Source organism: Marinilabilia sp. (assembly GCF_016278715.1).
Classification (GTDB): domain Bacteria; phylum Bacteroidota; class Bacteroidia; order Bacteroidales; family Marinilabiliaceae; genus Marinilabilia.
In genome coordinates, this window is sequence record NZ_JADQBH010000049.1 from 1 (window position 1) to 57,671 (window position 57,671).

Annotated in this window: 49 protein-coding genes, 1 tRNA gene and 1 pseudogene (1 of these 51 running past the window's edge); 41 read left to right on the forward strand and 10 right to left on the reverse strand. The window is 41.1% G+C overall.

The window, feature by feature from the left end:
• Together QZZ43_RS03445 and QZZ43_RS03450 are read left to right on the forward strand one after the other, a co-directional pair.
• Positions 1 to 1,130, forward strand: a 1,130-nt coding sequence (locus QZZ43_RS03445; protein WP_291856284.1) for a DUF3387 domain-containing protein, incomplete at its 5' end; no start/stop codon positions are given.
• A gap of 45 nt (positions 1,131 to 1,175) precedes the next feature.
• Positions 1,176 to 2,279 carry a PD-(D/E)XK nuclease family protein gene (locus QZZ43_RS03450; protein ID WP_291856286.1) on the forward strand — a complete coding sequence of 368 codons (1,104 nt, stop codon included), beginning with the start codon at positions 1,176 to 1,178 and terminating at the stop codon, positions 2,277 to 2,279.
• A 487-nt stretch (positions 2,280 to 2,766) separates the two neighbouring features.
• On the opposite strand, the gene QZZ43_RS03455 is transcribed toward QZZ43_RS03450, so the two are convergent.
• The 3 genes from QZZ43_RS03455 to QZZ43_RS03465 form a co-directional block, all read right to left on the reverse strand.
• Positions 2,767 to 3,531 (reverse strand): metallophosphoesterase, encoded by a 765-nt coding sequence (locus QZZ43_RS03455; protein ID WP_291856288.1) that lies wholly within the window; start codon positions 3,529 to 3,531, stop codon positions 2,767 to 2,769.
• A 41-nt stretch (positions 3,532 to 3,572) separates the two neighbouring features.
• A complete protein-coding gene (gene mnmE, locus QZZ43_RS03460) occupies positions 3,573 to 4,985 on the reverse strand; it encodes a tRNA uridine-5-carboxymethylaminomethyl(34) synthesis GTPase MnmE (protein WP_291856290.1) in 1,413 nt (470 codons plus the stop codon).
• A gap of 404 nt (positions 4,986 to 5,389) precedes the next feature.
• Positions 5,390 to 6,397 carry a substrate-binding domain-containing protein gene (locus tag QZZ43_RS03465; protein WP_291856292.1) on the reverse strand — a complete coding sequence of 336 codons (1,008 nt, stop codon included), beginning with the start codon at positions 6,395 to 6,397 and terminating at the stop codon, positions 5,390 to 5,392.
• Between the two features lie 215 nt (positions 6,398 to 6,612).
• Between QZZ43_RS03465 and QZZ43_RS03470 the strand changes: the two genes are divergently transcribed.
• Positions 6,613 to 7,155 (forward strand): WcaF family extracellular polysaccharide biosynthesis acetyltransferase, encoded by a 543-nt coding sequence (locus QZZ43_RS03470; RefSeq protein WP_291856294.1) that lies wholly within the window; start codon positions 6,613 to 6,615, stop codon positions 7,153 to 7,155.
• Here the strand turns inward: QZZ43_RS03470 and QZZ43_RS03475 are convergent.
• From QZZ43_RS03475 to QZZ43_RS03490, 4 genes are all read right to left on the reverse strand, one after another.
• Positions 7,152 to 8,765, reverse strand: coding sequence for a hypothetical protein (locus QZZ43_RS03475; RefSeq protein ID WP_291856296.1), 1,614 nt, complete (start codon positions 8,763 to 8,765; stop codon positions 7,152 to 7,154). The two genes, QZZ43_RS03470 and QZZ43_RS03475, sit on opposite strands and share 4 nt — an antisense overlap.
• Positions 8,766 to 8,822: 57 nt before the next feature.
• A complete protein-coding gene (locus QZZ43_RS03480; RefSeq protein WP_291856298.1) occupies positions 8,823 to 9,308 on the reverse strand; it encodes an HD domain-containing protein in 486 nt (161 codons plus the stop codon).
• Between the two features lie 242 nt (positions 9,309 to 9,550).
• Positions 9,551 to 11,974, reverse strand: a complete 2,424-nt coding sequence (locus QZZ43_RS03485; RefSeq protein ID WP_291856300.1) for a tyrosine-protein kinase — start codon at positions 11,972 to 11,974, stop codon at positions 9,551 to 9,553.
• 28 nt (positions 11,975 to 12,002) lie between these two features.
• On the reverse strand, positions 12,003 to 12,803 hold the full coding sequence (locus QZZ43_RS03490) for a polysaccharide biosynthesis/export family protein (RefSeq protein WP_291856302.1): 801 nt from the start codon (positions 12,801 to 12,803) through the stop codon (positions 12,003 to 12,005).
• 345 nt (positions 12,804 to 13,148) lie between these two features.
• On the opposite strand from QZZ43_RS03490, the gene QZZ43_RS03495 reads away from it, so the two are divergent.
• From QZZ43_RS03495 to murB, 4 genes are all read left to right on the forward strand, one after another.
• Positions 13,149 to 14,261: a glycosyltransferase family 4 protein gene (locus QZZ43_RS03495; protein ID WP_291856304.1), complete on the forward strand. Its 1,113-nt coding sequence runs from the start codon at positions 13,149 to 13,151 to the stop codon at positions 14,259 to 14,261.
• Between the two features lie 19 nt (positions 14,262 to 14,280).
• On the forward strand, positions 14,281 to 15,036 hold the full coding sequence (locus QZZ43_RS03500; RefSeq protein ID WP_291856306.1) for a glycosyltransferase family 2 protein: 756 nt from the start codon (positions 14,281 to 14,283) through the stop codon (positions 15,034 to 15,036).
• A 70-nt stretch (positions 15,037 to 15,106) separates the two neighbouring features.
• Positions 15,107 to 17,503, forward strand: coding sequence for a polysaccharide biosynthesis tyrosine autokinase (locus tag QZZ43_RS03505; protein WP_291856308.1), 2,397 nt, complete (start codon positions 15,107 to 15,109; stop codon positions 17,501 to 17,503).
• Positions 17,504 to 17,545: 42 nt separating this feature from the next.
• A complete protein-coding gene (murB, locus tag QZZ43_RS03510; protein WP_291856309.1) occupies positions 17,546 to 18,556 on the forward strand; it encodes a UDP-N-acetylmuramate dehydrogenase in 1,011 nt (336 codons plus the stop codon).
• Positions 18,557 to 18,711: 155 nt separating this feature from the next.
• Here murB and mltG read toward each other — a convergent pair whose 3' ends face one another.
• Positions 18,712 to 19,788, reverse strand: coding sequence for an endolytic transglycosylase MltG (gene mltG, locus QZZ43_RS03515; protein ID WP_291856311.1), 1,077 nt, complete (start codon positions 19,786 to 19,788; stop codon positions 18,712 to 18,714).
• Positions 19,789 to 20,914: 1,126 nt separating this feature from the next.
• On the opposite strand from mltG, the gene QZZ43_RS03520 reads away from it, so the two are divergent.
• Together QZZ43_RS03520 and QZZ43_RS03525 are read left to right on the forward strand one after the other, a co-directional pair.
• Entirely contained in the window at positions 20,915 to 21,394 is a 480-nt protein-coding gene (locus tag QZZ43_RS03520) for an SPOR domain-containing protein (RefSeq protein ID WP_291856313.1), read from the forward strand.
• Between the two features lie 58 nt (positions 21,395 to 21,452).
• Positions 21,453 to 22,652, forward strand: coding sequence for an FprA family A-type flavoprotein (locus QZZ43_RS03525; RefSeq protein ID WP_291856315.1), 1,200 nt, complete (start codon positions 21,453 to 21,455; stop codon positions 22,650 to 22,652).
• Between the two features lie 81 nt (positions 22,653 to 22,733).
• Here QZZ43_RS03525 and QZZ43_RS03530 read toward each other — a convergent pair whose 3' ends face one another.
• Positions 22,734 to 23,258: a hypothetical protein gene (locus QZZ43_RS03530; RefSeq protein WP_291856317.1), complete on the reverse strand. Its 525-nt coding sequence runs from the start codon at positions 23,256 to 23,258 to the stop codon at positions 22,734 to 22,736.
• A 313-nt stretch (positions 23,259 to 23,571) separates the two neighbouring features.
• Between QZZ43_RS03530 and QZZ43_RS03535 the strand changes: the two genes are divergently transcribed.
• The 5 genes and pseudogenes from QZZ43_RS03535 to QZZ43_RS03555 all read left to right on the forward strand — a co-directional run bounded on the left by QZZ43_RS03535 (position 23,572) and on the right by QZZ43_RS03555 (position 28,988).
• Positions 23,572 to 24,765 (forward strand): pyridoxal phosphate-dependent aminotransferase, encoded by a 1,194-nt coding sequence (locus tag QZZ43_RS03535; protein ID WP_291856319.1) that lies wholly within the window; start codon positions 23,572 to 23,574, stop codon positions 24,763 to 24,765.
• Between the two features lie 173 nt (positions 24,766 to 24,938).
• A complete protein-coding gene (locus tag QZZ43_RS03540) occupies positions 24,939 to 25,676 on the forward strand; it encodes a cell division ATP-binding protein FtsE (RefSeq protein WP_291856321.1) in 738 nt (245 codons plus the stop codon).
• 160 nt (positions 25,677 to 25,836) lie between these two features.
• Positions 25,837 to 26,364 carry a peptidylprolyl isomerase gene (locus QZZ43_RS03545; RefSeq protein WP_291856323.1) on the forward strand — a complete coding sequence of 176 codons (528 nt, stop codon included), beginning with the start codon at positions 25,837 to 25,839 and terminating at the stop codon, positions 26,362 to 26,364.
• Positions 26,365 to 26,489: 125 nt separating this feature from the next.
• Entirely contained in the window at positions 26,490 to 27,560 is a 1,071-nt protein-coding gene (gene aroC / locus QZZ43_RS03550; protein ID WP_291856324.1) for a chorismate synthase, read from the forward strand.
• A 19-nt stretch (positions 27,561 to 27,579) separates the two neighbouring features.
• Positions 27,580 to 28,988, forward strand: a pseudogene (locus tag QZZ43_RS03555) (dicarboxylate/amino acid:cation symporter).
• A 98-nt stretch (positions 28,989 to 29,086) separates the two neighbouring features.
• On the opposite strand, the gene QZZ43_RS03560 reads toward QZZ43_RS03555, so the two are convergent.
• Positions 29,087 to 30,448, reverse strand: coding sequence for a HAMP domain-containing sensor histidine kinase (locus QZZ43_RS03560; protein ID WP_291856326.1), 1,362 nt, complete (start codon positions 30,446 to 30,448; stop codon positions 29,087 to 29,089).
• A 114-nt stretch (positions 30,449 to 30,562) separates the two neighbouring features.
• On the opposite strand from QZZ43_RS03560, the gene QZZ43_RS03565 reads away from it, so the two are divergent.
• The 27 genes from QZZ43_RS03565 to QZZ43_RS03690 all read left to right on the forward strand — a co-directional run.
• Positions 30,563 to 30,639, forward strand: a tRNA-Pro gene (locus QZZ43_RS03565).
• A 198-nt stretch (positions 30,640 to 30,837) separates the two neighbouring features.
• Complete coding sequence (locus tag QZZ43_RS19555) at positions 30,838 to 31,035, forward strand: SRPBCC family protein (RefSeq protein ID WP_367221222.1); 198 nt, start codon at positions 30,838 to 30,840, stop codon at positions 31,033 to 31,035.
• 18 nt (positions 31,036 to 31,053) lie between these two features.
• Positions 31,054 to 31,248 (forward strand): hypothetical protein, encoded by a 195-nt coding sequence (locus QZZ43_RS03570; RefSeq protein WP_291856328.1) that lies wholly within the window; start codon positions 31,054 to 31,056, stop codon positions 31,246 to 31,248.
• A 35-nt stretch (positions 31,249 to 31,283) separates the two neighbouring features.
• Positions 31,284 to 31,553, forward strand: coding sequence for a helix-turn-helix domain-containing protein (locus QZZ43_RS03575; protein ID WP_291856330.1), 270 nt, complete (start codon positions 31,284 to 31,286; stop codon positions 31,551 to 31,553).
• 111 nt (positions 31,554 to 31,664) lie between these two features.
• Positions 31,665 to 32,087 (forward strand): VOC family protein, encoded by a 423-nt coding sequence (locus QZZ43_RS03580; protein WP_291856391.1) that lies wholly within the window; start codon positions 31,665 to 31,667, stop codon positions 32,085 to 32,087.
• 42 nt (positions 32,088 to 32,129) lie between these two features.
• Complete coding sequence (locus tag QZZ43_RS03585) at positions 32,130 to 32,495, forward strand: nuclear transport factor 2 family protein (RefSeq protein WP_291856332.1); 366 nt, start codon at positions 32,130 to 32,132, stop codon at positions 32,493 to 32,495.
• A gap of 635 nt (positions 32,496 to 33,130) precedes the next feature.
• Complete coding sequence (locus QZZ43_RS03590) at positions 33,131 to 33,853, forward strand: SIMPL domain-containing protein (RefSeq protein ID WP_291856334.1); 723 nt, start codon at positions 33,131 to 33,133, stop codon at positions 33,851 to 33,853.
• A gap of 399 nt (positions 33,854 to 34,252) precedes the next feature.
• Entirely contained in the window at positions 34,253 to 34,951 is a 699-nt protein-coding gene (locus tag QZZ43_RS03595) for a YafY family protein (RefSeq protein WP_291856335.1), read from the forward strand.
• Between the two features lie 56 nt (positions 34,952 to 35,007).
• Positions 35,008 to 35,883 (forward strand): alpha/beta hydrolase, encoded by an 876-nt coding sequence (locus tag QZZ43_RS03600; RefSeq protein ID WP_291856337.1) that lies wholly within the window; start codon positions 35,008 to 35,010, stop codon positions 35,881 to 35,883.
• A gap of 129 nt (positions 35,884 to 36,012) precedes the next feature.
• Positions 36,013 to 36,378 (forward strand): hypothetical protein, encoded by a 366-nt coding sequence (locus tag QZZ43_RS03605; RefSeq protein ID WP_291856339.1) that lies wholly within the window; start codon positions 36,013 to 36,015, stop codon positions 36,376 to 36,378.
• A gap of 1,098 nt (positions 36,379 to 37,476) precedes the next feature.
• A complete protein-coding gene (locus tag QZZ43_RS03610; RefSeq protein WP_291856340.1) occupies positions 37,477 to 37,680 on the forward strand; it encodes a hypothetical protein in 204 nt (67 codons plus the stop codon).
• Positions 37,680 to 38,141, forward strand: a complete 462-nt coding sequence (locus QZZ43_RS03615; RefSeq protein ID WP_291856342.1) for a PIN domain-containing protein — start codon at positions 37,680 to 37,682, stop codon at positions 38,139 to 38,141. The genes QZZ43_RS03610 and QZZ43_RS03615 overlap by 1 nt, the downstream gene beginning before the upstream one ends.
• A 459-nt stretch (positions 38,142 to 38,600) precedes the next feature.
• On the forward strand, positions 38,601 to 42,563 hold the full coding sequence (locus QZZ43_RS03620; RefSeq protein ID WP_291856344.1) for a two-component regulator propeller domain-containing protein: 3,963 nt from the start codon (positions 38,601 to 38,603) through the stop codon (positions 42,561 to 42,563).
• Positions 42,564 to 42,796: 233 nt separating this feature from the next.
• The gene (locus QZZ43_RS03625) at positions 42,797 to 43,624 is read left to right on the forward strand and encodes a glycoside hydrolase family 16 protein (protein WP_291856346.1); all 828 of its coding nucleotides are present in this window, start codon (positions 42,797 to 42,799) and stop codon (positions 43,622 to 43,624) included.
• Between the two features lie 106 nt (positions 43,625 to 43,730).
• Positions 43,731 to 46,925 (forward strand): SusC/RagA family TonB-linked outer membrane protein, encoded by a 3,195-nt coding sequence (locus QZZ43_RS03630; RefSeq protein WP_291856348.1) that lies wholly within the window; start codon positions 43,731 to 43,733, stop codon positions 46,923 to 46,925.
• 53 nt (positions 46,926 to 46,978) lie between these two features.
• Positions 46,979 to 48,655 carry a SusD/RagB family nutrient-binding outer membrane lipoprotein gene (locus QZZ43_RS03635; RefSeq protein ID WP_291856350.1) on the forward strand — a complete coding sequence of 559 codons (1,677 nt, stop codon included), beginning with the start codon at positions 46,979 to 46,981 and terminating at the stop codon, positions 48,653 to 48,655.
• Between the two features lie 21 nt (positions 48,656 to 48,676).
• On the forward strand, positions 48,677 to 49,936 hold the full coding sequence (locus QZZ43_RS03640) for a hypothetical protein (protein ID WP_291856353.1): 1,260 nt from the start codon (positions 48,677 to 48,679) through the stop codon (positions 49,934 to 49,936).
• Between the two features lie 395 nt (positions 49,937 to 50,331).
• Entirely contained in the window at positions 50,332 to 50,712 is a 381-nt protein-coding gene (locus QZZ43_RS03645; RefSeq protein ID WP_291856355.1) for a DUF6713 family protein, read from the forward strand.
• Between the two features lie 28 nt (positions 50,713 to 50,740).
• The gene (locus QZZ43_RS03650) at positions 50,741 to 51,277 is read left to right on the forward strand and encodes a GrpB family protein (protein WP_291856357.1); all 537 of its coding nucleotides are present in this window, start codon (positions 50,741 to 50,743) and stop codon (positions 51,275 to 51,277) included.
• 418 nt (positions 51,278 to 51,695) lie between these two features.
• Positions 51,696 to 52,040 carry a hypothetical protein gene (locus QZZ43_RS03655; protein ID WP_291856359.1) on the forward strand — a complete coding sequence of 115 codons (345 nt, stop codon included), beginning with the start codon at positions 51,696 to 51,698 and terminating at the stop codon, positions 52,038 to 52,040.
• A gap of 223 nt (positions 52,041 to 52,263) precedes the next feature.
• A complete protein-coding gene (locus QZZ43_RS03660; RefSeq protein ID WP_291856361.1) occupies positions 52,264 to 53,163 on the forward strand; it encodes a PhzF family phenazine biosynthesis protein in 900 nt (299 codons plus the stop codon).
• Between the two features lie 199 nt (positions 53,164 to 53,362).
• The gene (locus QZZ43_RS03665; RefSeq protein WP_291856363.1) at positions 53,363 to 53,908 is read left to right on the forward strand and encodes a hypothetical protein; all 546 of its coding nucleotides are present in this window, start codon (positions 53,363 to 53,365) and stop codon (positions 53,906 to 53,908) included.
• A 278-nt stretch (positions 53,909 to 54,186) separates the two neighbouring features.
• Positions 54,187 to 54,609 (forward strand): hypothetical protein, encoded by a 423-nt coding sequence (locus tag QZZ43_RS03670; RefSeq protein WP_291856364.1) that lies wholly within the window; start codon positions 54,187 to 54,189, stop codon positions 54,607 to 54,609.
• 150 nt (positions 54,610 to 54,759) lie between these two features.
• Complete coding sequence (locus QZZ43_RS03675; RefSeq protein ID WP_291856367.1) at positions 54,760 to 55,341, forward strand: hypothetical protein; 582 nt, start codon at positions 54,760 to 54,762, stop codon at positions 55,339 to 55,341.
• Between the two features lie 164 nt (positions 55,342 to 55,505).
• Positions 55,506 to 55,937 (forward strand): DUF3788 family protein, encoded by a 432-nt coding sequence (locus QZZ43_RS03680; protein WP_291856369.1) that lies wholly within the window; start codon positions 55,506 to 55,508, stop codon positions 55,935 to 55,937.
• Between the two features lie 11 nt (positions 55,938 to 55,948).
• On the forward strand, positions 55,949 to 56,665 hold the full coding sequence (locus tag QZZ43_RS03685) for a DNA alkylation repair protein (RefSeq protein WP_291856371.1): 717 nt from the start codon (positions 55,949 to 55,951) through the stop codon (positions 56,663 to 56,665).
• Positions 56,666 to 57,171: 506 nt separating this feature from the next.
• Positions 57,172 to 57,671, forward strand: partial view of a hypothetical protein gene (locus tag QZZ43_RS03690; protein ID WP_291856373.1) — the 5' portion only. Its footprint extends 28 nt past the window's final position; 500 of the gene's 528 nt are visible here — the first part of the coding sequence; the start codon lies at positions 57,172 to 57,174; its stop codon lies beyond the right edge, outside the window.

Here is a 57,671-nt window from a genome sequence, read left to right on the forward strand (position 1 = left end):
TTCAAACCATATCGAGAGTAAACCGAAAGGTTGAAGGCAAGGAAAAAGGTCTGGTGGTAGATTACATCGGCATAAAAAAACAGATGAATCTGGCCCTGGCACATTACAACAAGGCCGATACCCATAACTTTGAGGATATAGAGCAATCTGTCGTAGTGGTCAAAGACCATCTGGATTTGCTGGGAAGAATTTTCCATAAGTTTGACAGCACGAAATACTTTTCCGGCAGTCCCGTTGAACAACTCAATACGTTGAATATGGCAGCCGAATTTGTCCAGATGACCAATGAGTTGGAAAAACGGTTTATGTTTCTGGTGAAGCGCTTAAAAGCAGCTTATGATATTTGTTCTGCCAGCGAAAAACTGAGCCAAGTAGAGAAAGACTACGTCCATTTTTATCTGGCCGTTCGCTCCATTGTTTTCAAACTTACCAAAGGAACGGCTCCTGATACGGCACAAATGAATACCAAAGTCCGTGAAATGATAAAAGATGCGCTTGCCAGTGACGGGGTAGTGGAGATCTTTAAATTGAATGAAGACAAAAACGCAGAAACAGACATCTTTGACGAGGATTATCTGGCAAAAATCGAGAAAATAAAGCTCCCTAATACCAAAATAAAATTACTACAGCAATTATTGGCAAAAGCGATTGGTGAGTTCAAAAAAACTAACAGAACTAAAGGGATTAAATTCTCTAAAGAGATGCAAAAGCTTGTAGAAAGATACAATGAAAGAAAAGAAAGTGACGTATTCAGAAGCGAAGTTCTGGAGGATTTTACCGACGAAATAATCAATCTTTATCATGCTCTCAAAAAGGAACGAGAGTCATTTAATGATCTGGGTATTGACTTCGAAGAAAAGGCCTTCTACGATATCCTAAAAGATCTGACAGTCAAATACGATTTTGCCTATCCGGAGGAAAAACTCATTCATTTAGCTTCCGAAGTCAAAGGAGTAGTTGACGACAAAGCCAAATACACCGATTGGAGCAAAAGAGATGACATTAAAGCAGAGCTAAAAGCCGATTTAATCATTCTTCTTGCCGAAAATGATTACCCGCCCGTTGACCGGGACGAGGTGTATAAAGAGATTTTCGAACAGGCTGAGAATTTTAAGAAGTGGCAGAAGTAAACTTTAATTTTAAAACCTATTTCAGCGTAAGACACAAAAAAATGTATGGAAACAAAAACTTTTTTAGCTAAGATTAAAAGCAAAAAAATCCTTTTTCCCGAAGTCCGGCGAAATCCATTGACCTTCTTAGGAATATCAAAGCAGCCACATTACGAAGATGTATGGTCCAATATTTACGCATTTTTTCTTGATGTTAATGCCGAACATGGATTTAAGGATTTATTTATTTCTTCATTATTAAAAGTCATAAGAGATTCTGGAGTAATTTTTGAATTCGATAATAACTTTGAGATTGCCAGAGAATACCCGACAAAAGAAAATGGTCGTATTGATTTGGTGCTTCAATCAAGTTCTAAAGCCATAATTGTTGAGAATAAAGTATATCACTTTCTCAATAACAATTTGGAGGATTATTGGCAATCTATAGATTCACCAAACAAAGTGGGCGTTGTACTCACGTTGCACAAGCTTGCTCATGTTCCGCATGTTAATTTTATTAATATAACCCACCACCAACTGTTAGATTCAGTTATGCAGTGGCTTGGGAACTATATTGTACAGGCGTCTTCTAAATACGTTACTTTCTTAACCGATTTTTATCAAAACATTTTAAATCTCAGCAATCCCATGGACTATCAAAACATTGATTTATTCTATAATTACAACAATGAAATAAAGAAGGTAAATGAACTTTCCGAAAATGTGAAACAACATATTAAATCAGAAACAAACACAGCCGGTGAAATATTGGGCCTAAATGTTCTGGCTCCCAGGGGTAAACAAGAGAATGAATTCCGTTACTACCTTTCTCACTCTGATCATAACCTCATGTTTACAGTAATTTTCAAAGGACTCTTTTCATCTAAAAAACAGCTAATGGTTATTGTAGAACTTCAGAATGCACTGCTAAAGAATAAGGAAATATTTGAATCGATTAAATTTTCTGAAACTGAGAATTCACTTATTAAAGATGATTTTTATAGTAACTCGAATAACTGGGCTCATTTTGCTTTAGATACTTTTTCTCCGGCAAATGGACATGAGATTCAAAATTTAAGCGAATTTATTAGTGAAAAAATCAACAACAGCCCCCTAAAAACAATCTTTCATAAGCTCGAAGAAGCAATTTCTCAACAGATTTCAAAATGATAAAATCTAATAAGAATTACAGGTAATAAATATTCACAAAATGGATATTATTCTCAGAGTCTAATTCGTAGATTTTGAGGACAATGCTATTCAGGACAAATTCCAAAGCCTTCAAATCGCACATAAAACACTCACTATTAGACTTAAGGCAAAGTCACTCATCATTCGAGATCCATGAACAAAGTTAGTCCTGATCCCTTAAATTCAATATTTAACCTGATCATACGAGCTTTTAGGATATAACAATTTCGACTCTATGTGATATTCTTTCTCATATTTCATGGGATTGATGGATGAAAGATTTACCATGTCTATCCATCCTCATCAAAATCATCAGAAAATTCATGCATCAGTTTGTCATCTCCATTATAATACGCTTCCCTGGATGCTTTATCTCATCCTTGTCTATCATCCTTTTTTGGAGAATTTCCTGATTACTCACAGGCCTTATCATATTCCCCTTTTCTGTTTTCTTAATAACTCAGTGCTATTCAATTTCAATTGCAGCATTTCTTCGGAAACCATGATGTTCCCCCAAATGCACATATCCCAACTGATTAGTTACCAGCTTAGTGCCATTTATTTCAGTCTCCGGCATATTCACATGGTGATGACCGTAAATCCAATAATCTATATGATTGTCAGCAATAAAGTCATAGTGTTCGGAGACAAAAGCAGGATTAATCATTGAATTTTTGAACTGCTCCGGATTACACAACTGTGTCGGAATGTGGTGTGTGACTACAATTTTTTTGTCTGCGGTAGAGTTGCGAAATTCCCGGCTTAAGAAATCCAGGCTTTCTTCATGTAGTCTGTTAAAATCATCACTTCTTAATTTCTTTCCCTTATGCCTTATTTTGTAAAAATCGTTGATGCCTCGCTCAATAATTAATGATTCATTAAAAGGAATGTGAGACCAGAACGTAGTGAAGAAAAAATCTGTTCCCTCTACATTGATAACCTTATTGTTGACCAGAAAAACATTTTCCCTCAAAGATTCAAATACAGGCTTATCTAATATCTGTACTTCCTTTCCGGTATAGAACTCATGGTTCCCCGGAATGTAATAAACAGTGTTGAAGTTGTCAGAGACATAATCAAAAAACCAGTGTTTGAAATGTTTCTTCCCCCAATAGGTGATATCTCCTGCCAGAATCAGAATATCACCAAGGGGTTTGATAGGATTTTTATGCAAAAAGAGTGCATTTTGGGCAAATTCGAGGTGTAAATCTGAGCAATATTGAATTTTCATGGGAAATGGTTTGTAGGTGTAATATTCATATTATGAGAAGTTTACTTCCCGATACAAAAGTTCTTAAATATATTCCCCAGCACTTCATCGGTAGATATTTGCCCGGTGATTTCGCCAAGATAGTGGAGTACTTCACGAATATCCTGCGCAATAAAGTCGCCTGAAATGCCGGCTTCAAGTCCCTGACGGGTGCGGGTGATGCCATCGCGAGCATTTTTGAGTGCTTCGTAATGGCGGGCATTGGTTACCACCACTTCGTTGTTGTCGATGGCGCTTAGATTTACCGTTTTTAGGAGCTGCGCAATCAAAGTATCCAGGTTGGTGTGGTGTTTGGCAGACAGGGGAACAATGGCATCGGAAGCTGTGAGTTCCCGGAAGGATTCCTCCGAAAAACGTTTCTCTGCAGTTCCGGGAGGCAAGAGATCGGTTTTGTTAATGACAACCAGAAGTTGCTGATCATCGGTTTCCATGTGGTTCTTGACATCAGATACTGCCTGGTGGATTTTCTCATCTTCATCACGGGCATCCATCATCAGGATAACAATGGAGGCTTGTTTTATTTTGCTGTAGGTGAGGGCAATTCCCATGCTCTCTACTTTGTCGATGGTATCCCGTATTCCGGCGGTGTCAATAAACCGGAAAGTAATACCTTCTATATTCATCACATCTTCAATCACGTCGCGGGTGGTGCCGTGCACATCCGAAACGATGGCTCTCTCTTCCTGAAGCAAAGCATTGAGAAGAGTTGATTTTCCCGCGTTGGTATGTCCCACAATGGCCACCGGAATTCCATTTTTGATGGCATTGCCCAGCGAGAATGAATTAATGAGTCTGGTAAGAACCCGGTTAATTTCGTCCACCAGTTCAATCAGCTGTTGCCGGTCGGCAAATTCTACATCCTCCTCGCTGAAATCGAGCTCCAGCTCAATAAGAGAGGTAAATTCCAGTAGTTTGGCACGGAGACTGACCAGTTCGTTGCTGAATCCGCCCTTCATCTGTTTAAGGGCAACACGGCGGGCCGATTCGCTGCGCGAAGCGATGAGGTCGGCCACCGCTTCGGCCTGACTGAGGTCCATTTTCCCGTTGAGAAAAGCACGTTGCGTAAACTCACCGGGGCGGGCCATACGTGCGCCGTTATCGGTGAGCAGGTGAAGGATTTCCTGTTGGATAATGGGGGCCCCGTGACAGGATATCTCAACGATGTCGTCGCCGGTAAATGAGCGGGGGCCTTTAAAGATGGTCACCAGTACTTCATCAATTTCTTTTGTATCGTTGTGGATGGTTCCATAATGAGCTGAATGGGCCGGTTGGTCGGACAGGTGTTTCTTTTTTCCTGCCGGACGAAAAATTTTTTCAACGGTTTCAAAAGCATTGGGGCCGGCGATGCGAACTACTGCAATGGCACCGCTGCCTGGAGCTGTGGATATGGCGCAAATGGTATCTTCAAGAAGCATGAATCTGTTTTTTTGCAAATGTAATATTTATAAATGTCATGGTGGGTTTTGAGAGGCTCATATCTCAAAACCCACCATTTTAAGTAGAATCCCTTTCTCTAAAGTTAGTTGATGCTTTTGAATTGTTTAAAATAAACTTTTAGGCACAGATGCTTTTTTTCTAAAACGCAAACACTCAAAACTGCTCATTTAAAAGGCATTGCTTTTCCTCCTTGCGAGCATTACAGCTGTATTCCCCTTTTTACCACTGATTTCTGATCTTGTTTTTCGCCGGCCACCTGGTTTAACAGCAACGACCTACGAGCCAAGAGCTAACAGCTAAGAGCTAACAGCTAACAGCCAAGAGCTAACAGCCAAGAGCTAACAGCTAAGAGCTAAGAGCTAACAGCTAAGAGCTAAAAAGGTTATTCCAGTTCATATTCGTAAATCTCTTCCTCTTCCTGAAATCCTTCAGAAACTACAGTCATTTTAATGTTTTGACGATTAACCACCTGCGATGGGAGAAGTACGGTAGGAACCAGTTTGTAACCATTGTGAACGGTGACATTGGTGTTAAAAGGGCCTTCTTCATTAGCCATTTTCATAGCCATTTCTGCAGCAGTGTAAGCTATGGCATCAATGGGTTTAAAAATGGTGATTGTTTGATAACCCGCCACAATATTGCGAATTGCTTCGAGATCGGCATCCTGTCCGGCCACCAGTACTTCACGTTGCAGATTATGTTCCTGAAGAGCTCTGATAGCGCCACCTGCAAGTTGGTCGTTGCCTGCAATGATGGCTTTTAGTTCAGGATCAGAGTTTTTCAGATAGTCATTAACAATAGTATAAGCCTCATCGGCATTCCAGTTTTCAACATACTGATCCAGTACAATCTCAATATCTCCTTTTTCAATCAGTGGTTGCAGAACATTCATCCAGCCCAGATGCAACAGGGCTGCATTGTTGTCCTTTTGGGGCCCGCCCAAAAGAGCATATTTTCCTACAGGAGCCACTTTGGACAGATAATCTGCCTGGAGTTCGCCGATATTAATGTTGTCGGCAGACACATAATAATCAACATCACAATCCCGGATCATCCTGTCGTAGGATATCACCGGAATATTTTTTTTATGGGCTTCCTTGACAATATCTCTTGAGGAATAGAGGTCAACGGGAATTACAACCAAAACATCTACTTTGTCGTAAATCATTTCCATGGCCTGTTCCATCTGTGTAGGTGGATTTCCTTCGGCCACGCTAACCAAGACTGTTCCCCCCAGTTCTTCTATCTTTTTTTCAAACAGGTCCTTGTCCTTTTGCCAGCGTTCAATTTCGAGAGTGTCCATTAAAAACCCGATTTTAGGTTTGTTGCCACAACTTGTCAGAAATGCAACAAGCAGCAGGGTGCTGAGTAGATAACTGAATGCCTTCATCTGGTTGAGTTTTTAAAATATCAATCTACGGTATTTCCCAGCATTATTCTGTTTGATGAGTTTCTGGACCGAAAGATTAATAATTTGGTTAACTATTTTTTGATAATTTACGAAAATTATGAATTAACGTAAAGAGTTTTTATTCAAGAAAATTGATAATTGTCAGTTTTCCTGAATTGGCTGTATTTTCTTATATTCACAGAAAAAATAAGGTTATGCAGGTCGATTTATCCAAATATGATAACAGTTGGTTCAATCCGGGGCAGGGAATAATTGTCAGGACAATCTGGCATTTTACCAATACCATTTTTTTCACCAATGGTTTGTTTCCTTTTTCAGGTTTTAAAGTTTTTTTGTTGAAGATTTTTGGAGCACAAATAGGCAGAGGAGTGGTTGTTAAGCCCAGAGTGAATGTCAAATACCCCTGGAATTTGAGTATTGGTGAGAATACCTGGATAGGAGAGGGAGTATGGATTGATAATCTTGCTAAAGTGAGCATTGGTGCCAATTGCTGTCTCTCGCAGGGCGTTCTGTTGTTGTGTGGAAACCATAATTACCGGAGGGAGACTTTTGACCTGATGGTGGGGGAGATAATTCTTGAAGATGGCGTGTGGATTGGTGCCAATTCCATTGTTCCGGGCAATTCTGTTTGTCAGACACATTCTGTTTTGTCACTTCAGAGTGTGGCGCCGGTGAAAATGGAACCTTATATGATTTACAGGGGTAATCCGGCTGTGTCGGTGAAAAAGAGAGTTTAAAAATAGTCGTAATAGATATTTTGCAAAGAGGTTCGGAATGCCAGATAAAAATAGTTGCCATCAATTGTCTCCAGCTCATTAGACATTTTTCGCTTTCTGGCTCCGATTTGCAGATTCATATTATTGCGGGGATTAATCAGAAACATCACATTCAACTCCACCTGAGTCAGATTAGATTTTAATCCTTGCCCGATGGTATGCCCGTAATCTGCCGGTCGGGTAACATTGGGATGATGGATGTTACCTCCGAAGCTAACATCATCATTGTAATCCAATCCCTTGGTGGCTAGCTGAGTCTTAAGTTCAAAATGCCAGCGACGAGCACGGTAGCGGAGAAAGGTGATGCTTTCCCGAAAATTGGCTCCCAACACGTGGGCCAGTTCCTGGTTGTAATGGCCGTAATTGGTTATGGGCATATAGTGCGAGTAGGTATAGGGCCTAACCTGGCTGTATTCTGTCTGGAAGTCAAAGTTTTTGATGCCCAGGAAGTCATATGCTTTCAATCCCAAAAGAAAACCCTGTTTGTTGGCCCACCATTTCTCGCCGGAAAAAACTTCATCGGCCTTAAATTCTCCTAAAACAAACTGGCCATAGAATGCAGCATTTCTCCAGGGAATGTATTTCAGGTTGATGCCCATCGTCATGTTGTCGGGCGACCCCAGATTGAATTCTACCGGACGATAAACAACCAGTGGCACCAGATAATTAACATCAAGACCACGATGGCCAACTGTGTCTTCTGCAGCCCAAATAACACTTTCGAAAAGACCCACACTAAAACGTTGGCCTATGTTCCAGGTGAGGTAATGAAACGCTCCGTATTTGGTTTGATATCGGGTGTCGCCAAGTGTGGGGTCGCGGTAAAAATTTTTCAATTCGCTCACCATAAACATATATTTGGCTTTCAGAAAGGTGGCAGTCATTTTCAGATAGGGGTAGCTGTAAGCAGCATCCGAAAGGAAAAGCGAGCGGTGCCCGTCTCCGATAAAATTTTTTCCGAAGCCGGCCTGAAAATTAAAATAACGCCCCGCATTGTAACTGAGGTACCCTGTGGATTGAGCGAAGTCATGTCCGTGATCTCCAAATTCTTTGCGGCGCCCCTGACCGGGAACCACATCACGCTCCCTGGCAAAATCGTCTAGATATCCGGGAAATGTTGCCTGATTTTCGTGCAAATCCACATAAAAGCCCACATCCGGACCCAATTGACCTTCAATCATGGCGCCACGAGTATTAACAAACCAGCTCTGACCGGTGGCATCATCCTTTCCAAATTCAAAATTGAAAAGTGGATTGATACGGATCCACACATCCTCTTCTTCCCACGACAACAGGTCATCTGAGAAAAACCGACCGAAAATATTCTGATGATGAGATGGTTTTCTAATTCCCCGTTGAATTAACGAATCCACATTGTAGTAGCGCGCCACTTCATCCAGGCGTATCGGGCCAACGGAGCTATGCAGATTTTGCCCCTGAACATGAAGCACTCTCTCAACTGGATTGAATGCATGGTTATTCCAACTGTTGTAAACCTGTCCCCGGGTGCTGTGAACCAAAAGAATCAGGATGAAAAATGATATGTAACGTAAGGATGTTTGCAAGTTCATGTACTTAGTTGATTAAACCGGTTAACCTGTTGGTTGGCTAAAACCAAACAGGAGATATTATTGAATATACATGCTTTTAATCATGGATATTCCGGTTTTGGTTTTAAAATACTTCTGGCGAATGCTTTTGATGGATGAGTCTGACATTTTTTCTTCATAAATGTTGACCAGAAAATCTGCCTCCACAATAATCTGAAAATCTGTGTCATCAATTTTTTGGTAGGAATGGTGATTACCAATTATGTGACAGACTCTATCGATTATCTCATTATCCATTTCCAGTTCTTCAAGAAAATCTCTTGCAATGGGTGGCCCTTCCATTTCCTGGTATTTGCCGCCGGTGGATTTGTGCTTCAATTCCGCTTCTTTAACTCCAATGTCATGCAGTATTGCGGCGGTATCAACTATCAGCAACTTATTTTCAGGCAGTTTTTCCCTATGTGCAATACAGGTAGCGAATCCGTAAACTTTAAGCGCATGATTTATCCTTGAAACATCGGTTCCAAAGTAGTAAATCATCATTTCAATAACCGCCTCATTCATAAGGAATTATTTGTTTTTAAATTATTGGCCCTTTGCAGGAACCTACCAGTTTTGTCATATATGCATTTTTTCACAACCCCCTTCATTCTGCTAAAAACTGTAGAACGGCGTCATTGCGACGGCGAGGAACGAAGCGGGAAGCAATCTCTTTTTCTGGATTAGATTTTATCCGAACAATAATGATTTCTTATATGCCTTCTATGGTTCAATTCATTTTTTTTGTGGTTTAAAATGTCGTTTCTTCACTGTTCCTCATAATAACCATGCCCATATCCGTAGCCATAACCATCCCCGTAACCATATCCATAACCATAACCATATCCATATTTAGCACCTTTCTTGCCTTTTTTTACCTGTATATCATTAAATAATATACCCACATTTTTTATGCCTTCCACTCCCAGGTGTTTCAGTGTTTCGGAAAAAGCCTCGCGAATGGTGTAATTCTGGCGTGCCAGGAATATAAGTGTGTCGGATTTACGTGCCAACAAAACAGGGTCAGCCACAACGCCCATTGGTGGAGTATCCAAAATAATAACATCAAATCGGTTACTTAACTCCTCAAACAACTCATCTGTTTTTGCTGAAGAAATCAATTCTGAAGGGTTGGGAGGAACCGCTCCGGAAGGGATAACAAATAAATTTTCCTGCTCGCTTTGATGGATAATATCATCGAGGCTTACTTTCCCAATGTAATACTGAGAAAGACCATCGTAGTTGTCAAGGTCAAGAACTTTGTTCAAACCGGGTTTGCGCATATCGTAACCAATTATCACAGTTCTCTTATTTGAATAAGCAAAAACAGCCGCAAGATTAAGGGCACAAAATGTTTTTCCTTCACCGGGCATGGAACTGGATACCGAAATAATTGGTGTTTCCACATTTGCTGTCAGATACTCCAGTCGGGTTCTGACACGCCGGAATGTTTCTGTAATGATAGAGCGGGGATGACTGTTCACCACATTTGTTACTCCTTTGTGGCTGTGCATAATGTGGCCGATAACCGGAATGGAGGTGATTTTTTCTATTTCATCGGTTGAGGTAATGCGGTTGTTCAATAACTGTCGCAACACGATAAAAATGAGCGGTAAAAGAATGCCGGCAAAAAGGGCTTTCTGATAATTGGAAGCCTTTTTGGGATAAACTGTGCCTGTAAACCGGGGCCTCTCCAGAACAGAATGGTCGGAAGTATTGGAAGCTTTCTGAATTTGGGCTTCCGAACGTTTTCTCAGCAGAAAGGTATATACTTCATTGTTCAGGTCAAATTGCCGTTCTATTCCCAGTAATCTGCGTTCTTTTTCGGGTAATTGATACAGTTGACTCGTAATGGAACGTTTCTCCTCTTCCAATCGTGTGATGGATTTGTCAATGATATCTTTTTGATTGGTTATAGCTTCAATCAGCGTGTTTCTGGCAACCAGAATCTGTTTATCGAGCTCATTTTTGTAAGGATTGCTCTGCCCGCTTAGAGTCAGTCGCTCATTGTTCAATTCCAGAATCGTATTTATCTGATTGGAGATAATAGGATTGTCGATGTTGTAGGAGGCTGGAGCCAGCCCCTTTGTTAGTACATCTTCGGATGAAAAGTATTGATGCAGATAATCGTAATAATTAAATGTTAATCGTTTCTCAGAAATTCTGGTTGTTAGTTCCTGAATCTGGGTAAACAGATGTTCTGCTTCGGAACTGACACTCTGTATTTGGTTCTTGGTACGGTACGAACTCAGCTCAGTTCCTTTTTGTGACAGAGAGTCCGAAATTATTAAAAGCTGTTCTTCAATGAAATTAATGGTATTGGTAGCTATCTGGTTTTTCTTTTCCAGGTTTGCATTAATGAATGTCTCGGAGAGTTTATTCAGGAAGGTGATGTTTTTCTGATGGTTATTACCGGTAACAGAGACATTAACAATGGTAGAGTTTTCACCTGCTTTCTGTGCGTTGAGTACAGATGAAAAATGTGCCGTAAGGCTTTCGGGGTGGTTAAATTCAAAGTAATAAGCTTTATCAGAACTGGTTTTAAGCCCGTTGTTAATAATTATGATTCTAAGCCATGGCGTTTCTACCAACTCGCCGAAGGAGAACGTTTCTTCGAAGTCGATAATGCTCCCGTAATTCTGTGTAGCCTCAGAGTTGTACTGTATGGTGTTAAAACCCTCGGATTTTATCGAAAGTTCAAATTGCTTTTCATTTAGAATGGTGATATAGATGGGCACATTTAAAATCTGTGCCGCCGAAGAATCCATTTGGACATTAAAACCGGGATTGGTATAGACTTCGGTGTCTTTCAATCTTCCTGCCGCAAAATAACTGATGTGGAAATCAAGCTGGTCAATTGCTTTTCGGATAATATCGCGGGAAGTCAAAACAGCAATCTGATTATCCAGACTGCGCTGACCCGGCGTCAATCCGAATCCTTCCATCATACTTTCCCGTGAGTTCTCCGTTCCTCTTTCTTCCATTAATAAAGACATGGATGCTCTGTAAATGGGGGGGGAATAACGGTGAATCGCCAAAACAACGCCCAATGCCAGTGGAATGGTAATGGCGAAAAGCCACCAGAAACGAAGCAGATCAAACAGTATTTTTTTGTAATCCAGCATAAACTGGGGTGATTGATTCTGACTTTCCGGATTTCGAAGTTGATTGGAATAATTGTTTTGTTGCATTTTCTTCGGTGGGCTTTAGCATTTATTACTAGCGGGAAACAGCTTCAATGGTCAGGTAAATAGCGAGTACAGAACTGATGATACCAAATGAGAACGTCTCACCGATACCAAAACTTTTGGCCTTCATTGGGCGGACATAAATCAAGTCGTTGGGATAGACGTAATATTCGTCCGACCCAACGATGTTGTTGTCGGTGATATCCACAAAAAATGTTTTGTAGCCGTCGCCTTCAGGACGTACAATTTTTATCTCTTTGCGTTTACCAAACGTACGCACATCTCCAGCCAGTGCAATGGCTTCATAAATAGTAATTTGTTCTTTTCCCATATCGATACGTCCGGGTTTTCCTATTTCTCCTAAAATTACGAACGAATTATTGGCCAATCGCATTTTTACGTGGGCGTCGCTAACGAAAGGAACCAATACTTCCTCCATTTTTTCGCGTGCCTGCTGAAGATTGCAACCCTCAAAATTGATTTTTCCGACAAACGGGAAATCGATGTTCATGTTGTCATCTATCGGATAAGTGTACAGGGATTGGTTTTGCTGAGTGTTTGTTCCTCCTGTACGGCTTGGATTAAAAAAATCGGATAGTTTGGGGTTGCTGGTGTTTATCTGAATGTACAACTGGTCATTGGGCCTGAGAATATATCTTTCTGTTATGGTGGTCAGGTCTGAATAGGGATTGTCGTAATTCCGATCATCGGATTGGTTTTGAAGATAAACCGTTTCTTTTTGCGGAATGCAGCTGGTAACCAGCATCGTCAGGATGAAAAAAAAGAAAATGTTTCGTCCCCGGGAGGAGGAATTTTTCGGCAGAAAAGTCATATTTATTTGCATAATGAATATTGTGTCCGGTTTTAATGTTCAAATTTATGGTTTTCTTTTTTAAAATTAAACATTCATAAATTTAACTTTCTCAAAAGGGTTTCATAAATTTGCCACGTTTTAATGGAGGGCCTCATCAAAAATAAAAACAGATAATCTGTACATTTAGTATCCGAATTTTTCATAACGCGTATTTTCAGTTAAAGTTATAACCCTGTTGTTCTTAATTACGTAGGAATACTATATGAATTATTCTATGCTGAATTCGCACAAGAGCATGGCGACGTTTGTTTCTTGTTCAGATTTTGTTCCATTAGGCCGAAAACAATAGAAAGCTTTATTCTAATGATTGATTACTCGACTATCCTGATGGTTTTGTTTGCCGCAATTCTCTCTTTTTTGCTGGTATTTCTTTCTATACCTACTATTTTAAGGGTATCACATGCCAAAAACCTTTTTGATGAGCCAGGAAAAAGAAGAATTCATAAAAAGAAAGTGCCGAATTTGGGGGGACTGGCGATTTTTATAGGAATTCTTTTTACTTACTCTCTTTATATCGATTGGTTTGATTTTCGGGCTGTTCCGTTTTTAATTCCTGCTTTACTGGTTGTATTTTCAATCGGGATTAAAGACGATATAATGATAACTGCACCTATGATGAAGTTGCTGGGCCAGCTTTTAGCTGCATTTATTATTGTAGGCTTTGGTAGTTTGCGATTGACTGATTTTCACGGGTTCTTTGGAATTCAGCCCGATTATTTTACCAGCATATCCATCTCTATTTTGTTTGTTATTTTTATTGTAAACGGGTTCAACCTTATTGATGGGGTTGATGGATTGGCTGCTATCAGCGGAATGATTTCAATTCTTACATTTTCTATTTGGTTTTTCCTCAACGGGAACATCCATACAACCACATTGGGCGCCATTGTGCTCGGCTCATTAGTGGCATTCCTTTATTACAATGTCTTCTCCAAAAAACAGAAGATCTTTATGGGTGATACAGGTTCCATGATTATAGGCTTTATCCTGGCCATTTTTTCGTTGCAGTTTATGGAAGCCAATGCTCCCGGGGTCAGAACCAATCTGAACATTCAAATGATTTCGGCCCCTGCCGTCGTGGTAGGTATTCTGATAGTACCTGTAATTGATACACTTCGGGTTTTCTTTTTGCGATTGTCAAAGGGCAATTCTCCTTTTGTAGCCGATAAAAACCATATTCATCACCGGTTGCTCACCCTGGGTTTTTCACATTTGCAGATTGCCCTGATTTTGGGAGGAGTAAATGTAGTCTTTATTGTCTTCAATTTCCTGTTGAAAGACTTTGGGATGTTGAAACTAATGGCCTTAAATCTCGTATTGGGATTTGTAGTATTTTATCTTCCGGCATTTTTTATTCGGTTAAAAGCCAAAAAAATGAGGGAGAATCAGGCCGGAACCTATCCCTTAGAGCAATAGTTGGTTTTAAAAAAGTTAGATGAGCAAACGGGTATCCCTTATTACTGTTACTTACCAGTCAGCCGAAACGCTTAAAGATACCATTGAATCGGTACGTCGTCAGAGTTTTTCGGATATGGAATATATTGTGGTTGATGGCGGTTCGACCGATGAAACCATCGATATTCTTAAAAATAATGAAGACGTGGTAGATCATTGGATTAGTGAACCTGACAATGGGATTTACGATGCTATGAACAAAGGAATTCGTCTGGCCAGTGGCGAAGTGATAGGTTTTCTTCATGCAGATGACGCATTCGCAGGCAGAGAAGTAATTGAAAACATTGTAGATAGATATTTAGAGTCCGGGTTTCATCTTTTGTATGGCGATTTGGAATATGTGAGTGCCGGTAATCCCGAAAAGGTGATTCGTTACTGGAGGAGTGGATCTTTTCGCAGGCAACAGTTGCAACGTGGCTGGATGCCTCCACATCCTACCGTATATGTGAGTCGCGATTTTTTTGCCCAAATTGGAGCTTTTAATATCGAATACCGTATCTCTGCCGATTATGAATGGCTGCTCAGGGCTCTTTCGTTTCCAGCAATTAAAGTGGAATATCTTCCCGAAGTATTGGTCAGAATGCGGTTGGGAGGGGCAAGTAATAAGTCTCTTCGCAATGTTATTGCCAAATCGGGAGAAGATCTCCGGGCATTAAGAGGCAATCGGGTAGGAGGGTTTCGCACTCTGTTTTGGAAAAATGCTTCTAAAATTTCACAGTTTGTTCGTCGCAATTGACCGGATTTTCCGGTTTTTTTTATTGGTGTTTGTTGGTTATTTTAGCACCGGAAAATAAAATTCTTTCAGTATGGTAACGCCTCCTAAAGGACCGGCAAACGTTGCGGGACACACTCCCGGCTTGAAAAACGACGGATTCTCAGATATAAAGAAGATTGTCCGGTTAGTTTTGCATCACTGGTTCCTGTTTGCATTGAGTATCCCATTGTTTTTGGGGGGTGTTTATATTTATCACCGTTATACGTTACCTGTTTACAAGGGAACCGTAACCATGCTCTTCAAGAGTGAAAGTGAAAGAATGATGCGGGATATTAACCTTATGGAGGGGTTTGGTCTTTCGGCTGAAGTCAGAAATATTGAAAATCAGTCGTTTATCATTCGTTCTCAAAAAACCATACGTGAAGTTATCGACCGGCTCGATTTCCGTATCTCTTACTTTGCCGATGGTCGCTTCAAAGACACAGAATTATATCGGTCGGCTCCTTTTGTTATTGAAATCGAAGAAAACCATCCTCAGGTATTGGGGGTTTCAATTTATGTTTCGATGCTCGATAACGGAATGATGAAAATTTCGGCTTCTTCGGAGTCCGGAATATTGCATCGTTTCGATGCGAATCAGGATGTGGGGCGTGCAGTGCCTTTTTCATTTGAGAAAACTGTACGACCGGGAGAGTTGGTGGAACATAAAAATTTCGCTTTCAGAATAAAACTTACTGAAGGATTATCTTCCGGGTTGGGAGAATATTTTGTGCAATTTCACTCGCACGTTCAATTGACTGCCCGTTATCGTTCCAGAGTTTCGGTCAACAATTATCGTGAAGGCTCTTCTATTGTATTTATCGGCGTTACAGGGCAAAATCCACGAAAAATTACTTCTTTCCTGGATGTACTTTCCGATGTGATTGTGGAGAACAATCTGAAGCGAAAAAATGATATGGCTTCCCGTTCTCTCGATTTTATCCAAAACCAACTGAAAAGCGTTGCCGATACATTAAATCAGACGCAGAGGCAGTTGATGGATTTTCGTAAAAAGAATCGTTTTATGGTTCCCTCTGAATTTGCCTCCGAACTGGCGGGACAGTTCATTGAGAAAGAAAAAGACCTTCGGTTGCTGGAGATTAATTATGATTATTTTCAACAGTTGAAAGCCCGTTTGAAAAGCGGTGATATGAATGAAGATTATTTGCTCACTGCTTTTGTCAACGATGACCCCGGTGTGGTGAATCAATTGGTTGGCAAATATATGGATGTATTGTCTGAACTTAAATCGGTAGAACTTACTGCAGGTACTTCGAATCCCTATTATCAGCAACTTGAACAGGAATTGAAGATTGTTAGTGAAACCATGATTCAGGCCATCGATAAACGGATGGAATCGATTATTGTGCGGCAGGAAGAAATGAGAAAGCAGATTGCTGCACTTTCAGGCAGGATGAATTATCTGCCCGAACTGGAGAAGGAATACCTGGAACTGGAAAGGGCTTACAAGTTGAATGATGCAATTTACACTTTTTTGCTGCAGAAAAATTCGGAAACCCAGATAGCTAAAGCGTCTAATGTTCCTGACAATGAGATATTGGATCAGGCAACGATTTCGGGGGTGGTATCGCCCGACAAAAAAGGAAACTACGGAAAAGCATTCTTGCTGTCCCTGATTCTCCCCGCAGCTGTTATCGGTTTACGGGAGATGCTGAATACCCGCGTGCGCGACAAACAGGAAATGGAAACCATTGCAGGCGATTTTCCAAATATGGGGAGCGTTGTGCGCAATCGCGTGGTTAGTGAAAATGCCATTAATCAGTCGCCACACTCTCTTTTGGCTGAATCGTTCAGGTCGTTACGCACTAAAATCAGGTTTATGCTGGCCGAAGATACCCATCAGGTAATTTTGCTGACTTCTACTAATACCGGCGAAGGAAAAACCTTTTGTGCGCTCAATCTGGCTACCGTTTTTGCCATTTCAGGAAAAAAAGTAGCCCTTTTGGGCTTCGATATGCGAAAACCCCGTTTGTCGGAGATTTTTGACAGAAACCAAAACATTGGCATATCTAATTATCTTTCCGGACAAAACCAGCTTGAAGAAATTATCTATCCTTCCGAGATAGAAAACATGTGGGTGGTTCCTTCAGGAATTACTCCTCCCAATCCTTCGGAATTGATTGCCGGAGAGCGGACAAAAGGACTGTTTGATTACTTGAGAAGCCGGTTTGATGTGATTATAGTGGATACTCCTCCAATAGGGCTGGTTGCAGATGCCAGGATTTTGATCCAGTATTCCGATTGTCGATTGTTTGTGGTAAGAGCAGGAATGACCAATAAAGAGCATTTTGCAGCTACTATAGACGAACTACGAAATGAAAATATTAATCGGGTTGGATTGGTTTTGAATGATATCAACCCCGGCGATAAACGTTATGGTTATTACAATACCGGGTACTACGGACCTCCGACTGAGGATTACAAATAACAAAGAATTTCTTTTGTTGAAAACTTACACTTCCTGTTTTTAATGGAACATTATAGCAATTACTCCCTTAAACAGCACAATACTTTTGGTCTGGATGCCAGGGCTAAAGACTTTTGGATATTTGATAATCCTGATGAATTGGGTGGTTGGCTTCATAATAATCAATCCGGAGACCAGGTTTTGGTAATCGGAGGAGGTAGCAATCTGCTTTTTACTAAGGATTATGAAGGCACTATTCTATCACCTGCTTTTAAGGGTATTGAAATAACTGCGGAAAATGGGGATGATGTGTGGGTGCGCTTTGCGGCAGGTGAAGAGTGGGATTACTGTGTGGAGTGGGCTGTGGAGCGTGGATTGGGAGGAATCGAAAACCTTTCCTACATTCCGGGACATGCCGGTGCCGCACCGGTTCAGAATATCGGGGCCTATGGCGTTGAAGTGGCTGATGTTTTGGCCTTTGTGGAGGGTTTTATGCTGGGAGACGGTACTTTCTTTCGGAAAACCCGGGAAGAGTGTGATTTTGATTATCGTTACAGCATTTTTAAAGGGCCCTTGAAAAATAAAGTGGTGGTAACTGGGGTTGTTCTGCGTTTGTCGAAGAATCTGAAGTTTTTATTGGATTATGGCACCGTAAAAGACCGTGTCCGTAGTCTTGGTGAGCCATCACTGGGAAATATCCGAAAGGCGGTTGTTGATATCCGCAAAGAAAAACTACCGGAACCCAAAGTTTTGGGAAATGCAGGCAGTTTTTTTAAAAATCCTGTGGTTACAATTTCTTTTTATCAGCAATTACAAGAGAAATGGCCCGACATCCCCGGTTATAGGCTCGAAGCGGGTAAAAAAGTAAAGGTGCCGGCTGGCTGGTTAATTGAAAAAACAGGCTGGAAAGGCCGGGAATATGGCAATGCCGGTGTCCATAAAAATCAGGCTTTGGTTCTCATCAACCGGGGAGGAGCCACAGGTAGCGAAATTGCCAATCTGGCTCGGGCCATACAGGATGATGTGCTTACTACTTTTAACATCGAACTTCAGCCTGAAGTGAATTTTCTTTAGGGTTTGTAATGAAATTAATTGACAGATTTGCCGAAGTTATTTTGTTCTTTGCCGACTTGAAAATACTGCGAATAGCGAGCTGTTTTATGGATTTTCAAGGAAGTTAAAGGGCAAAACAACTAGTCTAAAGCGGCAAGTTATTTCGGAACAATCCTTTAACGCCAGATTCTTCTCTCACTCAATGCCCGGCGGTATTTGGCGGCGTTTATATTGTGCTGACGCAGGGTTTTGGCAAAATTGTGGTACCCCGAAAAATCATCCTTGGCACACATGTATAAATAGTCGTGATCTTCATGATTAAGGACGGCTTCAATGCCCGAAACTGATGGGTAACGGATGGGGCCGGGGGGAAGTCCGCGATACAAATAGGTGTTGTAAGGAGAATCAATTTCCAAATCGCGCGACAACACTCTGTTTATGGTAAAATCTCCAAGAACATACTTGATGGTTGGGTCGGCTTGTAATCTGATGCCTCTGTTCAGCCGGTTGATGTAAAGTCCTGCTACTGTTGCCTTCTCGTCGCTTTTAATCGTTTCTTCATCCACAATGCTGGCAAGGGTGGCTACCTCTTTGGGAGTCATTCCCGATTTTTGGGCTTTCTTCAGGCGTGTTTCATTCCAAAACTGCTTATATTCCCGATGCATCCGGTCAATAAATTCTTCCGCATCGGTATTCCACCAGATTTCATAGGTGTTGGGAATAATCATGGCCGGAACTGTTTCCGGAGAAAAATCATACCTGGTCAAAAGAGTGGAATCACTCAGGGCATTTAGCAACGACAATGAATCTGCTTCAATCATGCGGGAAACTTTTCCTGCCAGGTCTTCCCGGGTTCTTACATTGTTGAACGTCAATTTTACCGGGGTTTGCAATCCGCCCCGTAACATATTCACCAGTTCGTTGTTGTTCATTCCATCCTTCAAAAGATAGTGGCCCGGGTGTATCCTCTCCGGATAATCTTTTATTTTGGCCAACCAAACAAAAGATTCCGTGTTCTTGAGAAATCCTGATACGCGAAGTAACCCGCTTACATCCTCAAAAGTAGCATTCGTCGGAATATAAAAACTTTCGGTTTTTTTGTTGCCCAACTCCACGTTGGGAGCAAATATTCTTTGCTGAAAACGAAGTGTCAGCCACCCTCCAATTGCAATGATAATAGATGCAATCACAAAAAACAGGATTAGTTTTCGTCCTGTTTTTTTATTCCGTTTGGTCGATTGTTTTAATGCCATCTTTTTCAAATAATGATGCGTGTGGTATAAAAAGGAATTTTCTTGTTAAAATAAAGACGTTTAAAATAATGTGCCATTATTAACTCGTTGTTAATCGGGGTTCAAAAAACTCATGGTGTGATGTCTGCCAAATAAAAACCAATTAATTAAAACATCTCTGGCACACCTCCTCAACAATCTTGTGTGTCAGTTATTAAAGTGGGTTACTTAAATTTCAGGTTATTTTCCTTCTTTATGCCAGACGAGGTTTGCAAAGCATAGCCGTAGCTACGGTTAAAAACCCCTGCGAAGCAGAAAGGAAAAAAGCGCTTGAAATTAGTGAAGGAATTTAGTAATTGCCACACTAGCCTGCTTTATTCATGAATTATCGTTATGAGATGTTCAAATATCAAGAAATACAATCAACCGCAGAGAAAATGGATGTAGGAAATAATAAATTATTCTCAAATCCATTTTTTTGAGGACGGTTGTATTTTGCAGATAGTTGGACATCGGAATAGATTATTTTTGAATAATGCACGCTAGAGGCTGGCAATAAAATTTCTCTTCAAACTTCGGCACAATCCTTTAATTTAGGGCGTAAAAATACAACTTTATTATAAATGCTCAGCCCAACTTTTTGTTTGTTTCCAATGATTTTTTTTGCAATTTTGGTGCCGAAGTTCTTGATTGAAAATGTGTGGTTTGTTTATATATATGAAGCTTAACCACCTGGAAAACACAAGGCAACAAAAATATTTTGAACCAGATAAGGCATTTAAGTAGCACATTTGAAGCGGCATGTGACTTAATTTAGATGCAGCTATCCCTTTGGCGGAGGCAAAAGGTAGGTCCCTGAAAGGAGACAATTTGAATAATCCGGGGTAGCCGGGGCAAGTGAACAGGGTTCCCGGATGGGGGCCGGCAATTAGTATTGAGGATTAAAGCAAAGTCCATTTTGCCACATATCCAAAAGGCAAGTAAAATATACAAGCATACTATTTTCAGTTGGTTGTATTTCTACTTTGATAAAAGTAAATATATCAAAAGTGAGGATTCCAGGCACTGACAACCCAAAGAATTAACAAAGAATAGTATAACAGACATATTTTGAACGGTTTATTACCTTAGTTAGATGAAAGCGATGATGAAGAAATTATTTTTTTTAGTAATAGCGGTTTCCGTAATGACCTCATGCGCTTCGCTGCGCAAGGGGTCCTCCAAAATGGGAGAATCACCTTATGCCGACGGAGTTAAAGATGACGGGATTGAGGTGCGTGACGATATTCAGCCCATTGTGGAACCAGAGAAAGCTGAATCTGAAGAACCTGCCATAGTGGTAAGGGAAGAGAAAGTGAAGACGGTGGATGTGGATGAGACTTCCGAAAATATTTTCCGTTATTATGTTATAATTGGTTCTTTCCGTTATGTAGACAATGCCCGAAATTACAAAACGGATTTGATACGAGAGGGTTTTGTTCCTGTAATATTGGAAAATGAAAACGGTTTGTTCAGGGTTTCAGTGGCTGCATATAATGAAGAGCAACCTGCCCGGAATAATATTTCTTCTATTCGTCGTAATTACCCCAAATATGCTGATGTATGGCTATTAATCAGGAAGCAATAGGAGAGAAGTTTGTTTATTAAATCAAGATATATCACGAAATTAACAATTAAACCGAATTATGTATCAGCCGATTCAATTATCAGAAGATATTTTTTACGTTGGTGTTAACGACAGACGAACAGAACTTTTTGAAAATATGTGGCCTTTGCCACGGGGAGTTGCTTACAATTCATATCTCATCAATGACGACAAAATAGCACTTTTGGATACTGTCGATATCGGACAGGTTGAGAAGTTCCTGAAGAAGATACATGCCATTATTGGGGATAAACCTATAGATTATTTGGTGATTAATCACATGGAGCCCGACCATGCCGGTTCGGTAAATATCATTCGCCAGTTGTATCCAGACCTGAAGATTGTGGGAAACAAAAAAACGCTTCCCATGGTGGAAGGATTTTTTGGAATTACAGAAAATTTGGTGGAGGTGAAGGAGGGAGATGAGCTTGACCTTGGGAGGCACAAGCTTCAGTTTTATCTGGCGCCAATGGTTCATTGGCCCGAAACAATGGTGACTTATGAGCAGTCGCAGAAAATACTGTTTTCGGCTGATGCCTTCGGAAGTTTTGGAACACTGGACGGTGGTGTTTTTGATGATGAAATGGACTTCTCCTGGTTTCATGACGAGATGCGTCGCTACTATTCCAACATCGTAGGAAAGTACGGCAGCCCGGTTCAAAAGGCCCTTGAGAAACTTGGTGCGCTCGACATCAAGATGATTGCTGCTACACACGGACCAATCATTCGCAGTCACATCCCGGAAGTACTGAAAATGTATGATGACTGGAGTAGCCATAAAACGAAGGAAGGGGTGGTGATAGCATATGCTTCTATGTATGGAAATACCGAAGAGATGGCCGAAGTAACAGCCAGGGCTATCGCAGAGCAGGGAATTAAGGAAATCAGGATATATGATGTCTCTAAGACTCACTCCTCTTACATCATCTCTGATATTTTTAAATACAAAGCACTGGTGTTGGCCAGTCCGACCTACAGCAATGAACTGCATCCCAATATGGAAGCGCTTGTCAACAAGTTAAAACACATGGCCGTTAAAGACCATTATCTTGGTGTATTGGGCTCTTTTACCTGGGCCGGAACGGCTGCCAAGCGTCTGAAACAGTTTGGGGATGATCTGAAATGGGAAGTTATTGGCAATCCGGTAGAAGAAAAACACGCTTTAAAGAAACAAAAATACGACGAATGTCGTATACTTGGCGAATCCATAGCTGAAAAGCTAAAAACAGAAAGAGAATAAAGAGTTTTCTTTTCCTTTCCTTTAAGACCGAGGCTGTCTCTACCAATTGGAGATGGCCTTATTCTTTTTAAGTCTGCTCCTTTATCTTATTCCCAGTTCATCAATGTCGCGTCGAATGCTTTCCAAGGCTTTACTGACCGATAGATTTGCTGTAGCTCCGGCATCCTCAATAATTCTACGTCCCAGCTCAAATGAAGGCACATTAGGAGGAACTTGTACAGAGGCTGTATTGATCAGTCGTGAAACTTCCCCACGCGCTTTTTTTATCAGTTCCCAGGTATTGGCAGGTACATAAATCTGCATGGCAAGATTATGGTTAAATTCCGTCCGGATGGTTTTGAGCAAATGACTTTGCAGATGGAATGCATTCATGTTTTTTTGTTGCTCGCGCAAAACCAACGATTCGGGTGAAATTCGCTCCAGAAAAAGGGAAAATCTCTCAAATGCCTGCAGACGTTGAGTCAGGATTGTATTTCCATTGGCCATCAAAAATTCCTGACGCCGCTTTTTTGCCTCGTGATCCAGAAACCATTTAACTAAAATCAGGGTGAAAACGGTAATTATCACAATCGGGGCAAGTATCCAGATGATTTGAATGCTTTCCATAATTAATAGTTCTTTTTTCTCCGAAAACAAAGTTAATTATTTAATTGAAATTTCTGATTTTACAAGACATTCCTCATCTTGCCGGGTGTAAAAAAAGATTATTTTTGTACTTTCTTTTCAAACTATTAACCGTTAAAAAACTCAACGCAGAGGCAATAATGTGAAGAGTTTTTTTCAGAGAATTAAGTTATACTTGTTGCTATGTAGGCAGTTTGTTATCAGTTTTTTGTTAATGATTTACGGAAGATTGTTTAAAGAGAAGATTTAGAAATTATTGTTTAGCCGATTTTTTGGTCATAAAAATATACCGAGTATGAAACAATTATCTGACAGACTGACCGGGTTGTCTGAATCCGAAACAATAGCTATGTCTCAGCGAAGCAGGGAATTGCAACGCCAGGGGAAAGATATCATCAATTTGAGTGTGGGAGAACCTGATTTTCCATCCCCTCCGTATGTAAAAGAAGCAGCTATTGCAGCCATCGAGGATGATTTTACTCACTATCCCCCGGTTCCCGGAATTCCGGAATTGAGGGAGGCAATTGTTGCCAAATTTAAAAGAGACAACAATCTGGAATATAAACCGTCTCAGATTGTTGTATCAACAGGCGGAAAGCAGGCATTGTCTAATGCCATTTATGCTTTGGTCAATGAGGGGGATGAAGTAATAATTCCTTCCCCTTATTGGGTGAGTTATCCTGCTATGGCACAACTGGCCGGTGGAAAATCGGTATTTGTCTATGCCGGTATTGATCAGGATTTTAAAATGACCCCGCAGCAGTTGGAAGATGCCATTACTCCAAAATCCAAAGTGCTTTTGCTGAACAGTCCCTGTAATCCAACAGGTAGTGTTTACTCTTTGGAAGAGTTAAAAGCACTTGCAATTGTATTGGAACGTCATCCCAATGTTTTTGTGATTTCTGATGAAATTTATGAATACATCAACTATGAGGTTCCACATCACTCCATGGCCGAAATTCCCTCCCTGAAAGAAAGGGTGATTATTGTGAATGGCGTATCAAAAGGTTATGCAATGACTGGCTGGAGAATTGGCTATATGGCTGCTCCCGAGTGGGTTGCATCGGCTTGCTCCCGTTTGCAGGGACAATATACTTCTGGTACTTCTACTATTTCTCAAAAGGCTGCGCTTGCTGCAATTGAAGGTCCGCTGGAATATACCCGTTCTATGGTAGATGCTTTTAGGCGAAGGCGTGAATTGGTGGTTAAAATGGCCAATGAAATACCGGGACTGAAAAACAACAATCCGGCAGGTGCATTTTACCTGTTTCCCAATGTGAGCTCGTTTTTTGGAAAAAGCTTCAACGGACATACGATTGAAGATGCTCGTGATCTGAGTTTCTACCTGTTGGAACAAGCCTATGTGGCAACCGTTAGCGGAACCGCCTTTGGAAATAAAAATTGCATTCGATTTTCTTATGCGACCAGTGATGAGTTGCTGGTGGAGGCCATGAAGCGAATTAAAAAGGCTCTTGCAGCGCTAAAATAGAGATTGATTTTTGATAAGTGCGATTTGTCCTCTATCTTTATAGTCTCTGAAGGAAACAACAGAACTGAAAGGTGAAGTTTCCCGATGGAATTGTATTTGTGAGTCTGGCAATAAAGAAGCTTTATAAACCGGGCTCATTTTTCAGCGGTTCATTTGTAATTAATAGGGAGTCCATGGCAAAAGAAACACAACCGATTCTTAATAAAAAAGGTAATATCATTGAGGTTTCCGACGGCCTGGTGCGCCAGAAAGAACACATTATTCTCAGGGATGTAAATCTGGAAGTCAAACCGGGAGAATTTGTTTACCTCATAGGTCGTGTGGGTAGTGGGAAATCTAGTCTGCTAAAAACGTTCTACGGAGATCTTCCGTTCACCGATGGCTATGGATTTGTTGCAGGTTATAGTCTAAAGTTACTGAAAACCCGGCAACTTCCTTTTCTTAGGCGAAAAATGGGGATTGTTTTTCAGGATTTTCAGTTGCTTACCGACCGGAATGTTTATGACAATCTTCAGTTTGTTCTGAAAGCCACAGGATGGAAAAATCAAACCGATATGGATCACCAGATTCGCGATGTTCTGTCGAAAGTGGATATGGTTCATAAAGGATATAAAATGCCGCATCAACTGTCGGGTGGCGAACAGCAACGTATTGGTATTGCCCGTGCACTGCTCAATAAACCCGATTTAATTTTGGCTGATGAGCCTACCGGAAATCTGGATCCCGATACGTCGGATGATTTGCTGGATTTACTTCACACCATCTGTAAAGAAGAGTCTAAAACGGTGGTGATGGCGACACACAATTACGGATTGATTAAAAAGTTCCCAGGACGCACCATTCGTTGTGAAAATACAAGGCTGGTGGAATCGGCTCAGGAAGAAATTGATTTTGATCAATTGATTGAATAAAAAGGCAAAGAGCATGGAGCATGGGGTATGGAGCAGAGAGCATGGAACATGGAGCAAAGGGGTAACTCTTCAGCTCATAAATATTCCGGCATAGATTTGATTAAGAGGCAAAAACTGTGTTACTTTGCAGCTTGTTTAACGAACAAAAAAGAATATAAGAATGGAAATTGCAAGAAACAAATTCGTATCGCTTTCATATCAATTGCGTCTCAATGGTGCCGAAGGTGATTTAGTAGAAGAAACCGGAGAGAACAATCCTTTACAATTCGTTTATGGAGCTGGAAAAATGATTGAGATGTTCGAGAAGAAAATCGAAGGTCTTAATGAAGGTGACAATTTTAAATTTGAATTAAAGGCAGACGAGGCTTATGGCCAGGTTAATACTGATGCTATTGTGGATCTGCCTAAAAATATTTTTGAAGTAGAGGGTCAGATTGATGATTCATTGCTCAAAGTTGGTAACATGGTGCCTATGCAGGATGCCAATGGTAACCGGTTGAACGGTATTGTTCTGGAAGTAACAGACGATACTGTAAAAATGGATTTTAACCATCCTTTGGCGGGCGATGATTTGCATTTTGCCGGTCAGGTACTGGAAGTGCGTGAAGCCACCGAGGACGAACTCGTTGAAGCTGTTGGCGGAGACGGATGTAGCTCTGGTTCATGTGGAGACGGATGTAGCTGCTAATATTTAAGCAAAATTTTATAGAAAAGGGTGTTTCATTGACTGATGGAACACCTTTTTTTTGCTCATGTAGCCTGCATCACCTATTTTTACAACTCATTTTTAGAAACGACATAAACAATTATACGATGGCAGGTAACACATTTGGCAGGATTTTTAAACTGACTTCTTTTGGTGAATCTCACGGACGTGGTGTTGGGGGAATTCTGGAAGGCGTAAAGCCCGGGTTGGAACTGGATATGGAATTTATTCAGCACGAACTGGATAGACGGCGACCGGGACAGTCGAAAATTACTACTCCCCGCGACGAAAAAGACCGGGTTGAATTTATTTCCGGGGTAATGGACGGAAAAGCCACCGGAACTCCTTTGGCCTTTGCCATCTGGAATAAAGACCAGAAGTCCAATGATTATGACAACCTGAAAGAACTGTATCGTCCTTCTCATGCCGATTACACCTATGATGCCAAATACGGAATCCGGGACCATCGGGGTGGAGGTCGTTCATCTGCCCGGGAGACTATTGCCCGGGTGGTAGCAGGTGCTATTGCCAAACTGATGCTGAAGGAAATTGAGGTGGACATCACCGCTTTTGTTTCCCAGGTGGGAGAACTGATTATGGAGGATATTCCCGCCGATTTGTCGACCATTGAATCCACCCCGGTTCGTTGCCCTGATACAGAGATGGCCGAACGCATGATAGATTACATTGATAATATCCGTCAGGATAAAGACTCCGTGGGCGGGGTCGTTAGCTGCGTGATTAAAAATGCTCCGGCAGGTCTGGGAGATCCGGTTTTCGATAAACTTCATGCCACTTTGGGACAGGCAATGCTTTCCATCAATGCCGTAAAAGGTTTCGAATACGGAATGGGCTTTAAAGCTTCTTCTATGAGAGGGTCGGAGCACAATGATGAGTTTTATACTGAAGATGGAACAGTTAAAACCCGTACCAATCGCTCCGGAGGGGTACAGGGGGGTATCTCCAACGGTGAAGAGATTGTTTTTCGCGTGGCCTTTAAACCTGTTGCAACCATTCTTAAAGATCAGAATACTGTGGATAAATCCGGCAATGAAGTGGTGATGAAAGCCCGCGGACGACATGACCCCTGTGTGGTTCCCCGTGCAGTTCCTATTGTGGAGGCTATGGCTGCTATGGTAATTTTAGACGCATGGCTGATGAATAAAACCTATCGGTAAGTTTTTGATTGGAAATAATATGTTGAAAAAACTTCCACTTCATTGGAAAATTATTATCGGCCTGGTTTTGGGAATAATTTGGGCCCTGGCATCCAGCTGGCTGGGGTGGGGCTCATTCACCGAGAGTTGGATTGCACCCTGGGGCCGGATTTTTATTGATCTGCTGAAACTGATTGCTGTTCCGCTGGTACTGTTTTCTATTATTGGTGGAATTGTTAGCCTTGGACATCCCCGGGACCTGGGGAGACTGGGTGGAAAAACGTTGTTGTTGTATCTGACGACCACCATTATTTCGGTTACGGTGGGGCTGGTGCTGGTTAATGTATTGGCTCCCGGCAAAGCCCTGGATAAAGAGGTAAGGCTCGAAAACAGAATGGCCTACGAACTTTGGCTTCAGGAACGGGGTATGAGGCCCAAAGACGGGCGCTGGTTTTCTCAGGACAGCACTTATCAGGAGGTATTAAACAAGGTTGTCGAAAAAAGTGGTTTTGAAGAAACCGAGGAGGTCAGAGTTCGTCTGGAAACAGCACAAAAAGCCAATGAAGATGGTCCTTTGGTATTTTTGGAGGAAATGGTGCCGGGGAATCTGTTTTTTAGCCTTTCCGATAACCGGAATATGTTGCAGATTATTTTTTTTGGAATATTCTTTGGAGTCGCCCTGTTGTTTATACCTGGCGAAAAGGCAGCTCCCCTCAAAAAGCTAATTGATTCTATTGCGGCGGTTTTCCTCAAGATGGTGGAGGTGATAATGGCCGCAGCTCCCTTTTTTGTTTTTGCATTAATGGCTGGAATGGTCAATCAAATGGCAGGGGGTAATCCTGGTCATGTGTTGGAACTGTTTAAAGGACTTACCTGGTATTCTCTGGTGGTGGTACTGGGCCTGGTAATTATGGCTTTTGTCATTTATCCGGCTTTTATGGCCTTTTTTGTCAAAGGGATGTCTTTTAGGGATTTCCTTAGGGGCATTAGTCCTGCTCAGATGCTTGCTTTTACAACCAGCAGTAGCGCTGCCACGCTTCCGGTGACCCTGGAGTGTGTGGAAGAGAATTTGAAAGTGGACAAGCGGATTTCCAGTTTTGTGTTGCCTATCGGGGCAACCGTCAATATGGACGGAACCAGTTTATACCAGGCAGTGGCAGTGGTTTTCTTGCGCAGATGCATCTGGTTGATTTGAGTATCGGTCAGCAGTTAATGGTTGTGCTTACGGCCACCCTTGCCAGCATTGGAGCCGCAGCCATACCCAGTGCAGGGGTAGTGATGTTGATGGTGGTTTTAAGCTCCGTAGGGCTGAATCCGGCATGGATAGGCATTATTCTGCCAGTGGATCGCATACTGGACATGATGCGCACGGTCGTGAATGTGACGGGTGACGCAACCGTCTCGACCATTGTGGATAAAACCACAAAACTTGAAGAACCAACCGAGTAATTCTTGTCAATCATAAAACATCGCGCCAAGCATCACTGATTTCCGTTTCAACTTATACGTCATCTTTTACATGACACAACACTAGGGGGGGCAATATGTTACAGACAAGGCTCTTCCACTTTTGTCGCTGAGATTTCTGATTCTTTACAATTACTGATTTCTCTTTTTTCACCAGTTATTATATCCGGCGAAAATGAGAAAATAAAAGTGGAACCTTTATTGACTTCAGAATGAAGTTTTATCTGACCATCTAATAGATTCAGGATTGCTTTGCAGATGGATAAGCCCAAACCTACGCCATCAGAGTTTGTGTTGCCGTTCGATGCGTTATTTAGTTGGCTGAAACGTTCAAAAATTTTCGCCTGTTGCTCTTTGGGTATTCCCGGCCCTGTGTCAAAAACAAAAAAATGTACCTGTTGATTTTTAAATCTTATTCCATAGCGGATTTCACCTTGCTGCGTAACCTTTATTGCATTGGTTATGAGGTTGGAGAATACCTGGAACAACAATGTCCTGTCACTTCTTATAATGGTATTCTTTAACTCTTCGGGAAGATCCTGTTCCAGATATAGATTGGTTTTATTGATTTGAGTGATATGGGCATTGTAAATTTGCGAAAATAAAGAAGCGACACAAAATTCTGAAGTATTTATTTCAACCAGTTTTGCTTCCAGTTTGGAAAGGTCCAGGATATTGTTGAGCATATTTAGCAAAAGGTCGCTGTTTTGCTTAATAATGTCAATATAATCGTGTTGTTCATTTCGGGATACGTCAGGGTGTTTGAGTAATTCCGCAAACCCAACGATGGCATTCATGGGTGTACGGATTTCATGACTCATATTGGCCAGATAAGCCGATTTTTGTCGATTGTCCTGTTCTGCCTGCTCTTTTTGTTGAATAATAATGCGTCGCGAATAGGAAAGAGCCGGCACTACTGCCAGAAAAAGAAATGAAACAACAACAAGAAAATCCAGAATTCGCTGTTCTGTTGATTGATATTGTAAAATCAAATCGGGAAAATAGAATTCCAGCAGAATGAGTGCAACCAGATTAACACCAATTAAAAGAGAGATATAGCCGGCTCCGGGTTTTGGCTCCATGTAAACAATGAGTGCCATGAATGCCATGAAAATAAGGGGAGACGGGCTCTTGGATCCTCCATTGTATATCCACATGCCATTGAGAGTAATTACGACAGAGAGATAAAAGAGGCTTTTGGCAATGGTCCGATACTTTTTTCCGGGATGACGGTTCAGATAAAAGACAATCAAAAGGATCAAACTTAGTAATCCACTCCAGGCAGCAACCATTGTGGGAAGACCGATGAGTAAATTAAAAACGGTACTTAAAGCGGCAAATAGAAAAGCCAGGCAGATGATGATACAAAAGAAATGTTCTGTAAAGTCGTCTTTTCCGGTTAGGATTCTTTTTATCAAACTATGTGCATGATCTTTAAACATACTGGGTTAAGCTTTTATTCCGCGCAAATTTCTAAAAATATCCCCAGATTGTAAAGTTATTTCATAAAAAAAATATATTTTTGTGGCCGTATTTGAGCAGTCAAGCAATATTTTCGGGGTGTAGCGCAGCCCGGTAGCGCGCGTCGTTCGGGACGACGAGGTCGTAGGTTCGAATCCTGTCACCCCGACCAAAAATTTAAAAAGCCACATGAACTTTTATGTTTGTGTGGCTTTTTTTGGTGCTTTCCCGTTCTCAAAGAGGGAAGAAAAGGACCACATCCAAAATCCGGTTGTTTTTTATGTTATTTAAATAAACGTGTTGCTTTCTTGGTTATGAAACAATTCAGGCTAAAAAAAATGGACTTATTTAAAAGGAACTGAAAACTGAAATTCTCATTAATTCCAGTCCGAAAAAAGTTTGGGCTATCCTCACCGATTTTGAAAATTTCCCTTTCTGGAATCCTTTTATCACTTCTATTAAGGGTGAAGTAGTACCGGGAAAGAAAAAATCGGTAAGGATTGTTCCTCCTGGATCTAGAGGTATGATCATTAAACCTGCGATTAAAACTTTTAACCCCAACCGTTAGTTAAGCTGGCTGGGGTGATTGTTTGTAGCCGGTATTTTTGATGGAAAACACTCTTTCAAATTAATCGACAATGAGAACGTGACTACAACTTCCATTCACAGTGAGAATTTCAACGGACTACTTGTGGCTTTTCTGAAAAAAATGATTGACAAAAAAGTGAAAACAGGCTTTAAGATGATGAATGAAAAATTGAAAGAAATAGCAGAACAATAACCTTTTTAATCATACATTTTAAAGCTCAAATAATTATGGAGGAAGAATATGCCGGAAACATAACGGTTGATGAACTCGCCAATAAGCTCTATGCCAGTAGAAGAACTTTTGAGCGAAGATTTAAAAACTCATCAGGAAATGCCATTTCGAAGTACTTACAACGGGTTCGTGTGGAAGTAGCAAAACGACACTTCGAAGAAGGTGGGAGTCCGGTCAAAGAAGCCATGAACCATGTTGGGTATTCCGATGCAAAGTCTTTTAGTTCCGTTCTCAAAAAATATGTAGGACTAAGTCCAGTAGAATAGAAAGCCCGATACGCTCAATCATCTTCGCATTTGCCTATTGAACGGTCTTGCAAGTCATAATTAATTTGCATTAAACACAAATCAATAGCAGATCTGAAAAATCAAAAAATCATTCCAAATCTTTGGTTTGACATGCAGGCAAAGGAAGCCGCGGAATTTGACACCACAATATTTCCGAATTCCAAAACTGGGAAATCTACTTACTATGGCAAGGAAGGTTATGAAATTCATGGTATGCCTGAAGGCTCCATTCTTTCCGTTGATTTTGAACTGGATTCTTTCAAATTCATTGCCTTAAAAGGTGGGCCGGTTTTTCAGTTTAATTCGTCCATAACTTTTTTCGGTGTTTGTGAAACGGTCAAAGAGATGGATGACCTTTGGAAAAAGCTTATAGAGAACGGACAGGAATTAATACCCCTCGATAATGAGATGGTGGAAAAAGCTGTCCAGTCGGGCGGTAAAATTTATTCCGAGCCTCAGGATCACGGCTGGATGTATCAAAAATCCTTTGCCGATCCGGATGGACACAAATGAGAAGTAGTATGGATGAATTCGAATTAATTAAATCAGGGAAATATGGAAATAATTTGCAGAGAAGATTGTGGAAATGCTCCACTAAAAGAGTTGATACGTGACTATAACATAGCTTTCGCAAAAGGGGATGTTAATAGTATCGCCGACAAACTTACCGATGATATGGTATGGGAAATGGTGGGTGACAGCAATTTGACAGGAAAAGAGAATGTTACGAAAGCTCTTGAAGAGATGAAAGATCACACCGCTTCGACCATCGTTATTGACAACATCATTACACATGGGAAAACAGCTTCCTGTAACGGAAAATCTGTAATGGCTCAAAATGGAAAAGAGTTTTCTTTTTGCGATGCGTACGAGTATGATAAAAGCGGTGAAAATGCCCGGATTAAAAAAATGGCATCATAATTTAATAAAAACGGGGTAATTAAAGAATAACTCAGTAGAATTTCTCCGTACATATTTGTTTTGAACTTTTAGGGGCTGTCTCCGCGCAACCCATAAAATATTTTTTTACCTTCTATATTCATAAATATGTTCAGGTATCAGGAAATACAAGCAACCACCGACCCATTTGATGCAGAAAATAATGAACTGGTTTTTAATCAAATTTGGCGAGGACAGTGGTATTTTGCCGGTAGTTGGACATCGGAAAAGATAAATACTGAATATTGCAGGTTAGTATCCGGCAGGCAAAAAACTCAGAGTGGTTGAAATTGATGAATAGGTGGTGATAACCGGCAATTATTTTCTTCAATTTTACTTCTTTGGAAAATAAAGCTAAAAAAGTTAATTTTACTATTAGAATTAAACTAACCACTATGTTCCAAAAACCTTTTTCAAGCCCTGCTCGCCCATACAATTTCTTCAAAGAAAAATGCTTTTTAGAAATGTTCCCGTTTTCAAAACCTTTTCATTTAGAACTGAACTATTCACCTTTTAAAACAAAGGATTAATAACAGTCCCTAGGTGCATTTATAATATAGCTGGGACATTAAAACGGACATAACCGATAAACCGATAAACCGATAAAATTTACCATTATGAAAAGTAGAATACTAACCATCATTTTTTTATTGACTGCTGTCAGTTCATTTTCTCAATTGAAAGATAATCTTTTGCGAGTTCAAGGTAACGCAATTATCAGTGAGGTTCCAGAATTGATGTTAGTTGATATAACTATTAACTCAAAAGATACTGTTTATTCAAAATGTTCAGATTTACTAGTTACCTATTACAACCAACTCGAAAAGGCATTTGCCAGAAATGGAATTTCAAAAGAAAATTTAAAATCTAGTGGATTGAATATTACGGAGAGTTATTCATGGTCCCAAGAAACAAGAACTCGAGAACAAGATGGATATTCAGGAAACCTCACAGTGATTCTTGAACTTCCATATAATTCAAATTCTTTGAATACAGTAATGAAAACCTTAAAAAACACAGGATTTCCAACAGCATATTATTTATCTTTCAAACTAAGTAACCAGCAAAAAAACGAGTTACTAAAACAATCAATTGAATTGGCAATTGATGATGCAAAAAAGAAAGCAAATTACATAGCCGGGTCACTGAATATCAGACTATCTAAAATTAAAGATATAAATTTTGGATTTTCAAACTATCAAGATGATTTACTCACAAACGAACCACCAATATTTTACATAGTCGAAGAAGAAGAGGGAAGTCAGCAAGACTTAAATCTAAATCCAAATAAAATAGAAATAAAAAAGACCATTGGAGTTATTTGGAATATTGAAGATTAACGACGCCACAACAAACCATCTTAGCTCAAAGTTGTGGACTGGCGATAAAAAATTAAGTGTAGGATTAAAAAAGAAAAAATATTTCAGAACAATATCGACAAATGAATTGTATGATTTATTCATTGAGAAGGAATTACGAAAGAAAAGAACCTAATTTCATACGATAATACTATCAGATCCTTAGGACAAATAGAATAAAAAAACACACATGCCGAAGAATAAAACGGTGAGCAACAAAGCTGTGATACGCCAGCCATGCCATCCACTGCATATTGAGGGCTTCGTTTTACCTTCTCACATGCGTTCAAACTGATAAAATCAAAGCTGGTCTGAGTGCCCCAGGCAAGGTGAATGTAGCCAGGTCGTTTGGAACAATTTAACAAAACGCATACACAGATAATGAACAGACTTGACAGACTAACCAGCATTCTCATACAACTTCAATCAAAACGACTGATTACCGCTCGTGAAATAGCTGGACGATTTGAAGTTACAAACAGGACCATTTACAGAGATATTCAAACATTAAGACTTGCGGGTGTTCCAATTGGTGAAGAAGAAGGAAAAGGTTATTTCTTAGTTGAAGGCTATCGGTTGCCTCCCGTAATGTTTACAACCGAAGAAGCAAGAGCTTTGATAACAACTTGTAAAATATTAAACTATCATACCGAAGATTCCCTTAAAAAAAATTACGAATCGGCACTTTTGAAAATAAAGGCAGTTTTATCACCCAATGACAAAGAAAAATTAGAATTTCTGGATTCAAGAATCGGATTTCAAAAATCCTGGGCACCTACAAGTTTGTATTTAGACAGTATCCAGAATTCAATTACAGAAAGCGAAAAACTGAAAATAAAATATCAGTCAAGAGGAGAAGAGCAAATTACAGAACGAACAATTCGACCTTACGCCGTTTACTTTAGCGGTGCTGTTTGGACAACTATTGGCTTTTGTGAGTTACGACGAGAAATAAGAGAGTTTCGGCTTGACAGAATAAAAGAACTCAAAATTCAACAAACTCATTTCAAACCCGACAAGACTTTCAGCATTGAACACTATTTAGAAGAACGTTCAAAAAGATTATTTTTAAACCCCTGACAAAAGGCTGTCCTATGTGCCTTTTATCTTTGTTTCAAATTCAAACAAAAAGGAATATGAAAGCAATTTTTTTTATCGTCATTGCTTCACTTTTAGGAAGTTTAAGCGAGGCACAAACACCAAAAGGCATGACAGCAAAACAAATCACAATCAGAGACAAACAAGTTGAAATCAATTATTTTCAACAGGGACAAGGCGACACAACAGTTTTGTTTTTACACGGTTGGTGTATTGACGGAACTTATTGGAAGAATCAAGTAGAATATTTTTCTCAAAATTACAGTGTTTATGCAATTGACCTACCGGGATTTGGCAAATCAAAAGCCGAAAGAACCAATTGGACCATTGAAGAATATGCCAACGATGTAACAGCATTTATTGACACCATGAACCTTAAAAATGTTGTAATCATTGGACATTCTATGGCAGGTGAAATTATGCTACAAACCGCATTAACCAACAATCCAAGAATTGTCGGAGTTGTAGGTGTTGACAATTTCAAATTTATTGACGTTGAATTTACACCGGAACAGATGAAACAAATGACCGATTTTTTTCCTATGCTTGAAAAGGATTTTAAAAATTCGGCACCGGCATATGCAGATATGATGCTTTTTCACCCAACAACATCCAGGGAAGTGAAAGACAGAGTAAAAACTGATTTTGCAAATAGCGATTCCGTTATTGGCTATGGAGCATTTATGAACCTAATGCAATACGCATCGACTGAAGCACAAAGATTAGAACAGCTTAATTACAAGTTGTATTTAATAAACAGTGACAGTTTTTCAATAAACGAAACCGGACTGAAAAACCATTGTAAAAATGGTTTTCAAGTGGAGACTATCTCTGCAACGGGACATTATCCAATGATAGAAAAACCCACAGAGTTTAATTTAATATTAGAAAATTTGTTGAAAGGAATGATTTAAACTACTGCTGGCAGTCGGTCGGAAAATATTGGGGGTTAGATGTTTGGCTATGCGTATCACTCGCTGATAATGGTCGTTCGGTTGATAGGTTCGTATCTCAGCAACCCCAAAATTTCATTTTGTCAAACGTTGAACGCAAGCCAGACAACCATCCTGCAAAAGCTAATTTGTATAAATTGCTTTTATGAGGATGATGAATTGATTGGTTATGGAGTTAAGTTCAAAAAGAATGGGGTATACGCGAATGTTCATTTGATTAAGCTCAATACAAGTACAGGCCAATTTAGTGCTGGATTTGCTAACGGAGGATTCCTGACTAATAAAGTAGAAGTATATGCAGAGAATAAATGGATTGATAAAAAAATGTTGATTTTCGAAGCAAAAGATGAGCTAGAAATGCTTGAGGATAAATATATTTTGAAAGGGGAAGAAAAATTAATGTCAGCTAAAAATGAGGTAATTGAAGCAGCTGAATTCATAATACATTTAGAATAAATTTATTTTTGAAAAGATAAAGCCAGCGTTTAACTATGCTATCATTCTCCAGCCGCGGCATTCACAGCGTATTGAGGACTTCGTTTTACTTCTCACATGTTTTTGGGCTGATAAATTCACGGCTGGACCTAAGGCCACGCCCAGAACCGTATTGCCGGGAAGTTGGGACAAACCCGGAAAATGACCGTACAATGAATTGTTGTACTTACCGGGATGCTAATGCTTTTCCATATATTTGATGGTTATACAGAGGTGGTTCACGAGATATTTGGCCTTTTCTTTGTTATATCTTCAGTCTTCCACATCATACTCAATTGGAAAGCCTTAAAAATTCATTTACAGAAGGGTGTTTTCATTCCTGCAGCATTGGGCTTAACAGTTATATCTGTTTTATTAATATTCCAATCCGAAAGTCGATGCTATTATTTTTGAAAGAATAATAAAAGCACCAATTAATGATGTATTCAATGTGTAACAGGTTGATTATTTCGTAGCAGTTAAAAGCAAAAGGAATATCAATTGATGAAGCCGAAACAATAGAGAATATCTGGATTAACAATGATGCAGATCCTGAAGAAGTATTTGATTTGATGGCAGAATAATTGGCATCGGTAAAATGAGAAAGAATTGCAGTCCTTTTTTGGAAAATAAGTCAAAAAAGTTAATTTTACCATTAGCACCAAACTAACCACTATGTCCCAAAAACCTTTCTCAAGCCCTGCTTACCAATTCCATTTCTTCAAAGTTAAATACTTTTTGGGAATGTCCCGTTTCAGAATACCATTTCATATTTCCAAAACTATTTCACAAAACTTCCTAATTGGAACTTAGTCGGGCAACTGCTGTCATTATGCAAGGTAAATAACAGTACATAGGCGCGTTTATTTTATAGCTGCCCACCATTTAAAATACGATGTAGTTTGGAAATCCCCATAAAACAGAAAAAACGCTTTAAAATTTCATTGTAGCAAATGAATTGATAATGAAATGATTTCAGATGGATAGTTTATGGAAATGATTGAAAACATCTAACGGGCAACAAGAAAAACGACGCCAATCTCCAGTGAATTTTGTATATTTAAGGAAAATGAATCGCTTATGATACTTGAAAGAACAAAAGACGAAATATTGGTAAGATTACCAGCAAATATGGACATCACCGAGCTTCAAAACATGTTGGATTATCTTGATTACAAAGAAAAAACAGCAAATTCAAAAGCTACTCAAAAGCAAGTTGATGAATTGGCTCAAACCGTGAATAAGAAAATGTGGACTAAATTCAAAGCTCAACGGAATAAGTAATGAAAATAGTCGTTGACTCAAATATTGTTTTTAGTGCCATCCTAAATTCACAGGGGAAAATTGCACAATTAATCATAAACGGTTCAAAATATTTTTCCTTTTTCAGCGTAAGTCTGCTTAAAGAAGAAATTCTTAATCATAAAGATAAACTACTATCTATTTCGGGATTAACCGAAACTCAGTTTGAATCTTCCTTTTCTCATATTGCTTCAAGAATAAAATTCGTTGATGAAATCTTGATTTCCGACCAAGATTTGGAAAAAGCCACGAGATTAACTAAAGATATCGATGAAAATGATATTTTGTTTGTCGCTCTGACAAACCATCTTGGCTCAAAATTGTGGACTGGCGATAAAAAATTAGGTGTAGGATTAAAAAAGAAAAAATATTTCAGAACAATATCGACTAATGAATTATATGATTTATTCATTGAGAAGGAATTACGAAAGAAAAAAACCTAATTTCATACTATAATACTATCAGATTATTAAGACTAATAGAATTAAAAAACACATACCGAGGAATAAAACGGTGGGCAACAAAGCTATATACACCAGCCGGGGTATCCACAGTATATTGAACGTTTCGAATTACTTTTTCACAGGCGTTCATTCTATTAATTTCACAGAGGGTCTGAATGCCACCTCCGGGGCATTTTGCCGAGCGTAGTAGGCTGAGAGAAACCGCAGGACTCAAAAAGAGTGCGGAACGGATTCCCAAGCCGAATTCTCTTTTGGGAAAATATTTATGACACTATCTGATAATCGAAGAAACATTTTATCTACTACTACATCCCGTAAGCCATGGTCTCCATAATTAGTCAAATTAAAGGGTTTTTGCTATTTTTAGCTCACGAAACCAAAAACTTTTCGGAGTCCCTTTGAACGGCCTGAAAAAGCTTCCACCACTGAAAAACAGACATGGGATTATTATTGAAATACACGCTGATAACCATATTTTGGCTGACAGCTGTGGCCGCCAATGCCGAACTGACCAAGAACATGTTTGACATCAGACACCTTGGTTATTCGGAAGGGCTCAGCAGTCAACGGGTGTTTTCCATTGTCGAAGACCAGCACAGTGCCATTTGGGTGGCTACCAAAATTGGGATAGATCGGTACAACGGTGAGGTAGTAAAAAGCTATACTTTGCCTGGGAACTTTTATCACGGCGATATGGCGGGGCGACGATTGCGTTTGTGGTACGACGAGCACAACGGACTATGGGCCTATGACCATACCGGCAGAATTTTTCAATACTCCACTAAAGATGATGCCTTTGAATTGAAGTTTTCGCTTGGAGAAGCCATTGGTGGCGAAATCATCCTCAATAAGGTGTTTATTGACAAAAAGGGTTGTTTATGGATGGGACTGAGCAAAGGGCTGTATAAAAAAGAAAAGGAGGGCAACATCGTTACCGTCCTGGACGATCGGTATGTGAATGACATTGTGGCTGATTCATCCTCTGTTTACGTAGGTACTTCCACCGGCGTGGTAAAGCTTACTTCCCAACAGGAAGCCAACTGGCTGGTAAAGGAAGAAGATGTCCAGAGCCTTTACTACCACAGCGCTGATCAGGAACTCTGGATCGGTACCTTCAACAACGGCCTTTGGGCGTTAAATCTGGACAACTTGTCTTTGCTGTCGTTAAAAGGAAAAAGTTCCGGTTTTTTAAATCCAATACGGGCTATTACCGCCTACGATACCCAAACGATGTTGGTGGGAGTGGATGGCGGCGGCGTTTACACGGTTGACCTGCTATCGAAAGAACCCCATTTGCTGATGAGCACCGAGGACAGCACCGACATCTACCTTCGAGGCAACGGCATTTATGCTGTTACCACCGATCGCCAGGGTAACATCTGGATTGGCAGCTACTCCGGAGGGGTATCTGTGGCCATTCGCGCGGGTTATCCCACCCGAATACTGAAACACGAAAGAGGCAATCAACATTCAGTGGCCAACAACAACATTAACGGCATTGAAGAAGACAGTAATGGCGACCTGTGGTTTGCCACCGACAACGGTATCAGCATATTAAATGAGAGTGCCAATACGTGGCACCATGTATTGCAAGGAACCGTAGTGGTTACCCTGTGCCGGGCCCACAGCGGAAACATTTGGGCCGGCACTTATGGCGACGGAGTTTACCTGCTGGATCAGAAAGGGCAGCGGCTCCAACATCTTACCCAACAACAGGAGGAGCTCACTACCAATTACATTTTCTCCATCAGGCAGGACCCGGATGGGGATATATGGTTGGGCGGGCACAACGGCTGGTTGATGCTGCTCGACAAGGAGGGCCGGCACAAGCAAACCTACGACATTAAATGGATTCACTCCATAGAAATCGTTTCTCCGAACCAAGTGGGTGTTGCTACTGTAAATGGGTTTTATCTGGTAAATAAGGTGACCAACACGGTGAAAAGATACGCCTCCTTCCCCGAATTTCAGAATCAAAATGCCAGTGCTTACATCATTTCCATGTTGTTCAACGAAGACCAGACCGTTTGGCTGGGTACCGAAGGCGGAGGCTTAAATCTCTATAACCTGAGCACCGGCGAAACCAGGATTTTTACCACGCGGGAAGGCTTGCCCTCGGATGATGTCTACAGCCTGCAAAAAGATGCGCTGGGCCGTCTGTGGATGAGTACCGCCAAAGGATTGGCGCTGATGAAAAACAACGAAGTGTCAAACCTCAATTATTTGGGCGATGTAGATAAGGAATACAACAAATCCGCTTTTGCAAGGCTTTCCGACGGACGCTTTGCTTACGGTAGCACCAATGGTGCGGTACTGGTGAAGCCCGAAGCCATTGCCCAGACCGACTATGAGGCCCGTCTGCGTTTAACCGGTCTGGCCATTGATTACCTCGACTCCGAAAAGGAAAAGATTTGGCGGCCGGTTCTGCACGATATGGTAACCCGGGGCGCTGTGGAGTTACCCTACCGGCACAACTCCTTTGCCATCCATTTCGAATCCATCAATTACCGTTTTCAGCGCGACATCAATTACCAGCACATCCTCGAAGGCTACGACAAAACCTGGAGCAATTCATCGCCCGATGGCACTCTTCGTTACACCAACGTGGCACCCGGCACTTACCTGTTAAAAGTCCGAAATCTCCGTCGAAGTAACGGAGAGATAATTGAAGAAAAAAACCTGTTTCTGACCGTCGCTGAACCATGGTGGAACACCTGGTGGGCCCGGATCATCTACCTGGCAATGGCAGGCTCGGTACTCTATTTCATTTTTCGCTACAACAGCAATAAGCTTCAGAAGAAACACGACGAAGACAAAATCAAGTTCTTCATCAATACGGCCCACGACATTCGGACACCGGTTACCCTTATCATGGCACCCCTGGAGGATCTGGGCCGGGTTTCAGGGCTCAGCGACAAAGCCCAATACTACCTTGACATGGCGCGTAACAATACGCAGAAGTTGAATACCCTCATCACCCAACTGCTCGAATTTGAGAAGGTGGATATCACCAGGCAAAAAATAAGCCTCTATCCGATGCCTCTCAACAGCATCCTGGAGGAAGAGATTGTTGGTTTCCAGTCTTATTGCGATAACAAACAGCTTCACCTAAATCTTAACCTGCCCGATGAAGAGGTGGGTATCAAAGGCGACCGGCAACTTCTGGGTATGTTGCTCGACAACCTGCTTTCCAATGCCTGTAAATACACTCCGCCCCGGGGGGAAGTCAGTTTGGCTTTAGCCGCAACCAAACGAAAAGCCATCATCACGGTCCGTGACAGTGGTATGGGCATTCCCAAAAAAAGCCAAAAATACCTGTTCAAGAAAGTTTACCGGGCTGAAAACGCCCAGAAGTCACAGGAGAAGGGCACTGGGTTCGGACTGTTGCAGGTTCACCGAATCGTTAAAATACTGGGTGGGAAAATCAGTGTTCAGTCGGAAGAGGACCAGGGAACGGCTTTTACCATCCTCTTGCCAAGAACCTACGACCGTCCAGAATTGGTACCGGAACCAAGCTTTGCCGCCAGCCAATCCGTTTCATCCGAACACCCTCGTTTGGCTTCTCAGGAACAGCAGGGGATAACGAAACATAAGGGCGAACAACCCGGAGATACCCTACTCATTGTTGAAGACAACGAAACGCTCCGGTATTACTTACGTCACACTTTTGACGACGAATACCGGGTAATCGACGTTGCCAACGGTCAGGAAGCCCTGGACAGTCTCAGCAACGAATATCCCGATCTAATTCTTTCGGATGTTATGATGCCGGGTATTCAGGGTGATGAGCTTTGTCGCATGGTCAAGGACAATCCTGATACAGCAGGCATTCCCTTTGTGCTCCTCACCGCCAAAGCAACTCACGATGCCACAGTGGAGGGACTGAAGAAAGGGGCCGACGACTACATCCCCAAACCTTTCAGTACGGAGATATTGAAACTAAAAATACAGGGCCTGATAGAAAACAGAAAAAGGCAAAGAGCTTTTTTCATGCGTCAAGCCCTCCGGAAAGTCGGTGCCAAAAAGGAAGAGTCTAGGTGTGAACAGGAGTCGCCAACCACCGAAGAAGTCGTCCCGGGACTGTCCGAAAACGACCGCAACTTTGTTGACCGCGCTACCCATCTGGTCATTGACAACATAAGCAACACCGATTTTACCATCGACATTCTTTGTCGCGAAATGGCTATGAGTCGCACTCTTTTCTATAACCGACTTAAATCGCTTACCGGTAAAAGTCCTCAGGAGTTCATACGACTCATCCGACTTCAAAAATCTGCCGAATTGTTAAAATCTGGCAAAAATGTTACAGAAACTGCAATCGACTGTGGCTTTGTAAATCCCAAGTATTTCAGTTCGTTGTTTAAGCAACATTTTGGGGTACAGCCAAGCAAATACCAGTAAGCGAGCCATTTTCACCCCCTATACTCTTCTGTTTTTATGTCAAAAGTGATAGCTGTCAAACCTTGTTTGTCAGCTATCAAACCTCCTTTTTAACAGTAGTTAGCATATTTGTGCCGACCTCATTTTTCATGAGGCGAACAGGGAAAGCATGCCAACAACTTTCACACACACACTAAATATTTTTTCCACAAGTATGTATCACACATTAATCACAACTTAAGAAAAATTGAAACATGAGGAGTTTATTGACATTACTGATTTTCACAAGCAGTTTCATCCAGACGGCCTGCTCTCAGAAGGAGGATGTTTCCTCTCCGGAAGACAAACAGGAAACTCATCGGTTTATGGATGATTTTGACTTTTTCGACGAAAAAGTATGGACCAAAGAAACGCACGAGCCGGGCTGGGTCAATCAGGAACTGCAGGCCTACCGACCCGCCAACGTAGCGGTGGGAACCGACAACGGTAAGTCGGTGCTTATTCTGACGGCCGAACGCAATGGCGACAAAATCTACTCCGGACGCGTCAACAGTCAGGGCAAATTTAATTTTAAGTACGGCCAAATAGAGGCCAGCATAAAATTGCCTAAAACAGCCAATGGCTTGTGGCCGGCATTTTGGATGATGGGCGACAACGGTAAAAACTGGCCAGCCTGTGGCGAAATCGACATTCTGGAAATGGGCGAGCGCAATGGCATCCTCAATGGAACCACCGAAACTTATTACAACACGGCCATCCATTATGGACCTGATATGGCTTCGCACCGCCAGGAATATCACGGCGCCAACTTTTCTCACAGCTTGCAGGATGGCGAGTACCATACCTATACATTGGACTGGACCGAAGACAAGCTTACCATCAGTATCGACGGGATTGAATTCAAAACCTTTGACATCGGCTCCAAGAGCGAGCGTCAAGAATACTTCAGAGACCCCGGCTTCATCCTGTTCAACTTAGCTGTAGGAGGTGCCTTCCCTGACATTCACGACCTCAATGAACTGACCGCCTTGAAAGACGGTGAAAAAGCTTACATGTACATCGATTGGGTAAAAGTTTATTAATCCTTTGCAAAAGATCTATGAAACGAGCATGGTAATAACATCTCACTTACGAGCATGATTATCTCAGCGAGTTCTATATGGCAATTAAAAAACAAATTGAAGGCATATGAAAGAAAGTAAACTAAAAATGGTATTGTTCTGTGGAACAATGTTCCTCATGCTGTTGGGGAGTACCCAACATCTGAGCGCATCCTTACCGGAAAGCCGTCTGCTTTTACAAGAAGACGGAAAGGTTACCGGTACAGTATCCGATGCCGTGGGCACAGTTCCCGGTGTAACCCTTATTGAAAAAGAAAATCCGACCAACGGAACCGCTACCGACATGAACGGCCGTTTCACTCTGGACATTCCCGTAGGTTCCACATTGGTCGTTAGTGCTATTGGCTATAAAACTCAGGAAATAGCCATCACCGACACTCAGATGTCACTGAACATCGTGTTGGAAGAAGACACCAAGCTGCTCGACGACGTAGTGGTTACAGCTTTGGGCATAAGAAGAGAACGCAAAGCTCTGGGTTACGGCCTGGAGGAGGTAGATGGCGCCGACTTGACCAAAGCAGGGGAGACCAATGTCATCAACTCAATGGCCGGACGTGTGGCCGGACTGGTTGTCAGCCAAACCGCTGGCGGACCCTCAGGATCTACCAGAGTTATTCTGCGTGGTAGTACCGAAATGACCGGCAACAACCAACCCCTGTACGTTATCGATGGTGTGCCTCTGGACAACACCAACTACGGCAGTGCAGGAACCAGCGGAGGTTACGACCTGGGCGATGGCATCTCCAGCATCAACCCCGACGACATTGAAAACATGTCGGTACTGAAAGGTCCCGCCGCATCAGCGCTTTATGGTAGTCGCGCCAGTCACGGTGTTATCCTTATCACCACCAAAAAAGCCGATGGCAAAGAAAAGATTAGCGTGGAGTACAACGGAACGCTGACCTTTGATACTCAGTTGGCCAAATGGGACGATATTCAACAGACTTACGGAATGGGAAGTTCCGGTACCTACAGTATCGATGCCGTATCCAACACCAACAAGAGCTGGGGCCCAAGGGCAGACGGCGGAAATATGCTTAACTATTATGATGGTGTTGAACGACCTTACCTCATTATCCCCGACAACACCTCGAATTTTTTCCGTACCGGGAATACCGCTACCAACTCAGCCATTGTTAATGCCCAAAGTGGTAAAACAGGCGTGCGTTTCACCATTACCGATATGCGCAACAACGATATTGTGCCGGAGGCTTTTATGAGCCGGGACGTATTTAACCTTCGTACACATACTTCATTGGGAAAGGTCGATATGGACCTTAGTGCTAATTACACCTTCGAAGATGTGAAGAACAGACCGGCCCTGGGCGACAGTAAATCGAACATCGGGAAAAACCTGATGACCCTGGCTACCACTTATGACCAGAATTGGTTGAAGACATACGAGGACGCAGACGGCAACTATGCCAACTGGAACGGAATGGACCCCTACAACGTGAATCCTTACTGGGATATTTACAAGAACTACAACAAGTCGCACAAAGATCTTTTCCGCCTCAACGGTAAGGTGCTATGGAACCTGAACGACCACCTGAAACTTCAAGGAACTGTGGGTAGCGAACTCAACTGGTTCGAGTTCGACGATTTTAAAGCACCCACCACTCCCGGTTTTGAAGCAGGTCGTTTGCAAAACAGCAACTATCGCAACAGCATGTACAACGTGGAGTTTCTGGCACTTTACAACAACAACTGGGGCGACTTCGACTTCAACGCTACTCTGGGAGGCAACATGTACAAGGTTGACAATCTTACCACCGTGGTTAATGCGCAAGATATGCAGATTCGCGATGTAGTAGCTCTGATGAGTTTTAACGAAACCAGCATCAACCAATACAGCTATCGCAAACAAATTAATTCGGCATTCGGCGCCCTCAATCTGGGCTGGCGACACATGCTGTATCTGGATGCAACCCTGCGTACCGACCAGTCATCAACACTCCCGGCAACCAATAACGTGTACACTTATCCCTCGCTTTCGGGTAGTTTTGTGTTTTCTGAACTCCTGAAGTTGGGCAATACACTGCCCTACGGAAAAGTGCGCCTGTCGTGGGCACAGGTAGGCAGCGACACCGATCCCTATCAGTTGGGACTGGTTTACAGCAAATCGAATCTTACCTATCCTGGTTACACCATCGGTTTCATCGACAACAACACAATTCCCAACAAGGAGCTGATGCCGACTATTACCAACTCCTTTGAAGCAGGTTTGGAAATGAAACTTCTGGACAACCGTATGGGGCTGGATTTCACCTATTACACACAAATCAGTGAAAATCAGATCATGGGTATGGCTACCTCCTGGACTTCAGGATACAATTACCGCCTGATTAACGCCGGCGAAATTGAAAACAAAGGAGTGGAAATATCCCTCAACACCCGTCCGGTTCAGATGAAGGACTTCTCGTGGGATGTTAATTTGAACTTCGCAAAAAACAGCAACATTGTAAGAAAGCTGGTTGACGATATGGACATGATTGAACTGGAAAAAGCAGCCTGGCTGGATGTCCAGGTAGCCGCCATGGTGGGCGAAAACTTCGGTTCCATCGTTGGTCCTGACTTCCAACGCAATGAAAACGGCGATGTCCTGATCGATGCCAATACCGGCCTGCCCCAATACGACAAAAGCAACCACGTACTGGGTAACGCCTCGTGGGACTGGACCGGCGGTCTGGGAACCACGCTTACATACAAAAATGTTTCTCTTTGGGCCCTTTTTGATGTGAAAGTGGGAGGGGACCTTTACTCCATGTCGGCCCGCTCCGCACATGAATCGGGCAAGGGAAATGCCACCCTGCTGGGACGCGAAGAATGGTACAAGTCGGAAGAGGCCAGACAGGCAGCCGGGGTTCCAAAGGGAGACCAGTGGACACCCACCGGCGGCTACGTTGCACCTGGTGTAATCGACAACGGCGATGGTAGCTACCGCCCTAACGACATCTACATCAATCCTGAAGACTACTGGATGAGCGTTAGTCGCAATGCCCCCTCCATGTTCATCTACGATAACTCCTACGTGAAATGTCGTGAGATATCCTTGTCCTATAACGTGCCCCAAACCATATTGGGAAATGCCTTTAAAGCACTTACCGTCTCTGCTGTTGCCCGAAATCCCTTCATTGTTTGGAAGAATATTCCCAACATCGACCCGGATTCGAACTACAACAACACCACCGGTATGGGACTGGAGTACGGCTCTTTACCCTCGCGAAAAAGCTATGGTTTTAATGTCAATGTTAAATTCTAAGCCGCGTTCGGTTTTACATTCCTAAAACAATGGACACGCTAAAAATAAAAAAGATGAGATACAAACAATACTATATCACAGTATTATTGGTGGTTTCGGCGCTATTCTTCGGCGGATGCAGCGATGAATACCTGGAGAATCTGAATACCGATCCGTCCAAGGCCGCCACCATTGACCCCAACGCACAGCTGACCACTGCGCAGTTGCAGACCTATGGAGACCTCGGCATGGTAGAGATATACCGGAACTACCTCTATGGCTTCAATCAGCATCTGATGGGATCCTGGAACACCACCAATTATGGTGGACGACATACCGTCGATAACAATGAAATGAGTCGAATCTGGACCAGTTTCTATACCAATGCCATCAAAAACCTTACCGATGGTGTGGCACGGACTGCCGACGACTCCACCAGGGTGAACATCAACTCTGCCTTGCGCATTTACCGGGTTTACATGATGTCGCTGATTACCGACATCTATGGAGATGCTCCCTACAGTGAAGCCGGCATGGGCTATCTCGACGGCAAATTCAACCCCCGTTACGACACTCAGGAAGAGATCTACAACGATTTCTTTGCGGAACTGACGGCTGCCGTTGATGCTTTCGACAGCGGGAATGACCAGATTACCGGCGATGTCATCTTCGATGGCAACCTGGGCAATTGGAGGAAACTGGCCAACTCACTCCGTCTGCGCTATGCCATGCGCATCTCTGATGTTGCGCCCGAAAAAGCACAGGAAGAGTTTCAAAACGCCCTCCAGGCAGATGGCGGCATTATGGAAACAGCCGGCGACGATGCCCTGATTCAATACCTGTCCATCGCCTTCAGCTTTGGACAAGAGGCCTACGCCGATTTTCGCGGTAACGCCCTTTCGCAACTTCTCTTTGGCAACGACCCTGCAAACAATCCCAGTTACCTGTGTGCCACCTTTTTCAACCAAATGTATGAAAACGGTGACCCCAGGACTTTCAGGATTGCACGCTGTTACTACGACGGACTTATGAGTGCCACCAGTCCCGATAATCGCATCGATCTGACGCAGGAAATGCTCGATAAAGGCATCGCCTTTGAAGCACGCGAACCGGGTGCCTACTCATGGGAACCCTGGCCTCCTGGATACGAAAGTGACATCCTGAAAGAGTTGGCCGAAAGCAATCCTTCCATCGATCCTTTCGTTGCCCGCGAAACCGAGCCCAAGCTGGCCAATAATTTTCTCCGAGGCGACAATCCCGGTGTGGTAATGACTTCTGCAGAAGTTAAGTTTCTGCTGGCAGAAGCTGCCCTTAAGGGATGGAACGTTGGCGGCAGCACAGTAGAAGAGCTGTACCAGCAAGGCGTGCGCGCAGCCATGGATTTTCTTTCTGACAACTATGATACCGAAGTAGTGAGCGACGAGGAATTCAATACCTACATGGCCGACAATGGCATCGGCTACACCATGGAGAAGAAGAAAGAAGCCATCAACACTCAGGCCTGGATGCTCCATTTCACCAATCCCTCCGAGGGCTGGGCCAACCTGCGCCGTTCGGGCTATCCAAGACTCCAGTCACCTGCTGAGTACGGCTTTGAGCAATTCCTCACCGGTGGAACTGAAATCCCTGTTCGTCTGGGCTATCCCGTATTGGAATCTTCCTACAACAAGAAAAACTACGAGGAAGCACTGGGCCGAATGGGCGGAACCAACAGTTGGAACACCACAGTTTGGTGGGATATCACAAAATAACCATTGAAAAAAAACAATAGTATGAAGAACCTAAAATATTTACTGATGGCCGTCCTGGCCCTGAGTTTGTCCATCATCGGCTGCTCCGAAGAGGAAGAACCCTTCGAGACCATTACCGAAAATGATGAGCCAAGGATACTTGATCCTATTTTTGCCGACGGCCAAAATGGACAAATGCCCCTTATTTCAGAAATCGACAGAGATGCCAACCTCACTATGGAGTTGGTCGTTACCCCTTCAGCATACAGTACCGTTACCTGGCTGATTGATGGTGCCGAAGTGCACGAGGGAACCGAGCTCGACATCAACCTGAAAGCTGGCACCTACCATTTTAAGGTGCTGGTGACCACCGATGCCGGAAAAAGTACCTATCGCGAAGGAACCGTAAGGGTAAATCCACTGGCTGGTGATCCCTGGTCCACCGAACAGGGCTTCGAACGCATCATTGTACCAGGTGGCACCGCCGTTTTATACGGAGACAACCTTAACCTGGTGACTGGTATCGAAATGGGTGGTAAAAGCATCAGCGACTTTACTTTCGTTGAAGACGCAGAAGGCAATTATATCGAATACACCGTACCCAACGATTTGAGCGTGGGGCAATACAGGGTGCTGTTGGCAGATGAAGCCGGAAACGATTACGGTGCCAACACTGTTACCGTAACTAAGTCGGCCCTCGTCACCGAAGGTGCCAGTCGCGCCAACCCCAACTCAGAATGGCGCCTGAGCGGACTCAATATGGACCAGATTGCATCGTTGACCATTGCCGGAGAATCCATCACCAGCTTCACTGAGCAAACATCCTCCGAATTGGTACTCACCAGTCCCAACCTGGAAGCTGGCACTTACAGTATGACCGGAAAAACCAGCAGCAATACCGATGTAGAATTCTACAGTGGAGGCAGCGTAGAAACCGAAATTACGGTAACCATCTCCTCCGAAGCTGTGCTGTTCGAAGGTCACCACTATGTTTCCTGGGCTTTTGAAGACGGAAACCCCAACAAAACTTTTAACCTGATAGGGAAAGACGTTTTTGCCACTATCTCGGCAGGCTCCATCCTCGGCATTCACTATTCGGTAGAACCTGCTGATGTGGACCGACAACTGCAAACCACCTCTGCATGGTGGACCATGTTGCCGGGCACCGAAGCCGTTATGTTGTCGGAAGATGGGGTAGTGGAAGTCGTGCTCACTCAGGAAGCTCTGGATCTGATTCAGGCCCAGGACGGTTTCCTTTGTGTAGGCCACGGTTACTATGTTGATAAAGTTACTCTGAAATAGCGCTGTAGTATAAACAGCAACACTTTAATAAACAAAAAAGGCCGGCTCATGTCGGCCTTTTTGTTTTTTATGCCTGATGTTCAGGAATGAAACCGTTAACCTTTTTGGAAAAAGGGAACAAAAAGTTAATTTTACGGGAAGCAAAATCATTTTAAAACAAGAAATAAATTGATTGCCCAGCCCCACATATTGTTTAAAGGAAATTTGAACTTCCCCGCATCAGCAGGAGGGGGAGTGATTGATAAGGTTTAGAAAGGTGTACAATGCATTCGGAATTTGGATGTTTTGTGCACCTTTTGTTTTTATAAGGGGAGTATAGGGGCACTTTGGTGGGGTTATAGAAGTGTTGTGCGGCATGCAAGGAAACGTAGTACAAACCTTAAACTAACTGAAAAATGGATTTGAGTTTATTATTTTGGATTTACCTGATAAATTCCGTGATTCTTATAAATCATGAGATTGATTCAGCTTATTGGCAGGAATGGAAATTAGTTAATCCCAATGACACAAGTGACGTAAAAGGATTCTTAATAATTCATTTTCCGATGTTATTTGCAATTCTTTTCGGCTTAATACTCATAGATAGGGGATTAATAGCTGGATATGTTATTTCTTTAATTGTTGCAGCTGGTGGGATTTTTGCATTTTTCTTTCATTTTTACCATTTAAGAAAAGGACGAAAAGAATTTAATAACTGGCTTTCCAAACTGATATTAATTTTAACATTTCCGATTTCGATTTTTCAAATTGCATTGACAATCATGGATTTGATTTAGTATGACTGCACCAAAAGATCTACATAAAATGACAATCAACGAATTAGGTCAATTATTTCCGATTATAATAAAAGACTATTCGGATAGGTGGTCGGATTTATATAAAGAAGAGGCCAAATTGATTACTGATTCATTCTCGCAAACTGATATTGTGAAAATTGACCATATTGGTAGTACTGCAATCCCAAGAATTAAATCAAAACCAACGATTGATATCTTATTGCAAGTTACAGAGCAGATTGATATTCAAAGATTAAAGGCTACATTTAAATTACTCGGATACCAAATCAATGCACATCCAGAAAATCCCCCACCACATTTGACATTTGTGAAAGGTTATACAAAGCATGGATTTAAAGGACAAGCATATCATGTTCATATCAGATACCGTGGAGACTGGGATGAAATTAGGTTCAGGGATTACCTGATTAAAAATAAAGAGATTGCAAAAGAATACGAATTATTAAAATTGGAGCTTGCTGAGAAATATCCAAACGATAGAGAAGCATATACTGATTTAAAAACCGAATGGATTGAAAAAATTAATAACTTGACACGAAAATAATGCACGACCGCACAACAATCTGTATACGCCATCCGGGTCTCCACAGCATATTGCAAGCTTCTTTTTACCTTGCTACCCGCTCACGGTTTGACACAATCTTATGGGGTTTGAAAGCCCCGGCCTGACGCATACGGCCGAGACGTTGGGGACAAGCAAAAACACATGGTCTATATTGTCTTAAAAATTAGATGTTTAATTATAAAAAAAACTTAAATTAAAGACTTTAAAACCTGATTTTCAATTATGCTAAAAATAACCAAATAATTATCGAGCCCTAAATAAGGATAATATGATTCAATTCTTCCAAACGATTCCAAATAGGGTACTGTATTTTATTTTTTCTTTGGTCTTAATATTAATTATCATTAAGATAAAAACATTACTCAGAATAAACAGAGTGAGGAAAACTGCTATTCAATTGATAAAAAATACATTAACCGGCATAAGTTTTAATGATTTACCAGAAAAAGAAAATGATGATATATACGTCAAATTTTTTGAGACAAAAGAACTGAAATATTTCAATATAATTCGTGACAATGGTGAGGATTTGGAATATAGACTTCGTGATTCAAAAGATTTAAAGGAAAACAATCCTAAAGTGAGAAATTTGATTACGAAGTTTAGAGAAAAAGGAAATAAAGATGGAAAAATCCTCAAAGAAACTGGTGGGTTCATCTTAATTCACAAAATAAACAATACCAGTTTTGCAGTTCTTATGTTCTCAAAACCTAATTATTCAGAGATAATTTTTAAAAAATGATATCTTTAAATCAATTAATTTAAAACAAATAAAACAAGAAAATGCCAGTCCCCAACAAAAATATATACGCCAGCCTTAGCATCTACCGCATATTGAGAGTCTCATTTTCCCCGCTCGTATGCGTTCACGCTGATTAAGTCACAGTTGGTCCGAAAGGGGCGGGAGGTGGATGTAGCCTAAACGTTCGAACACAAAAAACAAGCCGGGATAAACATACTTGAAAATGAAAGAATACAAATTTAAAAAGATAGACGCTTTTGCAACTAAAAACTCTGCCGGAAATCCAGCAGGCTACATTTTGTTAGATGATATGGGAGATATTTCTGAAAAGGAGATGCTACAAATAGCAAAGGAGTTAAAAGGATTCGTAAATGAGGTTGGATACGTTGCAAAAATAGGGGACAACGAATTTGATTTGCGATATTTTTCATCCGAGCGAGAGGTGGGCTTTTGTGGCCATGCTACAATTGCCATATTTTACGACCTGATAAAAACAGATGATAAGTTAGTAAATATCCCGATTTTAACAATCAATACAAACAAAGGGACATTAAAAGTAGAAAACAGATTAAAAGAGTCTGATTCTGTTTTTATTATGTCACCCAATCCAGAAACTAAAGAGACTTCTGTAAATGTTGGAGAATTAGCGAATGAATTGGGAATTGATAAGTTGAAAATCAATTCAGTTTTACCAATTTCTGTTATAAATGCAGGGCTATCAACCTTGATTGTTCCTATAAAGGATTTAGAAACAATTTTGGCGATTAATCCTGACCTTGAAGGACTAAAAAATTATTGTTTTAACATTGGAGTAGACATCATTGAGGTATTCACATCCGACGTTAGAGAAAAAACAAGTGATTACAGAACCAGAGTTTTTGCACCGACTTTTGGATACATCGAAGACCCTGCCACCGGTTCAGGTAATTCAGCATTCGGATATTATTTGATAAACAACAATTTGTGGAAAAAAGAAATCATAACTATTGAGCAAAACGGACTGATTGACAATTTCAACATTGTAAAACTTCAAAAACAGATGGATGAAAACAGTATTGAACGTGTATGTTTTGGAGGAGGAGCAATAACAAAAATCGAAGGAAAATATAGGACCTATAATTAATTCTTTGTGCTAAAAATGCTTACAAATTAACCACAAATGATGTGCTAAATATCAGGCCATTGGTTCGCTTGCGCCTAGGTGAATGAACCGATCTCATTGATTCGCATAATTTAAGAAGCGACCATCATGATAATGATATTTGGTTAAACTCATTAAAGATGGTGATTATTACAGAAATATGAATTAATATGTTTGTTTCATGGATGGTTTTGAAAAAAGATTAAATGAGTCATTGATATTACTATATGATTTTGTAAGAAATCCCTTTCACAAACCGATTGATAAACTAGAGGATGATAAAAGTCTGGTTTTTTTGGCATCAGTCTTATCAGGTATTATTGTTATCGTTAAGTTTTTAAATACTCCGATGGATAATTGGGTATATATTGCTTTCCTGATAGGAGGATTACTACTAACACCATTGTTTGGACTTTTAGTTGTTCATTTTAAGGGGGCTGTATTTGGATTGTATTTGACCTTTGTTGCCGCACCACTATTTAAAGTTCAATTGAATGATTTTCTGAAAGCGAAACAAATTATGACGTTTTCATCTATTGGATTAATTGTTTCGTCCGTTCCAAGTTTGTCGAATGTTGGGATTGTAATTGGCCTGGCAATCCAAGTTTTGGGACTGATTAAATTGTTTAACGTCAGTTTAATAAAATCACTGGCAACTGCCCTTATTTATTCTGCATTGTGGATGGGGGTGATTTTTCTAATTGCAACAGGAACCGCTTGGATTTAGATTGAAAATGATTTGAACTAAAAAATTTATAAACGATGCCCAATAAAGCCAATATGCAATAGCCCTGGGACGCACAATAATTTAAGGGTTCAGTGGTTCCCAAAACCTATCTGCCCCAGATTAAATCCTGTGACGGCAGATAATGATCCAGCGGGTAAAATCGAGATGGATTGATACGTACCAGTTCTATTTGAGCCTTCGAGAATCCAAAACAAAACATAGACTAAAAAACAATAAGCTGATATTAAGATTGCTCAAATATTTGGAGATTACAAAACATGGAGACATTAATAGCATTATCGAACTTTCTGATTGCCGGATTGATAATAATTGCGCCGGTTTTAATATTTATCATACTTAAAAAACTAAAAACAAAACGGCCTCTTATAATTTATTCTTTGATAGGCTTGTTTGTACTTGGAGTTTTGATGTGGATTTTTGCCTGGTGGAGTTATGAGTCAGATTTGATTTTATTGAAACATTATGGTTACAACCTAGACGGAATGAGTGAAACTGAATTTTTTGGGAATGTTCTACCTGAGAATATGGATAAAGTAAAAAGACTTGAAACCAGTATTATGGGAATTGGCTGGCCTGTTAAAGCGATTTTGGGATTTGTGATGACTATTCCGTATTTGATTTTTGTTTATATTGGCAAGGTGTTGATTGATAGGATATTGTTAAATAAAAACGATGCTTGACAAATAATATACATGATGCCGGACGAAATACCATATTTGAAAATAAGTGCCTTTAATAAACCTTGAAGGTGTGATAGTTTGGACCTTAGAAATCCCGCATTCCGTATATTAAAAACTATATGAGAAATTTTATAAGAGTCTCCGAATAACATGACAAGAAACCTCAAAACATCACTGATTATTTCACTTCTATTTGTCGGATTGATAAGATTTCGACCGATTTGGGAAAGGAATCCTGGAGGGTTTTGGAATGTTTTATTTTTTCTGGGAATTGCAGTTTTATTCTTCTGGCTGATTGTTAAGATTATTATTGAATTTGTCAGACTAATAAAGCAACGAAAAAACCTGACAATCAAACTGTTTGTTCCGTTTTTTATTATGGCAGTCTTTCTATTAGACGGAATGTTTAACCCCTTGAGAATAAATTTAGAAAAAATTTATGGACGAGTGGTATTTCGTGCCTGTTACGAGGGGACACAGAATCAAGCAACTTTTAAACTTAGAGAAAGTGGGAAATTTGATATTCATTGGACAGGAGTTTTTTTCTCCGATGAATTTTTTACAGGAGAATACACAAAAAACCAGGATACATTATTGCTTGATTTTAAAACTGAGGTTCCAAGAAATTTAAGTGATACCTTGGTTATTAATGGAGATTATATTTATAGATTAAAAGCAGACACTTTAATTTCGACTCATTTTTATTTGGGTGATTGCAAAGGACTTAATTGATAATAATGGAAAGGATACATAATCATACAATAGTCCTGTTTTCATTTTTGGAACCTAAAATGTAGGATATAGTCATAATGATTCTTAATATACCGGGCCTGAAATATACAGCCAAACCGTTTTAGTCAAAATAATCGAAACCAACCATTAATATCAATAGCATTATGAAAGAAGAAGCTCTCAAACAACTGCTCAGAGATCCGGAACAAGAACCTACCGAAGACTTGTTAAGGACCGTTTTGTCTGACTCCATTTTTGAAGTAATGAAGGCGGTGGAACAAAGTTTTGTTTCAGCAGGAATCGACTTTGAATGGAGATACTATAAAGATGGAAAAGCCTGGCTGGGAAAAGCCACTTTCAAGAAAAAAACGATGGTGTGGATTTCTGCCTGGGAGAAGTGCATTACAGCAGGTTTTTATTTTACTGAAAAGACACGTTCAGGAGTTTTGGATTTGAGTTTTAGCGAAGAAGCTAAGTCCACATTTGCCGATGCGAAGCCAATAGGGAAAGTCATTCCGCTGATTCTCGAAATAAAGGATAAAGCATCATTGCAAGATTTTAATATACTGCTCAACCATAAAATGAACCTTCGATAAAATTGGAGCAAATGAAAGAAAAACTGGTTTCCGACATTAGGATGGAACTTCAAGCCGGTGCCGACATTGAAGTGAAAAAAACTTCAAGTCGATTTTTTAAGCAGGGAGAAGAAGCATTGGTTTACGGATTAAAATCGGCCGATGTCACCAAAATCGCAAAGGAGTTCCGCAGGCAGATCAAAACGTACTCCAGGCAAGAGGTGTTTGCCGTTTGCGAAGAGCTGTGGAAATCCGGGTATCTTGAAGAGGCCGTTATCGCTTGTAAGTTTACCGAATCTTTATCGAAACAATACGAACCGGAAGACTTCAGGACTTTTGAGCGTTGGGTCAATAGTTATGTAAGCAATTGGGCAGCTTGCGACACGCTTTGCAATCACACCATAGGAACATTTATGATGATGTATCCCGAATTCGTTAACGAATTAAAGAGGTGGGCGCAGTCGCCCAATCGTTGGACAAAAAGGGCTGCTGCAGTAACTTTGATTATCCCGGCCAGAAAAGGATTATTTCTTAAAGAGATATTTGAGATAGCTGATATCCTGCTTCTTGACAATGACGACCTGGTACAAAAAGGTTATGGCTGGATGTTGAAAGCAGCTAGTGAGAGCAACCAAAAGGCCGTTTTTGATTATGTGGTATCTAAAAAAGAGATTATGCCACGAACAGCACTCCGTTACGCCATAGTAAAAATGCCGAAAGAATTAAAAGTAGAGGCAATGAAAAAGTGAGTCTCAAACCAAACCTCATAAAAGATAACGGGGGGGGAGATTTTTTGAGGGTTTCAGCTCCATCGGCATGAGTATCACTGAAGTTCAGCAATGAAATCGGTAATCTTTTTTGGAAAAAGAAAACAAAAAAGTTAGTTTTACAGCAACCAATAACACTCTAAAACCAAAAACAAATTGATTGCCCAACCCCATATACTGTTTAAAGAAAATTTGAACTTTCTCGTCCCAACGGGATGGGGAGTGATTGATCAGACATAGAAAGGTGTACAATGCATTCGGGATTTGAATGTTTTGTGCGCCTTTTGTTTTGATAAGGGGAATATAAGCGCACCTTGGTGGGGGTATAGAAGTGTTGGGGCCAAGGTGGAAAAATTAGATAATTCACTATTAAAGAGTGAACAAGTAAGAGTGTACTTATGATTAAAAATATATTATTAATCAAAATTGCTTCCAATTTGAACATTACCCAAATATTGGATTGGAAATGAAAACAAAACAAAAAAAACATGACAATTAGAACATTTTGGACACTACTCCTAAAAGCGTTGGGAATATGGCTTGTATTAAATGGATTGACTGTTATCACACAATTCATAAGCTTTTTTTCATTTTTTGGAAGTAATCACAATGATAACATTTTGGGAATTATTTATGTCTCCATATTATTGCTAATTACAATTGGAGCATATTTTATTGTGTTGAAAATATTTGTTTTTAATTCAAACTGGATAATTGATAAACTAAAACTTGATAAAGGTTTTCAAGAAGATAAAATTGATTTAAACATTTCATTAAGAACGGTACTAAAAATTGCAATCATAGTCATCGGTGGATTGATTTTCGTAGAAGCCTTCCCCATGCTTTGCAAGCAAATTTTCTCTTCGTTTCAGCAGAAAGAAGTGTTTAGAGAAGACCCCCAATTTAGCTGGGTAATTTTCTATTTTGTTAAGGTATGTATTGGATATTTAATGATGACAAAAAGCAATTATTTGATTGATTTTATTCA

Bases quoted from the DNA above. Each gene is read 5' to 3' on its own strand.
- QZZ43_RS03450 (WP_291856286.1), top strand. From the start codon at position 1,176: ATGGAAACAAAAACTTTTTTAGCTAAGATTAAAAGCAAAAAAATCCTT.
- QZZ43_RS03455 (WP_291856288.1), bottom strand. From the start codon at position 3,531: ATGAAAATTCAATATTGCTCAGATTTACACCTCGAATTTGCCCAAAAT.
- mnmE (WP_291856290.1), bottom strand. From the start codon at position 4,985: ATGCTTCTTGAAGATACCATTTGCGCCATATCCACAGCTCCAGGCAGC.
- QZZ43_RS03465 (WP_291856292.1), bottom strand. From the start codon at position 6,397: ATGAAGGCATTCAGTTATCTACTCAGCACCCTGCTGCTTGTTGCATTT.
- QZZ43_RS03470 (WP_291856294.1), top strand. From the start codon at position 6,613: ATGCAGGTCGATTTATCCAAATATGATAACAGTTGGTTCAATCCGGGG.
- QZZ43_RS03475 (WP_291856296.1), bottom strand. From the start codon at position 8,765: ATGAACTTGCAAACATCCTTACGTTACATATCATTTTTCATCCTGATT.
- QZZ43_RS03480 (WP_291856298.1), bottom strand. From the start codon at position 9,308: ATGAATGAGGCGGTTATTGAAATGATGATTTACTACTTTGGAACCGAT.
- QZZ43_RS03485 (WP_291856300.1), bottom strand. From the start codon at position 11,974: ATGCAACAAAACAATTATTCCAATCAACTTCGAAATCCGGAAAGTCAG.
- QZZ43_RS03490 (WP_291856302.1), bottom strand. From the start codon at position 12,803: ATGACTTTTCTGCCGAAAAATTCCTCCTCCCGGGGACGAAACATTTTC.
- QZZ43_RS03495 (WP_291856304.1), top strand. From the start codon at position 13,149: ATGATTGATTACTCGACTATCCTGATGGTTTTGTTTGCCGCAATTCTC.
- QZZ43_RS03500 (WP_291856306.1), top strand. From the start codon at position 14,281: ATGAGCAAACGGGTATCCCTTATTACTGTTACTTACCAGTCAGCCGAA.
- QZZ43_RS03505 (WP_291856308.1), top strand. From the start codon at position 15,107: ATGGTAACGCCTCCTAAAGGACCGGCAAACGTTGCGGGACACACTCCC.
- murB (WP_291856309.1), top strand. From the start codon at position 17,546: ATGGAACATTATAGCAATTACTCCCTTAAACAGCACAATACTTTTGGT.
- mltG (WP_291856311.1), bottom strand. From the start codon at position 19,788: ATGGCATTAAAACAATCGACCAAACGGAATAAAAAAACAGGACGAAAA.
- QZZ43_RS03520 (WP_291856313.1), top strand. From the start codon at position 20,915: ATGAAGAAATTATTTTTTTTAGTAATAGCGGTTTCCGTAATGACCTCA.
- QZZ43_RS03525 (WP_291856315.1), top strand. From the start codon at position 21,453: ATGTATCAGCCGATTCAATTATCAGAAGATATTTTTTACGTTGGTGTT.
- QZZ43_RS03530 (WP_291856317.1), bottom strand. From the start codon at position 23,258: ATGGAAAGCATTCAAATCATCTGGATACTTGCCCCGATTGTGATAATT.
- QZZ43_RS03535 (WP_291856319.1), top strand. From the start codon at position 23,572: ATGAAACAATTATCTGACAGACTGACCGGGTTGTCTGAATCCGAAACA.
- QZZ43_RS03540 (WP_291856321.1), top strand. From the start codon at position 24,939: ATGGCAAAAGAAACACAACCGATTCTTAATAAAAAAGGTAATATCATT.
- QZZ43_RS03545 (WP_291856323.1), top strand. From the start codon at position 25,837: ATGGAAATTGCAAGAAACAAATTCGTATCGCTTTCATATCAATTGCGT.
- aroC (WP_291856324.1), top strand. From the start codon at position 26,490: ATGGCAGGTAACACATTTGGCAGGATTTTTAAACTGACTTCTTTTGGT.
- QZZ43_RS03560 (WP_291856326.1), bottom strand. From the start codon at position 30,448: ATGTTTAAAGATCATGCACATAGTTTGATAAAAAGAATCCTAACCGGA.
- QZZ43_RS03575 (WP_291856330.1), top strand. From the start codon at position 31,284: ATGGAGGAAGAATATGCCGGAAACATAACGGTTGATGAACTCGCCAAT.
- QZZ43_RS03585 (WP_291856332.1), top strand. From the start codon at position 32,130: ATGGAAATAATTTGCAGAGAAGATTGTGGAAATGCTCCACTAAAAGAG.
- QZZ43_RS03590 (WP_291856334.1), top strand. From the start codon at position 33,131: ATGAAAAGTAGAATACTAACCATCATTTTTTTATTGACTGCTGTCAGT.
- QZZ43_RS03595 (WP_291856335.1), top strand. From the start codon at position 34,253: ATGAACAGACTTGACAGACTAACCAGCATTCTCATACAACTTCAATCA.
- QZZ43_RS03600 (WP_291856337.1), top strand. From the start codon at position 35,008: ATGAAAGCAATTTTTTTTATCGTCATTGCTTCACTTTTAGGAAGTTTA.
- QZZ43_RS03610 (WP_291856340.1), top strand. From the start codon at position 37,477: ATGATACTTGAAAGAACAAAAGACGAAATATTGGTAAGATTACCAGCA.
- QZZ43_RS03615 (WP_291856342.1), top strand. From the start codon at position 37,680: ATGAAAATAGTCGTTGACTCAAATATTGTTTTTAGTGCCATCCTAAAT.
- QZZ43_RS03620 (WP_291856344.1), top strand. From the start codon at position 38,601: ATGGGATTATTATTGAAATACACGCTGATAACCATATTTTGGCTGACA.
- QZZ43_RS03625 (WP_291856346.1), top strand. From the start codon at position 42,797: ATGAGGAGTTTATTGACATTACTGATTTTCACAAGCAGTTTCATCCAG.
- QZZ43_RS03630 (WP_291856348.1), top strand. From the start codon at position 43,731: ATGAAAGAAAGTAAACTAAAAATGGTATTGTTCTGTGGAACAATGTTC.
- QZZ43_RS03635 (WP_291856350.1), top strand. From the start codon at position 46,979: ATGAGATACAAACAATACTATATCACAGTATTATTGGTGGTTTCGGCG.
- QZZ43_RS03640 (WP_291856353.1), top strand. From the start codon at position 48,677: ATGAAGAACCTAAAATATTTACTGATGGCCGTCCTGGCCCTGAGTTTG.
- QZZ43_RS03645 (WP_291856355.1), top strand. From the start codon at position 50,332: ATGGATTTGAGTTTATTATTTTGGATTTACCTGATAAATTCCGTGATT.
- QZZ43_RS03650 (WP_291856357.1), top strand. From the start codon at position 50,741: ATGACAATCAACGAATTAGGTCAATTATTTCCGATTATAATAAAAGAC.
- QZZ43_RS03660 (WP_291856361.1), top strand. From the start codon at position 52,264: ATGAAAGAATACAAATTTAAAAAGATAGACGCTTTTGCAACTAAAAAC.
- QZZ43_RS03665 (WP_291856363.1), top strand. From the start codon at position 53,363: ATGGATGGTTTTGAAAAAAGATTAAATGAGTCATTGATATTACTATAT.
- QZZ43_RS03670 (WP_291856364.1), top strand. From the start codon at position 54,187: ATGGAGACATTAATAGCATTATCGAACTTTCTGATTGCCGGATTGATA.
- QZZ43_RS03675 (WP_291856367.1), top strand. From the start codon at position 54,760: ATGACAAGAAACCTCAAAACATCACTGATTATTTCACTTCTATTTGTC.
- QZZ43_RS03680 (WP_291856369.1), top strand. From the start codon at position 55,506: ATGAAAGAAGAAGCTCTCAAACAACTGCTCAGAGATCCGGAACAAGAA.
- QZZ43_RS03685 (WP_291856371.1), top strand. From the start codon at position 55,949: ATGAAAGAAAAACTGGTTTCCGACATTAGGATGGAACTTCAAGCCGGT.